Origin of the sequence: Bradyrhizobium sp. HKCCYLR20261 (assembly GCF_051168435.1) — a bacterium.
GTDB lineage: Bacteria > Pseudomonadota > Alphaproteobacteria > Rhizobiales > Xanthobacteraceae > Bradyrhizobium.
The window spans coordinates 509518-566704 of record NZ_JBNPUZ010000002.1; the positions used below are offsets into that span (position 1 = coordinate 509518).

47 protein-coding genes are annotated in these 57187 nt (G+C 66.3%); 16 read left to right on the forward strand and 31 right to left on the reverse strand.

Going from position 1 to position 57187, the window contains the following annotated elements:
- Positions 1-362 precede the first annotated feature (362 nt).
- The gene (locus ACQR1L_RS06020) at positions 363-1697 is read right to left on the reverse strand and encodes a dihydroorotase (RefSeq protein ID WP_434857013.1); all 1335 of its coding nucleotides are present in this window, start codon (positions 1695-1697) and stop codon (positions 363-365) included.
- Between the two features lie 197 nt (positions 1698-1894).
- Between ACQR1L_RS06020 and ACQR1L_RS06025 the strand changes: the two genes are divergently transcribed.
- From ACQR1L_RS06025 to ACQR1L_RS06055, 7 genes are all read left to right on the forward strand, one after another.
- The gene (locus tag ACQR1L_RS06025) at positions 1895-2779 is read left to right on the forward strand and encodes a YgfZ/GcvT domain-containing protein (RefSeq protein ID WP_434857014.1); all 885 of its coding nucleotides are present in this window, start codon (positions 1895-1897) and stop codon (positions 2777-2779) included.
- A gap of 9 nt (positions 2780-2788) precedes the next feature.
- A complete protein-coding gene (locus tag ACQR1L_RS06030) occupies positions 2789-3415 on the forward strand; it encodes a DNA-3-methyladenine glycosylase I (protein ID WP_434857015.1) in 627 nt (208 codons plus the stop codon).
- A complete protein-coding gene (locus ACQR1L_RS06035) occupies positions 3412-4026 on the forward strand; it encodes a YfbR-like 5'-deoxynucleotidase (protein WP_434857016.1) in 615 nt (204 codons plus the stop codon). Before ACQR1L_RS06030 ends, ACQR1L_RS06035 begins: the two co-directional genes overlap by 4 nt.
- Positions 4027-4031: 5 nt before the next feature.
- Positions 4032-4271, forward strand: a complete 240-nt coding sequence (locus tag ACQR1L_RS06040; RefSeq protein WP_434857017.1) for a hypothetical protein — start codon at positions 4032-4034, stop codon at positions 4269-4271.
- Complete coding sequence (locus tag ACQR1L_RS06045) at positions 4268-4492, forward strand: hypothetical protein (RefSeq protein WP_434857018.1); 225 nt, start codon at positions 4268-4270, stop codon at positions 4490-4492. The genes ACQR1L_RS06040 and ACQR1L_RS06045 overlap by 4 nt, the downstream gene beginning before the upstream one ends.
- A gap of 100 nt (positions 4493-4592) precedes the next feature.
- Positions 4593-5099 carry a tyrosine phosphatase family protein gene (locus ACQR1L_RS06050; RefSeq protein ID WP_434857019.1) on the forward strand — a complete coding sequence of 169 codons (507 nt, stop codon included), beginning with the start codon at positions 4593-4595 and terminating at the stop codon, positions 5097-5099.
- Between the two features lie 355 nt (positions 5100-5454).
- Complete coding sequence (locus ACQR1L_RS06055; RefSeq protein ID WP_434857020.1) at positions 5455-8133, forward strand: DUF2339 domain-containing protein; 2679 nt, start codon at positions 5455-5457, stop codon at positions 8131-8133.
- 3 nt (positions 8134-8136) lie between these two features.
- On the opposite strand, the gene ACQR1L_RS06060 is transcribed toward ACQR1L_RS06055, so the two are convergent.
- The 6 genes from ACQR1L_RS06060 to ACQR1L_RS06085 form a co-directional block, all read right to left on the reverse strand.
- Positions 8137-9822, reverse strand: coding sequence for a methyl-accepting chemotaxis protein (locus tag ACQR1L_RS06060; protein WP_434857021.1), 1686 nt, complete (start codon positions 9820-9822; stop codon positions 8137-8139).
- Positions 9823-10023: 201 nt separating this feature from the next.
- On the reverse strand, positions 10024-11712 hold the full coding sequence (locus ACQR1L_RS06065) for a methyl-accepting chemotaxis protein (RefSeq protein ID WP_434857022.1): 1689 nt from the start codon (positions 11710-11712) through the stop codon (positions 10024-10026).
- A gap of 650 nt (positions 11713-12362) precedes the next feature.
- Positions 12363-12596 (reverse strand): DUF6894 family protein, encoded by a 234-nt coding sequence (locus tag ACQR1L_RS06070; protein ID WP_434857023.1) that lies wholly within the window; start codon positions 12594-12596, stop codon positions 12363-12365.
- A gap of 182 nt (positions 12597-12778) precedes the next feature.
- Entirely contained in the window at positions 12779-13393 is a 615-nt protein-coding gene (locus ACQR1L_RS06075) for a hypothetical protein (RefSeq protein WP_434857024.1), read from the reverse strand.
- A 114-nt stretch (positions 13394-13507) separates the two neighbouring features.
- Positions 13508-14494, reverse strand: a complete 987-nt coding sequence (gene acuI, locus ACQR1L_RS06080; protein ID WP_434857025.1) for an acrylyl-CoA reductase (NADPH) — start codon at positions 14492-14494, stop codon at positions 13508-13510.
- Between the two features lie 64 nt (positions 14495-14558).
- Entirely contained in the window at positions 14559-15803 is a 1245-nt protein-coding gene (locus ACQR1L_RS06085) for an MFS transporter (RefSeq protein WP_434857026.1), read from the reverse strand.
- Positions 15804-16137: 334 nt separating this feature from the next.
- On the opposite strand from ACQR1L_RS06085, the gene ACQR1L_RS06090 reads away from it, so the two are divergent.
- Positions 16138-17736, forward strand: a complete 1599-nt coding sequence (locus ACQR1L_RS06090; protein ID WP_434857027.1) for an L-aspartate oxidase — start codon at positions 16138-16140, stop codon at positions 17734-17736.
- 175 nt (positions 17737-17911) lie between these two features.
- Here the strand turns inward: ACQR1L_RS06090 and ACQR1L_RS06095 are convergent, their stop codons facing one another.
- From ACQR1L_RS06095 to ACQR1L_RS06105, 3 genes are all read right to left on the reverse strand, one after another.
- Complete coding sequence (locus tag ACQR1L_RS06095; protein ID WP_434857028.1) at positions 17912-19390, reverse strand: cell wall hydrolase; 1479 nt, start codon at positions 19388-19390, stop codon at positions 17912-17914.
- 586 nt (positions 19391-19976) lie between these two features.
- Complete coding sequence (ppdK, locus tag ACQR1L_RS06100; RefSeq protein WP_434857029.1) at positions 19977-22937, reverse strand: pyruvate, phosphate dikinase; 2961 nt, start codon at positions 22935-22937, stop codon at positions 19977-19979.
- A gap of 112 nt (positions 22938-23049) precedes the next feature.
- The gene (locus ACQR1L_RS06105) at positions 23050-23205 is read right to left on the reverse strand and encodes a DUF3096 domain-containing protein (RefSeq protein WP_006613564.1); all 156 of its coding nucleotides are present in this window, start codon (positions 23203-23205) and stop codon (positions 23050-23052) included.
- A 242-nt stretch (positions 23206-23447) separates the two neighbouring features.
- On the opposite strand from ACQR1L_RS06105, the gene ACQR1L_RS06110 reads away from it, so the two are divergent.
- Complete coding sequence (locus ACQR1L_RS06110) at positions 23448-23795, forward strand: DUF1236 domain-containing protein (RefSeq protein ID WP_434857030.1); 348 nt, start codon at positions 23448-23450, stop codon at positions 23793-23795.
- 402 nt (positions 23796-24197) lie between these two features.
- Here ACQR1L_RS06110 and glyS read toward each other — a convergent pair whose 3' ends face one another.
- From glyS to ACQR1L_RS06140, 6 genes are all read right to left on the reverse strand, one after another.
- A complete protein-coding gene (gene glyS / locus ACQR1L_RS06115; protein ID WP_434857031.1) occupies positions 24198-26522 on the reverse strand; it encodes a glycine--tRNA ligase subunit beta in 2325 nt (774 codons plus the stop codon).
- A 345-nt stretch (positions 26523-26867) separates the two neighbouring features.
- Positions 26868-27812, reverse strand: coding sequence for a glycine--tRNA ligase subunit alpha (locus tag ACQR1L_RS06120; protein ID WP_434857248.1), 945 nt, complete (start codon positions 27810-27812; stop codon positions 26868-26870).
- Positions 27813-27938: 126 nt separating this feature from the next.
- Positions 27939-28127, reverse strand: coding sequence for a hypothetical protein (locus tag ACQR1L_RS06125; protein WP_434857032.1), 189 nt, complete (start codon positions 28125-28127; stop codon positions 27939-27941).
- Positions 28128-28235: 108 nt separating this feature from the next.
- Positions 28236-29147: a S49 family peptidase gene (locus ACQR1L_RS06130; protein WP_434857033.1), complete on the reverse strand. Its 912-nt coding sequence runs from the start codon at positions 29145-29147 to the stop codon at positions 28236-28238.
- A 242-nt stretch (positions 29148-29389) separates the two neighbouring features.
- Positions 29390-30166: a tRNA1(Val) (adenine(37)-N6)-methyltransferase gene (locus tag ACQR1L_RS06135; RefSeq protein WP_434857034.1), complete on the reverse strand. Its 777-nt coding sequence runs from the start codon at positions 30164-30166 to the stop codon at positions 29390-29392.
- Positions 30159-30386 (reverse strand): DUF2007 domain-containing protein, encoded by a 228-nt coding sequence (locus tag ACQR1L_RS06140; RefSeq protein WP_434857035.1) that lies wholly within the window; start codon positions 30384-30386, stop codon positions 30159-30161. The genes ACQR1L_RS06135 and ACQR1L_RS06140 overlap by 8 nt, the downstream gene beginning before the upstream one ends.
- Before the next feature lie 102 nt (positions 30387-30488).
- On the opposite strand from ACQR1L_RS06140, the gene ACQR1L_RS06145 reads away from it, so the two are divergent.
- Positions 30489-31499 (forward strand): polyprenyl synthetase family protein, encoded by a 1011-nt coding sequence (locus ACQR1L_RS06145; RefSeq protein WP_434857036.1) that lies wholly within the window; start codon positions 30489-30491, stop codon positions 31497-31499.
- A gap of 515 nt (positions 31500-32014) precedes the next feature.
- On the opposite strand, the gene ACQR1L_RS06150 is transcribed toward ACQR1L_RS06145, so the two are convergent.
- The 3 genes from ACQR1L_RS06150 to ACQR1L_RS06160 all read right to left on the reverse strand — a co-directional run bounded on the left by ACQR1L_RS06150 (position 32015) and on the right by ACQR1L_RS06160 (position 36781).
- Entirely contained in the window at positions 32015-32917 is a 903-nt protein-coding gene (locus ACQR1L_RS06150; protein WP_434857037.1) for a 4-(cytidine 5'-diphospho)-2-C-methyl-D-erythritol kinase, read from the reverse strand.
- Positions 32918-33080: 163 nt separating this feature from the next.
- The gene (locus ACQR1L_RS06155) at positions 33081-34877 is read right to left on the reverse strand and encodes a tetratricopeptide repeat protein (RefSeq protein ID WP_434857249.1); all 1797 of its coding nucleotides are present in this window, start codon (positions 34875-34877) and stop codon (positions 33081-33083) included.
- A gap of 245 nt (positions 34878-35122) precedes the next feature.
- Positions 35123-36781, reverse strand: a complete 1659-nt coding sequence (locus ACQR1L_RS06160) for an electron transfer flavoprotein-ubiquinone oxidoreductase (RefSeq protein ID WP_434857038.1) — start codon at positions 36779-36781, stop codon at positions 35123-35125.
- A gap of 306 nt (positions 36782-37087) precedes the next feature.
- Here ACQR1L_RS06160 and ACQR1L_RS06165 point away from each other — a divergent pair, with 306 nt between their 5' ends.
- Positions 37088-37906 (forward strand): uracil-DNA glycosylase, encoded by an 819-nt coding sequence (locus tag ACQR1L_RS06165; protein ID WP_434857250.1) that lies wholly within the window; start codon positions 37088-37090, stop codon positions 37904-37906.
- Between the two features lie 146 nt (positions 37907-38052).
- Here ACQR1L_RS06165 and ACQR1L_RS06170 read toward each other — a convergent pair whose 3' ends face one another.
- From ACQR1L_RS06170 to ACQR1L_RS06180, 3 genes are all read right to left on the reverse strand, one after another.
- Entirely contained in the window at positions 38053-39561 is a 1509-nt protein-coding gene (locus ACQR1L_RS06170) for a glycosyltransferase family 39 protein (RefSeq protein WP_434857039.1), read from the reverse strand.
- Positions 39562-39786: 225 nt separating this feature from the next.
- Complete coding sequence (locus ACQR1L_RS06175; protein WP_434857040.1) at positions 39787-40620, reverse strand: ribonuclease HII; 834 nt, start codon at positions 40618-40620, stop codon at positions 39787-39789.
- 95 nt (positions 40621-40715) lie between these two features.
- The gene (locus tag ACQR1L_RS06180) at positions 40716-41909 is read right to left on the reverse strand and encodes a PA0069 family radical SAM protein (protein ID WP_434857041.1); all 1194 of its coding nucleotides are present in this window, start codon (positions 41907-41909) and stop codon (positions 40716-40718) included.
- A 191-nt stretch (positions 41910-42100) separates the two neighbouring features.
- Between ACQR1L_RS06180 and ACQR1L_RS06185 the strand changes: the two genes are divergently transcribed.
- The 3 genes from ACQR1L_RS06185 (at position 42101) to ACQR1L_RS06195 (ending at position 46263) form a co-directional block, all read left to right on the forward strand.
- Positions 42101-44518: a phosphoketolase family protein gene (locus ACQR1L_RS06185; RefSeq protein WP_434857042.1), complete on the forward strand. Its 2418-nt coding sequence runs from the start codon at positions 42101-42103 to the stop codon at positions 44516-44518.
- 177 nt (positions 44519-44695) lie between these two features.
- Complete coding sequence (locus ACQR1L_RS06190) at positions 44696-45268, forward strand: glycosyl transferase (protein WP_434857043.1); 573 nt, start codon at positions 44696-44698, stop codon at positions 45266-45268.
- 65 nt (positions 45269-45333) lie between these two features.
- The gene (locus ACQR1L_RS06195; RefSeq protein WP_434857044.1) at positions 45334-46263 is read left to right on the forward strand and encodes a bifunctional helix-turn-helix transcriptional regulator/GNAT family N-acetyltransferase; all 930 of its coding nucleotides are present in this window, start codon (positions 45334-45336) and stop codon (positions 46261-46263) included.
- Positions 46264-46452: 189 nt separating this feature from the next.
- On the opposite strand, the gene moaB is transcribed toward ACQR1L_RS06195, so the two are convergent.
- Both moaB and ypfJ read right to left on the reverse strand, forming a co-directional pair.
- Positions 46453-47013 (reverse strand): molybdenum cofactor biosynthesis protein B, encoded by a 561-nt coding sequence (moaB, locus tag ACQR1L_RS06200; protein WP_434857045.1) that lies wholly within the window; start codon positions 47011-47013, stop codon positions 46453-46455.
- 13 nt (positions 47014-47026) lie between these two features.
- Positions 47027-47953: a KPN_02809 family neutral zinc metallopeptidase gene (ypfJ, locus tag ACQR1L_RS06205; protein WP_434857046.1), complete on the reverse strand. Its 927-nt coding sequence runs from the start codon at positions 47951-47953 to the stop codon at positions 47027-47029.
- Between the two features lie 386 nt (positions 47954-48339).
- On the opposite strand from ypfJ, the gene ACQR1L_RS06210 reads away from it, so the two are divergent.
- Positions 48340-49473 carry a site-specific DNA-methyltransferase gene (locus tag ACQR1L_RS06210; RefSeq protein ID WP_434857047.1) on the forward strand — a complete coding sequence of 378 codons (1134 nt, stop codon included), beginning with the start codon at positions 48340-48342 and terminating at the stop codon, positions 49471-49473.
- A gap of 3 nt (positions 49474-49476) precedes the next feature.
- On the opposite strand, the gene ACQR1L_RS06215 is transcribed toward ACQR1L_RS06210, so the two are convergent.
- The 5 genes from ACQR1L_RS06215 to ACQR1L_RS06235 all read right to left on the reverse strand — a co-directional run bounded on the left by ACQR1L_RS06215 (position 49477) and on the right by ACQR1L_RS06235 (position 54987).
- Positions 49477-50517, reverse strand: coding sequence for a hypothetical protein (locus tag ACQR1L_RS06215; protein WP_434857048.1), 1041 nt, complete (start codon positions 50515-50517; stop codon positions 49477-49479).
- 314 nt (positions 50518-50831) lie between these two features.
- Positions 50832-53363 (reverse strand): HWE histidine kinase domain-containing protein, encoded by a 2532-nt coding sequence (locus tag ACQR1L_RS06220; protein ID WP_434857049.1) that lies wholly within the window; start codon positions 53361-53363, stop codon positions 50832-50834.
- On the reverse strand, positions 53360-53953 hold the full coding sequence (locus ACQR1L_RS06225; RefSeq protein ID WP_434857050.1) for a biliverdin-producing heme oxygenase: 594 nt from the start codon (positions 53951-53953) through the stop codon (positions 53360-53362). The genes ACQR1L_RS06220 and ACQR1L_RS06225 overlap by 4 nt, the downstream gene beginning before the upstream one ends.
- A 141-nt stretch (positions 53954-54094) precedes the next feature.
- Entirely contained in the window at positions 54095-54535 is a 441-nt protein-coding gene (locus tag ACQR1L_RS06230) for a nuclear transport factor 2 family protein (RefSeq protein ID WP_434857051.1), read from the reverse strand.
- Between the two features lie 26 nt (positions 54536-54561).
- Positions 54562-54987 carry a nuclear transport factor 2 family protein gene (locus ACQR1L_RS06235; protein ID WP_434857052.1) on the reverse strand — a complete coding sequence of 142 codons (426 nt, stop codon included), beginning with the start codon at positions 54985-54987 and terminating at the stop codon, positions 54562-54564.
- Between the two features lie 97 nt (positions 54988-55084).
- Between ACQR1L_RS06235 and ACQR1L_RS06240 the strand changes: the two genes are divergently transcribed.
- On the forward strand, positions 55085-56017 hold the full coding sequence (locus ACQR1L_RS06240; RefSeq protein ID WP_434857251.1) for a LysR family transcriptional regulator: 933 nt from the start codon (positions 55085-55087) through the stop codon (positions 56015-56017).
- A gap of 29 nt (positions 56018-56046) precedes the next feature.
- Here the strand turns inward: ACQR1L_RS06240 and ACQR1L_RS06245 are convergent, their stop codons facing one another.
- Together ACQR1L_RS06245 and ACQR1L_RS06250 are read right to left on the reverse strand one after the other, a co-directional pair.
- Positions 56047-56664 (reverse strand): glutathione S-transferase family protein, encoded by a 618-nt coding sequence (locus tag ACQR1L_RS06245; RefSeq protein WP_434857053.1) that lies wholly within the window; start codon positions 56662-56664, stop codon positions 56047-56049.
- Positions 56665-56739: 75 nt separating this feature from the next.
- Positions 56740-57078: a c-type cytochrome gene (locus ACQR1L_RS06250; protein WP_434857054.1), complete on the reverse strand. Its 339-nt coding sequence runs from the start codon at positions 57076-57078 to the stop codon at positions 56740-56742.
- Positions 57079-57187 lie beyond the last annotated feature (109 nt).

Genomic DNA, 57187 nt, shown 5'->3' on the forward strand with positions numbered 1-57187 from the left:
GGGGGACTCTCCACGCACCGCACTCGTGGAGAGTCCCCCTCACCCCAGCCCTCTCCCCGCAAGCGGGGCGAGGGAGCGCACCGTCCGTGCGTTAAAGAGCCGGGATCCGATTTCGATAGGTGCGCTCGCGCCAGCCTCCTTGTCGCAACCGCGTAGTCCGGATGAGCGCAGCGACATCCGGGGTCTCGCCTGCTGTATTGGTGAACCCGGATGTCGCTGCGCTCATCCGGGTTACGAGCCGATCATCCGAAGCGCGATGCTCCTTCCGCGTCATTGCGAGCGCAGCGAAGCAATCCAGGACCCAGCAAGAACTCTGGATTGCTTCGCTGCGCTCGCAATGACGGAGCACATAGTAAGCGCCGTTACGGCCGCAGCGTCTCCATGAAGCGCACCGGTTCGCCAGTCGCCGGAGTCAGCAGTTCGCCCTGCCACATCACGCGCTGCCCGCGGACGAAGGTGCCGACCGGCCAGCCGGTCACGCGCACGCCGTCATACGGCGTCCAGCCGGCTTTGGAGGCGACCCATTTGTTGGTGATGGTCTCGCTGCGCTTGAGGTCGACGATCGTGAGGTCGGCGTCGTAGCCGGCGGCGATGCGCCCCTTGCGGGCGATGTTGTAGATGCGAGCCGGGCCGGCGCTGGTGAGGTCGACGAAACGCGCGAGCGACAGCCGGCCGGCATTGACGTGGTCGAGCATGATCGGCACCAGCGTCTGCACGCCGGTCATGCCGGAGGGCGAGGCCGGATAGGTCTTGGCCTTCTCCTCGGCGGTGTGCGGGGCGTGATCGGAGCCGAGGATGTCGACGATGCCCTGGTGGACGCCCCACCAGATGACGTCGCGATGGTCGGCCGAGCGCACCGGCGGATTCATCTGCGCATAGGTGCCGAGCCGCTCGTAGCACTCGGGCGCTGTCAGAGTGAGATGATGCGGCGTCGCCTCGACGGTGGCGACGTCCTTGTGGTCGCGCAGATAGACGATCTCTTCCTTGGTCGAGATGTGCAGCACGTGGATTCGCTTGCCGGTCTCGTGGGCAAGATTGACCAGGCGCTGGGTGGCGCGCAGCGCCGCCTCCTCATCGCGCCATACCGGGTGGGAGCGCGGATCGTTCTCGACGCGCAGACCCTTGCGCTCGTTGAGGCGGTATTCGTCCTCGGCGTGGAACGCGGCGCGACGGCGGATGACCTGGAAGATGCGGCGGAGCGAGTCATCGTCCTCGACCAGCAGCGAGCCGGTGGAGGAGCCGACGAACACCTTCACACCGGCGCAGCCCTCGGCGCGCTCGAGCACCGGCAGTTGCTCGACGTTCTCGCGGGTGCCTCCGATGAAGAAGGCGAAGTCGCAATGCATGCGGTGCCGGCCGGCCTCGATCTTGGCGGTGAACGCCTCCTCGGTGACCGTCAGCGGGTTGGTGTTGGGCATCTCGAACACGGCGGTGACGCCGCCCATCACGGCGCTGCGCGAGCCGGTTTCGAGATCCTCCTTGTGGGTCAGGCCGGGCTCGCGGAAATGCACCTGGGTGTCGATCACGCCGGGCAACACGTGCAGGCCCTTGCAGTCGATGATCTCGGCCGCCGAAGCCGCGCCGAGATCGCCGATCTCGACGATGCGACCAGCGGTGATGCCAATGTCGCGAACGCCCTCGCCGTCCTGATTGACCACCGTGCCGGATTTCAGAATGACGTCGAACCGCTGGCTCATGAACCCCTCTAGGATTTCATTCTCCGCATTCATCGGAGACAGATCGATCATGCTGCGCGCCTGCCCATTTGCTGGCCTGCCAGGCCTCGCGCGGCTTGATCTTTAGGATGAAGCCACCGCAGTGCAGCGTTTCAGCCTTGTGGTTTAAGCCAGGGCGGCTTACGTTTCGGTGCGGCGTGTCGCAAGAGGTTTTTCGAATGAAAGCGACGTTTCTCGACGACCGGGGCGTGGTCCAGGTCAGCGGCGACGATGCACGCAAGTTCCTCAACGGACTGGTCACCACGGACGTCACCAAGCTCGTTCCGGGCGAAGCCCGGTTCGGGGCATTGCTGACGCCGCAGGGCAAGATCATCATCGACTTCCTGGTGGCGCAGGCGCCCACCGGCGAGGCCGGTGAACGCTTCCTGCTGGATTGCCCGCGCGCGCTGGCGCAGGCGCTGGCGGACAAGCTCAATTTGTACAAGCTGCGCGCCAAGCTGACGGTCGCCAACCTGTCGGATCAGGTCGGTGTCATCGCAGTGTGGGACGGCACGCCCGGTGCGGCGCTCGATCTCTGCTTCAGAGATCCGCGTCACGAGGCGCTGGGTGACCGCGTCATCGCGCCGCAGGCCGAGCTCGCCGAGATCGCGGCGGGACTCGGCGCCGACATTGCCGTGGCCGCAGACTACGAGGCGCATCGGATCGATCATGCCGTGCCGCGCGGCGGGCTCGACTTCATGTATGGCGACGCCTTTCCCTACGAGACCAACATGGACCGCCTGCACGGCGTCGACATCGGCAAGGGCTGCTATGTCGGCCAGGAGGTGGTGAGCCGCATGCACCATCGCGGCACCACGCGGACACGCACCGCCAAGGTGCTGATCGATGGCCCGAGCCCGGAGCCGGGCACGCCGATCTTGGCCGGCGAGAAGAGCATCGGCACGATGGGCTCGGCCGCTGCGCAGAAGGGCCTGGCGCTGCTGCGCATCGATCGCGCCGCGGAAGCGATGGAGGCTGGCACGCCGCTCACTGCTGGCGGGCTGACGCTGCGCATCGCCGATCCCGACGCGCTGCAGGGCGCGCCCAAACAGACGGTGGCCTGAGCAGAACTCATGGGCCGCGCTGCCGTCGTCCATCCTGATGGCCTGACGCGCTGCCCCTGGCCGGGCAGCGACCCGCTCTATGTCGCCTATCACGACACCGAGTGGGGCGTGCCGGAATATGACGACCGCGCGCTGTATGAGAAGCTGATCCTCGACGGCTTCCAGGCCGGGCTGTCGTGGATCACGATCCTGCGCAAGCGCGACAATTTCCGCCGCGCCTTCGATGATTTCCAGCCGGAGAAGATCGCGCGCTACAGCGACAAGAAGATCCATGCGCTGATGAACGATGCCGGCATCGTCCGCAACCGCGCCAAGATCGAGGGCGCCATCCTCAGCGCGAAATCCTGGCTCGACATCCAGGACAAGGGCCCTGGCTTCTCGAAGCTGCTATGGGGCTTCATGGACGGCGCGCCGAAGGTGAATCAGTTCAAGACCACGGCGAGCGTGCCGGCTTCGACGCCGCTGTCGATCAAGATGTCGAAGGAGCTGTCCTCGCGCGGCTTCAAGTTCGTCGGACCCACGATCGTCTACGCCTTCATGCAGGCGACCGGGATGGTCAACGACCATCTCGTCACCTGCTTCTGCCACGAGACCTGCAGCGGCAAGCGCCGCGCCCCGCGCCTCAAGATCAAATGACGACCAAGACGCCCGACAACGGGCACGACCGCGTCTGGCAGCGCATGCTGTCCGGCCGCAGGCTCAACCTCATCGATCCCTCGCCGCTCGACGTCGAGATTGCCGATATCGCGCACGGATTGTCGCGCGTGGCGCGCTGGAACGGGCAGACGTCCGGCGCCCACATCTTCTCGGTGGCGCAGCACACGCTGCTGGTGGAGACGGTGATGCGGGCGAAGAAGCCGAATATCGATGCCAAGCTGCGGCTCGCGGCGCTGCTGCACGACGCGCCGGAATACGTCATCGGCGACATGATCTCGCCGTTCAAGGCGGTGCTTGGCGGCAGCTACAAGAGCGTCGAGAAACGGCTGCTCGGCGCGATCCACATCCGCTTCGGCCTGCCGGCGGAGGTCGCGCCCGAGATCGAGCGCCAGATCAAGGCGGCCGATCGCGGCGCGGCCTATCTGGAGGCGACACGACTGGCCGGCTTTTCCGAGAGCGAGGCGAGGAAGCTGTTCGGCCGCGACCCCGGCCTGCCGGAGGCGACCGTCACGGAATATCTGACGCCGTGGAGCGCGGCCAAGGCGGAGAAGCGCTTCCTGACCCGGTTCAACCTGGTGCTGGGGTCCTGACGGCCGTGCCGCTGACACCGGACGAACGCCGCAACGAACGGCTGAAGCTGACCGCCAACTGGCTCAACACGCTGGCGACCGCCATCGTCACCGCCGGAACGTTCGTGCCGCTCGCCCAGTTCGTCTACGGCGTCCTGCCACAGAATACCCCGGCCGGCCTGATCTACGGCTCAGGCGTGGTTTGCATTGTGACCGGAGTGCTCTTACATTTGCTGGGCCAGTGGATCCTGGGAGGTCTTCGATGACCACGCACCAGCTTTTTGCCATGAGCTTCCCGCTCCTGACCGCCGTGGCCGTCGCCATGGTGGCCCTGCTCGTGCGCCGTCCCTGGTCGGAGAAGCCGGTCGAGATCGCCTCGCCGAGCCGGGAGCGCGTGCTCGAGCAGGTCGAGCGCCTCAATGCCGAGATCGAGGTCAAGGCGCATCTGGTCCGCCAGGAGCTGCGGCAGCTCAGGAACACGCGCTGACGGCCGCCCGCCCCCGCTGCGCCGGCCTGACGGCAGCCATCTCGAAGCCGCTTTTGCCCTGCCGCTTCCGATCGTATAATCGAGCTTTCAAAGGCCCGATATGATCCACGTCTGTTCGCTTGCCGCATTGCCCGAGACCGTGCGCCTGACCGGCGCCAGCCACGTGCTGACCATCATGGCCAATGTCGAGCAGGTGCGGCGGCCCGAGACGATCCTTCCCGAGAACCATCTCCGGGTCTCCGTGGACGACATCACCGAGCACATGCCGGGCTTCGTCGCGCCGTGCGACGAGCACGTCACGCAGGTGCTGGAGTTCGTGCGCGGCTGGGACCGCGCGGCGCCGCTGGTGATCCACTGCTATGCCGGCATCAGCCGCTCGACCGCGAGCGCCTTCGCCGCGGCCTGCGCGCTCAACCCGCACCGCGACGAGCTCGACATCGCCTGGGCGATCCGGCAGGCCTCGCCGATCGCCTCGCCCAACCGCCTGCTGGTCAGCCTCGCCGACAGGGCGCTGGGGCGCGAAGGCCGCATGATCCGGGCGCTGGAAGCGATCGGACCCGGCGCGATGATGGTGGACAGCACGCCGTTCCGGATCGATCTGGAGTGAGCTTGGTCCCGTCATTCCGGGGCGCCGCGTCAGCGGCAAACCCGGAATCCCGAGATGGCTGATCTCATCGCGGCATCCACCAAACCACCAACCTCTGGGTTCCGGGTTCACGCTTCGCGTGCCCCGGAACGACGGTGCATCGGCAGGGCGCGCGCAGGGGCGAAAGCCGAGTATCTGCGCACCGGCGCCGGTTGAACTTGCGCCGCGCCGTTTGACACTCATGGAACTGCAGCCATCGTGGCGGCGCGCGCGGGCCGGCCGTCGATTCGCTGCGCATCCCTCCGGGGCCGACATGGCCTCTCTCTCCTCTCCCATGACGCCGGCGGGCGCCATCGACTCAGGACTCCCAGGCGTGATGTTTGATTGGCCACTGGACTGGATTGCCCTCCTCATCGCGTTCGCGGCGCTCGCCTTCGCGCGCAAGACCTCCGATCGACTGAGGGAGGTCCAGGCGCGTCTCGCCAAGCTCGAGGCCCGCTCCGGCGAGGCACCGCTGGCGGGCGGACCGCCGCTGAGCCCGCTGTGGGACACCCACGCAGCCCCGCCCGTGCCGCCTCCGCTGCCCGAGGTGACCGAGCCCACGCTGCAGCCTGCGGCAACGAGGGACGACGAGACCGTCGCCGAGGCCCCGCCGTTCGCACCGCCGCCGCTGCCGCAAGCCTCGGCCGGCTTCGAGGAGCGCATCGGCACCCGCTGGGTGGTGTGGATCGGCGGGCTGACGCTGGCGCTCGGCGGCTTCTTCATGGTGCGCTATTCGATCGAGGCCGGCCTGGTCGGCCCCGAGGTCCGCGTGGCGCTCGGCGCGCTGTTTGCCGCAGCCCTGCTCGCCGCCGGCGAATGGACCCGGCGCAAGGAAAGCATCTCGCAGATCGCGGCGCTGCCGATCGCCAACATCCCGGCGATCCTGACCGCGGCCGGCACGGCCGTCGCGTTTGCGACCATCTACGCGGCCTATGCGCTGTATGAATTCCTGGCGCCGGCGATTGCCTTCGTGCTGCTCGGCGCGGTCGCGCTCGGCACGCTGGCCGCGGCGCTGCTGCACGGCCCGGCGCTGGCCGGGCTCGGCCTCGTCGCCGCTTTCACCACGCCGGTGCTGGTGTCCACCGGACAGCCGAACTACTGGGCGCTGTACATCTATCTCGCCATCGTCACCGCAGCTGCGTTTGCGCTGGCACGGGTGCGGCTGTGGCGCTGGCTGGCGATGACCACGATCGGGCTGTCGTTCCTGTGGACCCTGCCCGGCCTCGACGCGGGCGTCGAGACCGTCGCGCCGCATGTCTTCCACGTCGTCGCAGGTTTTGCGCTGACCGCGCTGATCGTCGTCTGCGGCTTCCTGTTCGGCCCGGCGGCCGACAATGACGAGGTCGAGCCGATCTCGTCGGTGGGTCTCGCCGTCTATCTGCTCGGCGCGATGCTGGTCGTGCTGTCGAGCTTCCATGATGGCTTGGCGCTGATCGGCTTCGCCGTGCTGATCGCGGCCACGCTCGCGGTGGCCTGGCGCGCGCCGAGCGCGACCGGTGCGGTCGCGGCGGCGGCCGGAACCGTGTTCCTGGTGTTCGCCGAATGGGCGTTGCGCGACAATCCGGACCTGCTGGTGCTGCCCGGCGGCGCGCTGCCCGACATGGGACCGAACCCGCTCGGCGCATCCGTGTCTTGGCACTTGGTGACCGCGGCGATCTTCGCCATCGGCTTCGGCGGCGCCGGCTTCCTGGCGCAGGGGCGCTCGCAGAATGCCGCCGTGCCGGTGGTGTGGTCGGCGGCCGGCGTGTTCACGCCGATCGCATTGCTGGTCGCGCTCTACGCCCGCATCGCTCATCTCGACCGCTCGATCCCGTTCGCGATCGTCGCGGTCGTGCTGGCGGCTTCGTTCGCGGTCGCCACCGAGCTCCTGACGCGGCGCGAGGAGCGGCCGGGACTCTCCGCCTCGATCGCGCTGTTCGCGACCGGCACGCTCGGCGCGCTCGCGCTGGCGTTGACCTTTGCGCTGGAGAAGGGCTGGCTGACGATTTCGCTCGCCTTGATGTCGCTCGGCACCGCCTGGATCTTCGAGAACCGGCCGATCCCGTTCCTGCGCACGCTCGCCGCCGTGTTCGCCGGATTGGTGGTGCTCCGGATCGGCTACGATCCGCGCATCGTCGGCGCCGATGTCGGGACCACGCCGATCCTCAACTGGCTGCTGTGGGGCTATGGCGTGCCGGCCGCCTCGTTCTGGGGCGCGAGCATTCTGATGCGCCGCTATGGCGACGATGCGCCGCTGCGCGCGGTCGAGGCCGCGGCCATCCTGTTCACGACGCTGCTCGCGTTCCTGGAGATCCGCCATGCCGTCAATGACGGCGACATGCTGGCGGTGCCGTCGCTGGCCGAAGCGGGGCTCGACGTCTGCGTCGCGCTGGCGCTCGCGATCGGGCTGGAACGGCTGCGCGTCCGCAGCCGGAGCATCGTGCACAATGTCGGCGCCGTGATGCTGACCGGCTTCGCCGGCGGCGCCACACTGTTCGGACTGCTGCTGTTCGAGAACCCGATGATCTCGGACGTCACCATCAAGGGCGGCGTGCTCAACATCCTGATCCTGGCCTACGCCTTCCCCGCGGTGCTGATGCTGCTGCTGTCCTACGCGGTCGCGGGCCGGCGTCCGCCGGCCTATGGCAATACGCTGGCCGCCGGCGCGCTGATCATGGCGCTGGCCTATGTGAGCCTGGAGATCCGCCGGATCTATCACGGCCCGGACCTGACCAGCGGCGTCACCAGCGCGGCCGAGCAGTATACCTACTCGATCGCCTGGCTCGCCCTTGGTGTCGTGCTGCTCGGCATCGGCATCGTGGTGTCGTCGCAGCGGGCGCGACTGGCCTCGGCGATCGTGATCGCGCTGACCATCCTGAAGGCCTTCCTGGTCGACATGTCCGCGCTGACCGGCGTCTGGCGGGCGCTGTCCTTCATCGGCCTCGGCCTGGTGCTGGTCGCGATCGGCTGGCTGTACCAGAAGGTGCTGTTCCGCCGGCAGCAGCAGGCGCCGCCTGCTGCGCCGGCCGGATGATCGTCAGGCCGCGCGCACCGACTGCAGGAACGAGGCGACCTCGCGCTTGAGCCGGTCGCTGTCGGTCGCCAGCGACTTGGCGGCGTTGAGCACATGCCCCGACGCCTGGCCGGTCTCGGTCGCGCCGCGCTGCACGTCGACGACGTTCGCCGACACCTGCTGCGTGCCGTGCGAGGCCTGCTGGACGTTGCGTGAGATCTCCTGCGTCGCAGCGCCCTGCTCCTCGACCGCAGCCGCGATCGCCGAGGAGATTTCCGACAGCCGCTCGATGGTGCCGGAGATGTCGCGGATGGCGCCGACGGATTCCTGCGTCGCCGCCTGAATGCTGCCGATCTGCTGGCCGATCTCGCCAGTCGCCTTCGCGGTCTGTTCGGCGAGTGCCTTGACCTCCGAGGCCACCACCGCGAAGCCGCGGCCGGCTTCGCCGGCGCGCGCCGCCTCGATGGTGGCGTTGAGCGCCAGCAGGTTGGTCTGGCCCGCGATCGAGTTGATCAGTTCGACCACGTCGCCGATGCGTGCCGCGGCCTTCGACAGCTCACCGACGCGATCGTTGGTCTGGCGCGCCTGCGAGACCGCCTCCTGCGCCATGCGCGCGGATTCCTGCACCTGGCGGCTGATCTCGGTGATGGACGACGACAGCTCCTCGGTGGCCGAGGCGACCGACTGCACGTTGGTCGACGCCTCCTCGGACGCGGCCGCGACCTGGGTGGAGATCTCCTGCGAGCGCGTCGCGGTCGAGGACAGCGCGCCGGCGGAATGCTCGAGCTCGGTGGACGCGGACGATACCGTCTGCACGATCTCGCCGATCGTATTCTCGAACTGCCGGGTGATGTTGTCGACGCGGCGGCCCCGCTCGATCTTGGCCTCGGCGTCGCGCGCGGCGAGCGCATCGGCGTCCCGCTTGGCGATCAAGGCCTCCTTGAACACCTGCAGCGTATCCGCCATCGCGCCCACTTCAGTCGGCTCGCCGCGATGCGGCACCTCGGCCGAGAGATCGCCCTGGCCGAGCGCCTGCATCGGCCTGATGATCGAGGCGATGCCAGACGAGACGTCCTGGACGAGATAGAGACCGACCGTGATGCCGCCAGCGACCGCGGCGATGATGATCGTGGTCACGAGCCAGAAGGTGCTGTTGTAACTGTCCGCCGCATCGCGCGTGCTCGCTTCCGCGCCGTTGTCGTTGAAGTCGATCGCCTTGACCAGCAATTCCTCGGACGCCGCGGAGGCAATGCCGGCCGGCTTGAACAGCGCCTCGACGTCATCCGGCATCTTGCCGACGTTCTTGCGCGAGAACTCGAGCACCTTCTCGACCTCGGCCATGTATTTGTCCCACGCCCGGGTCCAATTCTCGTAGATGCCGCGCTCCTCGGCCGACGAGATCAGCGGCTCGTAGGTCTTGATGTCCTTCTTCACCTTCGCCAGCGTATCGGCCATGCGCTTGTCGTTGCTGGCCTTCGCCTCCGGCGTCTGCGCCATCACATGGGCGCGGAGCGTGAGCCGGTAGACGTTGATGTCGGCCCGCAGATTGCCGAGCGCGCGCACGCTGGGCAGCCAATTGGTGGCGATGTCGACTGTCCGCGCGTTGATGCCCCGCATGCTGTGCAACGAAAACACGCCCATGCCGGACATCACGATCAGCATGAACGTGATGACGGCGATGATCTTGATGCGAATGGAAAGCTTGGACACGTCCGTTGATCTCCCGAGAGAATCGTCTCTAACAACCGGCCGTATCTGCCAGGTCACGACGTCGTCGTGGCGACCGGTGCATCTGCGCAAACAAAAAGCGGCATCTGCTGTCGCGCAGATTGCCGCTTTCTCCGCAAACTTCTGTTAATGGTCGGCTACGTACTACTACGGAACAATGCTGCGGCGAGAGCCGCCGAATTGTCAGGCCGCGCGCACGGACTCCAGGAACGAGGCAACCTCGCGCTTCAGCCGGTCGCTGTCGGTGGCGAGCGATTGCGCCGCCGAGAGAACATGCGCCGAAGCTTGACCGGTCTCCGACGCGCCGCGCTGCACGTCGACGACGTTCGCCGAGACTTCCTGCGTGCCTTGCGAGGCCTGCTGCACGTTGCGCGAAATCTCCTGCGTCGCGGCACCCTGCTCTTCCACCGCCGCGGCGATCGCGGACGAGATTTCCGACAGCCGCTCGATAGTGGTGGAGATCGCGCGGATAGCGCCGACCGATTCTTGGGTCGCAGACTGGATGCCGGAGACCTGCTGGCCGATCTCGTCGGTCGCCTTGGCGGTCTGCTCGGCCAGCGCCTTCACCTCGGAGGCGACCACCGCGAAGCCGCGGCCAGCCTCGCCGGCGCGCGCCGCCTCGATGGTCGCGTTCAATGCGAGGAGATTGGTCTGGCCGGCGATCGTGTTGATCAGCTCGACGACGTCGCCGATGCGGGCCGCGGCCTTGCTCAGCTCGCTGACGCGATCATTGGTCATGCGCGCCTGGTCCACGGCTTCCGTCGCCATCCGCGCCGATTCCTGCACCTGCCGGCTGATCTCGGTGATCGACGACGACAGCTCCTCGGTGGCAGACGCAACCGACTGCACGTTGGTCGAGGCCTCCTCCGAGGCCGCGGCAACCGCAGTGGAGATCTGCTGCGAGCGCGTCGCCGTCGAGGACAGAGCCCCCGCCGAATGCTCGAGCTCGGTCGAGGCCGACGATACCGTCTGCACGATCTCGCCGATGGTCGCCTCGAACTGCCGCGTGATGTTGTCGACGCGGTGGCCGCGTTCGATCTTCGCCCGGGCATCAGCAGCGGCGTGATCGTCGGCTTCCTTCTTGGCGATCAGCGCTTCCTTGAACACCTGCAACGTATCGGCCATGGCGCCGATCTCGGTCGGCTCGCCGCGATGTGTCACCTCGGCGGAGAGGTCCCCCTTCGCGAGCTCCTGCATCGGCTTGATGATCGAGGCGATACCCTGCGAGACGTTCTGCACGAGATAGAAGCCGACGGCGACTCCGGCGATCACGGCCGCGACGATGATCGACACCACGAGCCAGATCGCGCGCGAGAAGCTCTCGGCAGCCTGCCGCGTGGCGTCCTCGGCGCCCTTGTTGTTGAACTCGATGTCCTGGATGAAATACTTGTCGGCGTCACGCGCGATCGCCGCCGCGGATTTCTCCAGCAGCTCGGTCGCCTCGCGCGGCATCCTCCCGACGCTCTTGTTCGATTCGTCCATCACTTGCTTGACGGCGACGACATACTTCTCCCAGGCCTGTACCCAGTTGTTGTAGATCGCCCGCTCCTCGGCCGAGGTGATCATCGGCTCGTAGGTCTTCCGGTCCTTGTTGATCGTTTCGAGGATCCCGTTCACGCGCTTCTCGGCGGCCTGCTTGGTCTCCGCCGTATCCGACATGACATGAGCCCGTAGCGCGATACGCAGGAGGTTGATATCTGAGCGCAGCTCGCCGATCGCGCGCACGCTCGGCAACCAGTTGGTTGCGATGTCGACTGTGTTCGCATTGATCGATTGCATGCTGACGACGGCCAGCGCTCCAAGCCCGCCCATTGTCACGAGCATGAACGCGATGACCGATATAATCTTCGAGCGAATGGACATTCTTGACACGGGTGACCTCAGCTGGCTGCGGGTTCGACCGCTTTCTTTGCAGTGCAAAAAAGACTGCCTGGAAACGACCAGGTCTGCACTGCGTCGACGTCAGAGCACTTCGAATCGATCGAAGCTCCGGTTCCGATCTGACGATGCCATTGGGCGCGAAAGCGCCTTATCGGAGGTTAATGGGGAAGCCGTAGGACTACTGACAATGCAAATAAAATAATCACCGTCGCGACGCGAGCGGTGTTTCATGACCGTTCCTTGTTCTACCATCGTGGCACACGGATCCTGATGAGTTACAACTCGCAGATCATCGCCCGACGCTCTTGCAACATCTGGTATACCAACCTTGATGAAGCGAGAGTTAATAGTACAACCAGAACAATCACTGGGTTCGCGAACATGTCAGATCAGGACGTCTGCGACGGTCACGATCGCAGTTCGCCGGTTGCTACAAACAAGCTTTGGAAGATCTCAGCGATCGCACCGACGGCGACATCGACGTGGCGCCGTCGCGGTGACCTCGAGAGAGATAGGAGAAAGGAGAGGGGCGTCGAGACGTCCTCGACGACATCACATCGCGGAAGCCGCTGGCGCAGAGCAACAGCGTCCCGGCGCACCGACGATCCCCATGACGCGGCGCGCGCGATCGCTGCTTGAACTCAGGTGACGGCCTCGGAGACGAGACGGATTCGGAACACGGGCTGCTTGGCCTCGTCCAGCAGCTCCATCTGCCATTCGGTGCCTTGCTGCAACGTCTTGGAGATGCCGCCGATGAGATCGGAGCAGACGGCCGTCAGTTCGTTCCAGGCGGATTCCCGGTTGGAGAATTCGTAAGGCTGATCAGCAGCACCAGAATATCGGCCCTGGCTGATCCGGAAGAAATAAAGCGACATTACCGACCCTTTCGATTGGGCCACCCCCCCCGGTCGCAAACTGCAGAATGAGTCGCTACCGAGGCATGAATCCAACTGTCCGTACGACTACGGCGCAATGACCACTAGCGTGCGCTAGCGTCGTCGCAGATTGATCCATGTTAATCCGCGACGTGTTTTTCAATCGATGAGTGAACTAACAACTAATCGGTAGAGCGACGCAGTTCAGACGCACCGTCAGCATTCGCGTTTTCAGACTTACTCGGCGCGGACTTCGCGGATTCGGCTTTCACCGGTTCCACCTTGCTGCGCTCGACGCGCGGTGTCTCCACCCGCGCGGCAACCTCCGTGTGCGACGGATCGGCGGCAGGCGCGGCTGCACGCGCCGCGCGTGGACGGGCCACGGCGCGCGCCATCAGCATCGTGGCGCCGCCCTGGTGCTGGAAGTCGCAATAGGCAAAGGCGCCGAGACCGGACACCGAGCCGCGGAAGCTGCGCTCGTCCTTCTTGTCGAGGTTGAAGCAGGGCTCGAACGGCATGCCCTTGATCGAGGCACAAACGTTCTGGCCACGGATCTGCAGCGTGTTGCCGGGCAGGCGAATGTGACGGACCGGGCCGGAGCCCGAGAACTGCACAGCGCCGGCGGCGCCCATGTCATCAAGAATGCGGCCCGCGCCCCGCGTGCCGTCGACACAGGTGAAGGCGAACACCTTTCCGGCGACGAACTTGCGTGCCTCGTCGGCCGTCATCGACCCCGCCAGCGCGGGAGCGACCACGGCGCCAGCCGTCAGGGTCCCCAGCAAAAATCGCCCGAGCATGCATCAAACTCCCACTTAACCCCACACAGCGGGTAAGGCGGTATCTTTACCCCATGCTTACCATACCAACCATGGCAACAATGGAGCAGCATGGTTTGAAAAGTCTGAACAAGTTCAGGATATCCTTACCACGGTGCGGCCGCGGACCTGGCCTGCAAGGATCTGCGGGCCCAGCGAGGCGACCTCATCCAGGGCAATTTCGCGAGTGAATTCAGACAGTTTCGCCCGGTCCAAGTCGCTGGCGAGGCGCGACCAGGCAGCCTTGCGGGCCGGCAATGGGCACATCACCGAATCGATGCCGAGCAGGCACACCCCGCGCAAAATGAATGGGGCGACCGAAGACGGCAGATCCATGCCGGCGGCCAGGCCGCAGGCTGCGACCGCGCCGCCATACCTGGTCATCGACAGCAGGTTCGCCAGCGTGTTGGAGCCGACGCTGTCGACGCCGCCGGCCCAGCGCTCCTTCGCCAGCGGCTTGGCGGCTCCGGAGAGCTCGTTGCGGTCGATGATCTCGGCCGCGCCGAGCGACCTCAGGTAGTCCGATTCAGTGGAGCGCCCGGTCGAGGCGATCACGTGGTAGCCGAGCTTGGCGAGCACCGCGATCGCCACCGACCCGACACCGCCCGCGGCCCCCGTCACCACCACCGGACCGCTCGCCGGCGTCAGCCCGTGCTTCTCCAGCGCGAGCACCGAGAGCATGGCGGTGAAGCCGGCGGTGCCGATCGCCATCGCGTCGCGGGCCGAGAGACCCTGCGGCAGGGCCACCAGCCAGTCGCCCTTGACCCGGGCCTTCTCGGCATAGGCGCCGAGATGCGTCTCGCCCATGCCCCAGCCGGTACAGATCACGGCGTCACCGGGCTTCCATGCGGGATGGCTGGACTGTTCGACCGTGCCGGCGAAGTCGATACCGGCGATCATCGGGAAACGGCGGACCACCGGCGCCTTGCCGGTCAGCGCCAGCCCGTCCTTGTAGTTCAGGTCGGACCATTCGACCTTCACGGTGACGTCGCCGTCCATCAGCTCGGCTTCGTCGAACTGCGTCAGCGTGGCGGTCGTTCCCTTGTCGGCCTTGTCGATCCGGATCGCCTTGAACGTTCCCACAGCGTCACTCCCTGAGCTCTTGAAGATTCAGGCCATGTTTAGCCGATCGGATCGGACGCGCAACTCAGGTCGCTGCGACTGCGCGCGCCACCGGCTTCTCGACGATCGGCAGGTTGATCAGGGCGGAGAGCACGCCGAACAGGATCGAGAGCCACCAGATCGGCGTGTAGGAGCCGTAGCGCTCGAACACCAGGCCGCCGAGCCAGACGCCGAGGAATCCGCCGACCTGATGGCTGACGAAGGCGAAGCCGTAGAGTGTCGCGAGCCAGCGGGTGCCGAACATGATCGCGACCAGCGACGAGGTCGGCGGCACGGTGGAGAGCCAGGCGAGACCGGAGACGGCGCCGAACGCGATCGCGCTGGCCGGCGTGACCGGAAACGAGATGAAGGCGAGCGTCGCCAGCGCGCGGGTGAAATAAATGAAGGACAGGATGTAGCGCTTCGGCAGCCGGCTCTGCAGCCAGCCGACGCTGAGCGAGCCGATGATGTTGAACAGGCCGATCGCCGCGATCACCCAGCCGCCGACCTGTGCCGACAGGCCGCGATCGACCAGGAAGGCGGGCAGATGCACGGTGATGAAGGCGAGCTGGAAGCCGCAGGTGAAGAAGCCGAGCACCAGCAGCACGTAGGAGCGATGGCCGAACGCCTCCATCAGCGCCGTCGTGAACGACTGCTGCTCGGCCTCCGTCGGCTTGGCCTCGCTGGCCGGCGGCGTCGCCACCGCAAGCGACAGCGGCACGATGAACAGCATCAAGGTCGCGAACACCATCAGCGCGCTCTGCCAGCCGAATTGGTCGATCAGGGCCACGCCGAAGGGCGCGAACAGGAACTGGCCGAGCGAGCCGGCTGCCGTGCCGGCGCCGAGCGCGACGCCGCGCCGCTCCGGCGGCAGCAGCTTGCTGAACGCTGACAGGATGAGATTGAACGAGCAGCCCGACAGGCCGAAGCCGACCATCACGCCGGCGCCGATGTTCAGCGACAGCGGCGACGAGGAATAGCGCATCATCAAGAGGCCGCCGGCATAGAGCAGCGCACCGACGCAGATCACGCGCATGACGCCGAAGCGGTCGGCGATGGCGCCGGCGAGCGGCTGGCCGAGCCCCCACAACAGGTTCTGCACGGCGACCGCGAGCGCGAACACGTCGCGGCCCCAGGCGAATTCCCGGCTCATCGGCTGCACGAAGAAGCCGAGGCTGGAGCGCGGGCCGAAGCTGAGCAGCGCGATGGCGCAGCCGCAGATGATGATGACGAGCGGCGTACGCCAGCTCTGGGTCCGGGCTGATGCGAGATCGCCTGCCTGTATCGACATGAATGTCTCCCCCGAATGCGCCGCGTCATCCGGCTGCTCGCTCCGGATTAATGCATTTGCATTGATCCCCCAAGCTCAAAAGCCGGAACCCAGCCATGAAAAAAATCATGCGGAGCCTCCTCATGAGCGAACGTCATGCGAGGTGAGTTCCAGTGACGGAACTTTGGCTCTTGCAACGCGAGTGTTTGCCGATGATTCATCCCTTGCGCGAACGACCTTCAGAACGGCGGCGTTTTATCGCCAAACACGGCTAAACAGCGAGGGAAGTCTCTGAAGAAGAACTAACAGGTGCGGAGGTACAGATGCGCACGCAATGTGGAATTTGGACTGCCTTATGGACCACGATCGGATCGAGACCTCAGGCCACATCGTGATCATCGGCGCAGGTGTCGCTGGACTGTCCTGCGCGCTGGCATTCGCACCGCAACCGGTCACGCTGATCTCGGCGACATCCCTTGGCGAGGCTTCGTTCGGCGCGACGATGCAGGCCGATATTGCCGCGGCGATTGCGGCCGGCGACAGCCCCGAGGCGCACGCCGCCGACATGATCGCGGCCGGCGGTGGCCTGGTCGACGCGACCGCCGCGCTGGACCTCGCGCGCGAGGCTGCGGAGCGGATCGAGCACCTTGCGCGCCTCGGCGTTGCCTTCGATCGCGATCACAACGGCAGGCTGGCGACCTCTCGCACAGCGGCCCATGGCACGCCGCGAATCCTCAGCGTGCGCGGCGACTTCACCGGACAGGCGATCATCGCCGCCTTGTCGCAAGCCGTTCGCACAACGCCTTCGATCCGGGTGATCGAAGGCCACGTCGTGGACGCGCTGGTCACGGAAGATGGGGTCGTGCGCGGCGTGCAATTGCGCCGCGCGGATGAGAAGACCTCCCCGCCGCTGCTGATCGCTGCGCCGGCGGTCGTGCTGGCCACCGGAGGCATCGGGCATCTGTTCTCCGTGACGACCAATCCGCCGCACGCGAATGGCGCCGGCCTCGCGGCCGCGGCACGGGCCGGCGCCGTGATCGCCGATCCGGAGTTCGTCCAGTTCCACCCGACGGCGATGGCGAGCGGTCACGATCCGGCACCGGTCGTGAGCGAGAGCCTGCGCGGCGCCGGCGCCATCCTGGTCAACCGGCGCGGGCAGCGCTTCATGCTGCCGCGCCATCCGCTGGTCGATCTCGCTCCGCGCGATACGGTCGCGCGCGGCATCATGGCCGAGATCATGGCCGGGCGCGGTGCTTTTCTCGACGCGCGCGACGTGCTCGATGACGATGTCGCCGAGCGCTATCCGATGCTGCACCGGGCATGTGCTGCCGCCGGCCTCGATCCCACCCGGCAGCCGATTCCCGTGGCCCCTGCCGCGCATTTCCACATGGGCGGCATCGCGGTCGATGGCCGCGGGCGCAGCTCGATCGAGGGCCTGTGGGCCGCGGGCGAGGTTGCGGCCACCGCGACCGATGGCGCCAACCACATTGCCGGCAACGCGCTGCTGGCGGCCCTGGTGTTCGCCAGGCGCATCGCGGAGGACATCGCGGGCCGGACCTTCGCGCCTCCCCCCGCGCTGCATGACGCCGCGCTCGTCCAGTCCGGGGACGCGGCGTGCCCGCTGACGGAGAAGGCGCTGCGCGAGATGATGACCGCTCAGGTCGGCGTCCTCCGCGACGAGGAGCGGCTGGCGGAGGCCATCACCCTGATCGCCAAGACGGAGCGGGACAGCGCCGATCCGGGCCTGGGAAACATGGCGACGGCAGCGCTGCTGATCTCCACGGCCGCCTGGAGCCGGCGCGAGAGTCGCGGCGCGCATTGCCGGGTGGACTGTCCGGCGGAGAACCCGAGTTTCGCGCACCGGACGATGACGACGCTGGCCGCCGCACGCGAGATCGCCGACGAGATCGCAGCGCGTCCCTCGGCGCGACTGCCGCGATCGCTCAGCGCTTAGTAGAGACCGACCTCTTCTCGCGGAACGACGGTCGTTCCGAGGCAAGGCCGCAGGCCTTGAACCCGGAACCTCGAGCTTGTCTTGCGCAAGCCAATCTCGAGATTCCGGGTTCGATCGTCCACGCGCGGCACGCGCGGACGATCGAACCCGGAATGACGAAGGTGTTGATAGAGGCTTACCGCCGGGTCCAATTCGGATTGATCTCGGCTTCGCTCTTGGCGGCTTCGGTCAGCTCGGCGGAAATGGCCGCGGTCTGCTGCGGCGTGCCCCAGCTCGGCGCGTCGCTGCCATCGCCCCAGCGCTTCGGCCGGTAGAAGGTGTGGACCCCAAACTTGTACATGCGCTTCATTTCGGCGACCCAGGACGGCCGCACCCAATAGGCATGATAGTGGGTCGACTTGCCCACCTCCGGCAGCCAGATCTCGCCATCGAGCATCGCCTTGGCGATCTTCTTGGCGCGATCCCACATCTCGGGCTCGCGAATCACGTCGGCATTGTTGTCGCAGGCGAAGGTGAACTGGCAGGCGAAGTGGCGGTATTTGTTCTGGTAGACGACGCCGCACACCGTGGTCGGATAGTAGCCGGAGAAGGCGCGGTTCAGCACGACCTGCGCCACCGCGATCTGGCCGCGCACGGCCTCGCCGCGTGATTCGAAATAGACCGCTTCCGCAAGGCACTTCTCGGATTTGAAGCGCGACTTCTCGCTGGTCAGGCCAAGCCGCTCGGCTGGCGTCTTGGCGCGCTGGTTGTCGGCGTTGACCTCGCCCTTCGGCGCGATGCTCTCGCCGCCGTCGCCGGACTTCGTGACATCCTCCGCCGGCTGCGACAGCACCGCCATCGATTTGAGCTCGGGATCCGGCATCACGATCAGTGGTGCCTCGCCGGGCTGCCAGGTTTCGATCATACCGGCGGCGCCGCCGAGCGACGCCGTGCCGAAATACAGGCTGGAGGTTTTGATGTTGAGGCCGTCGGTGCCGGCGGCGGCCTCCGTGGAAGCGGGACCGACCGTGGGCTTGAGCTCGCCCGAGGGCTGGGTCTCCGCCTTCGCGGCGTCGTACTGCACGAGCGGTGGCGCGCGCAGCGCCTCCTGCAATTCGGGATCGAGCGTTGTGTGCTGCGGCGCCTGCGCGGGCGCTTGAGTGGTCTTGGCGCCGAACACCGAGGAATTCGAATCAGGCTGGGTCGACGGCGTCGGTGACGGCTCGGCGGGCATCGGCTCCATGGGAGCGGCAGACTCCGTCGGCTGCTCCGGCGGCGCGGGGGGACGTACGACGAGACGATCGCCCTTCAGCGTGCGGTCGACCTTGGGAAAGTCGGAAGCCTGGTAGCGCGGCGGAACCTGCAGCGCCGGATTGCGCGGCGTCGTGCTGCCGGTGATGTCGAGATCGCGTCGATCGAGGCTGGCAAAGCGGATGCTGACCGCAGGCGGCGCCGACGTGCCGATCGGCAGGCCGAAGCTGTAGGTCGCCACCTGCACCGAGGCCGCGGCAGAATACACACGCTTCTGCCAGCGTTCGGCAACGCCCGGCTGGCGGGCGAGCAGTGACGCGATGTCTTGATATCCGGTCTCTGTCGGCATCAGAGCGAAGACGCAGAGACCGAGTCCGAAGGACGCATAACGCGCGCCCTTCGGACCGGGACGCAGAACTAACATCGATACGCTCAACGCAACGCTACGCTACTCACTCGATCGAACGACAGTGCTTCCGTGACAATTCGATCTGTCATGTTCGTATCGGGTTTAGGTTGCTGAGCGGTTAACCCGCGTTGCAGGATCGAAACATGCAAGCGGCGAGGTTGCAGCGCGCGCTGCGATCGCTGTGCGTGGTAAACAGCGGCGTGACGAGAGTGGTGAAGATTCCGTCAATGAAGGTGGTGGATGAAATCCCAAGCTCGCTTCAATGAAGCGGAACTTTGCGCTCTCTCCTCGTGTCATTCCGGGGCGCGCAAAGCGCGAGCCCGGAATCCATAGCCACGACCGGACATGAGGAGCCGAGGTACTCGTGGCGCTTGTCTTCGACAAACAACCGACTGTGGTTTTGGATTCCGGGCTCATTCGCGCTGCTTCAAAATGGCTCCGCCCTTTTGCGCGCGAATGCCCCGGAATGACGGCGGTGGGGATGAGACTTCCCCCTTCGTTCGCTTGCTAAGCGAGCACAAATCGAGCGCCGTTCATCGCGAACGAAAAAGGCCGGCAACATGTGCCGGCCTTCATCAATTCACGTCAATCACCACAAGCATCACGCCTGGCTGGCGATCTCCTTGCCGAGCGCGGATTGCGCGGCGGCGAGGCGGGCGATCGGCACGCGGTAGGGCGAGCACGAGACGTAGTTCATGCCGACCTTGTGGCAGAACGCGACCGAGGCCGGATCGCCACCATGCTCGCCGCAGATGCCGACCTTGAGCGTGGGCCGCGTGGCGCGGCCGCGCTCGACGCCGATCTTGACCAGTTCGCCGACGCCGTCGCGGTCGATCGAGATGAACGGATCGATCTCGAGGATGCCCTTGGCGACGTAGGCGCCGAGGAAGCTGCCGGCGTCGTCGCGGCTGATGCCGTAGGTCGTCTGGGTGAGGTCGTTGGTGCCGAACGAGAAGAACTCGGCGGCCTCGGCGATCTGGCCGGCCATCAGCGCTGCGCGCGGCAGCTCGATCATGGTGCCGACCTGGTACTCGAGCTCGGCACCGGTCTCGCGGATCACGGCCTGCGCCATCGCGTCGATGCGCGCCTTGACGAGGTCGAACTCGGCCTTGGTCGCGATCAGCGGCACCATGACCTCGAGGCCGACGGATTCGCCGGTGCGCTTCTCGGCCTCGACAGCGGCCTCGAAGATCGCGCGCGCCTGCATTTCGGCGATCTCCGGATAGGCGATCGCCAGACGGCAGCCGCGGAAGCCGAGCATCGGGTTGAACTCGCTGAGCTCGCGGGCGCGGTCGGCGAGCCGGCGCGGATCGGTATTCATCGCGCGCGCGACCTCCTCGACCTCGGCCTGGGTGTGCGGCAGGAACTCGTGCAGCGGCGGATCGAGCAGACGGATCGTGACGGGCAGGCCCTTCATGATCTCGAACAGCTCGACGAAGTCGGCACGCTGCATCGGCAGCAGCTTCGCCAAGGCCGCGCGGCGCTCCTGCTCCTCCTCGGAGAGGATCATCTCGCGCACCGTGCGGATGCGGGTCTCCTCGAAGAACATGTGCTCGGTGCGGCACAGGCCGATGCCCTCGGCGCCGAACTTGATCGCGGTGCGCGCATCCTCCGGCGTGTCGGCATTGACGCGCACGCCGGTCTCGCGCACGGCATCCGCCCAGCCCATCAGCGTGCCGAACTCGCCGGACAGCTCCGGCTCGATCATCGGCATGCGCCCTGCGAGCACCTGGCCGACAGAGCCGTCGATGGTGATGACGTCGCCGGTCTTGAAGGTGCGCGAGCCGATGCTCATCGTGCCGCGGCCATAGTCGACGCGGATGGTGCCGCAGCCGGAGACGCAGGGCTTGCCCATGCCGCGCGCGACGACAGCCGCATGCGAGGTCATGCCGCCGCGCGTGGTCAGGATGCCTTCGGCGGCATGCATGCCGTGGATGTCCTCCGGCGAGGTCTCGATGCGGACCAGGATGACCTTGCGGCCGTCGGCCTGCAGCTTGGTGGCTTCATCCGACGAGAACACGATCTCGCCGGAGGCTGCGCCCGGCGATGCCGGCAGGCCGGTCGCCACCACGTCGCGCTTGGCAGCGGGATCGATGGTCGGATGCAGCAACTGATCCAACGAGGCCGGATCGACGCGCAGCACGGCGTCGTTCTGCGAGATCAGGCCCTCATTGGCGAGTTCGACGGCGATGCGCAGCGCCGCCTTGGCGGTGCGCTTGCCGCTGCGGGTCTGCAGCATCCACAGCTTGCCGCGCTCGACCGTGAACTCCATGTCCTGCATGTCGCGGTAGTGCTTCTCGAGCAGCGTGTAGATCCGCGTCAGCTCCTTGAAGGCCTCGGGCATCGCGACTTCCATCGAGGCCTTGTCGGAGCCGGACTCGATGCGCGCGTCCTCGGTGATGTCCTGCGGGGTGCGGATGCCGGCGACAACGTCCTCGCCCTGCGCATTGATCAGGAACTCGCCGTACAGCTTGCTCTCGCCGGTCGAGGGATTGCGGGTGAAGGCGACGCCGGTCGCCGAGGTGTCGCCCATGTTGCCGAACACCATGGCCTGGACGTTGACGGCGGTGCCCCAGGATTCCGGAATGTCGTGCAGCTTGCGATAGGTCACCGCGCGGGCGTTCATCCAGGATGAGAACACCGCCCCAATGGCACCCCACAGCTGGTCATGCGGGTCCTGCGGGAAATCCTTGCCGGTCTCGATGGCGACGGCATCCTTGTACTTGCCGACCAGCATTTCCCAGTCTTCCGACGAGAGGTCGGTGTCGAGCTGATAGCCCTGGCTGTCCTTGAAGCTGTCGAGGATGTCCTCGAAATGATGGTGCTCGAAGCCGAGCACGACATCGGAGTACATCGTGATGAAGCGGCGATAGCTGTCGAAGGCGAAGCGGCGGTCTCCGGACAGCTGTGCCAGCGCTTCGACCGTCTGGTCGTTGAGGCCGAGATTGAGCACGGTGTCCATCATGCCCGGCATCGAGGCGCGGGCGCCCGAGCGCACCGAGACCAGGAGCGGATTCTCGGGATCACCGAACGTCTTGCCGGTCAATTTGCCGATGTAGTCGAGCGCCTTGTCGACCTGCGACTGCAGCTCCTTCGGATAGGTCTTGTCGTTGGCGTAGAAGTAGGTGCAGACCGAGGTCGGGATGGTGAAGCCCGGAGGCACGGGCAGGCCGAGATTGGCCATCTCGGCGAGGTTCGCGCCCTTGCCGCCGAGCAGATCGCGCAAGCCCGCTTTGCCCTCGGCCTTGCCGTCGCCGAAGGTATAAACCCACTTGTTCGGCTTGATCGCGGTGACCGTGCTCTTTGCTGCGGGCTTCGCGGTCTTGGCCGCAGCCTTCGCAACCGGCTTGGCGGCAACCTTGGCCGGCTTCTTCGGAGCGGTTTTCACTGGCGCTTTCGGCGCCGTCTTCGCAGCAGACTTGGCAGGCGCCTTGGCCGGGGCTTTGGCAGCCGTCTTCAGCGCCTTGCGCGGTGGAGCGAGCGGAGCGGCCTTGGCCTTACCCTGCTTGGAAGGCTTTGATTTCGCTGCGACTTTTTTAGACTTCGCTACCGCTTTGGCCATGAGATGCTTCGATCCGCAAATGGGAGGAGAAATCGCGCGCCTTACACCACTTTGGGCGCTGCGGCGCAAGCACAGAGGTTCCCGACCTTGGGCTGAGGTGCCCCTCGGAAAACTAGAAGTGGAGCCACTTCAGTAGCCCCATGCCGATGAGGCCGTTCAGAATAAGAAAGATCGCGACGATGAAGTTCAGCAGCCGCGGCATGATCAGGATGAGGACTCCGGCGATGACGGACATGATCGGCGAGATATGGGCAACGGTCAGGTGCATCCGCGAACTCTGAATGGATTGAAAGAGGAGGTTGGGCGATTCGATCGGGCGGGACCTTATCCCGGCTGATCGTGGCGGAATAGGAGACGCGCGGCGCGGGTTCCGGTTCCCAACAGCGAGGAACTGCCGCGAAAATGCCCAGTGTTCCCGTGGGAACGATGGCTGAAGGGCAGCATTGGGGAGCAGGTACCCGGCGCGTGCCGGTCTCTCACTTGGCGGATCAACAGCAAGGAGTCCCGCTCATGCGAACCCACATCACCCTTGCCGCTCTCGTGGCTGCCGTCGTGATCCCGGCGGCCGCGCAGGCGCAGTCCACCACCGTCGGACGCGGCGTCGTCGTCGAGGAGGACGCGCCTCTCATCACCGTGGAGCGGCGTCCGGAATTCCGCGAATACGTCGTGCGCGAGCGTGTTCCCAACTATGTGATCCCTGATCGCGTCGTTGTGGGGACCGTTCTGCCGGAGTCGGGTGTTACATATTACGACGTTCCGCAGCGCTTCGGTGCGACACCTTATCGCTACACGGTGGTGAACGGCGAAACTGTTCTGGTCGAGCCGCGATCGCGGCGGATCATTCAGGTGGTTGAGTAGTTATAGAGACGCATTTGGTCGCCAACGCCCCCGCAAGCGGCCAGATGTAAAGGCCCTGCCCGGTTCCCCCCGCCGGGCGGGGCTTACTTTTTTGGCGCTGCCATAGCTTAGCTCGTCATCGCGAGCGCAGCGAAGCGATCCAGGGGCCACACTGACAGTCTGCCTCCACGGCCCCTGGATTGCTTCGGCGCAAGAGCGCCTCGCAATGACGCGTGTGGCAGGCCTTGTCACCGTCACCACAGCTGTCATCGCCCGGCTCGACCCGGCGATCTCGTACGCCGAGACGACTGTGTGTCCACCGAAAAGCCGCGGCGTACTGGATGCCCGCCTGCGCGGGCATGACAGCGGAGGATGTCGCTCCCTCTTCCGTCATCGCGAGCGCAGCGAAGCGATCCAGGCTGCTCAGCCCTCGATCTTCGAAAAATCCGCCACCGCACGCGTGGCGCTGCGGATCTCGTTCAAGAGCTTCAGCCGGTTCTCGCGGATCGCGGCGTCGTCGTCATTGACCTTCACCTTGTCGAAGAACGCATCGACCGCCGGACGCAACTTGGCCATTGCGCGCATCGCCGCGGCAAAATCCTCCTTGGCAACCGCAGCGCCGGCTTCCGCAGCCACTTCGCCGATCGCCTTGGCCAGCGCCTTCTCCTCGTCGAGCTTGTACAGCGCCGCATCCGGTGCGCCGTCGAACTTGCGCTTGTCCTTCTTCTCCTCGATGGCGAGGATGTTGGAGGCGCGCTTGGTGCCGGCGAGCAGGTTCTTGCCGTCATCGCTGTCGAGGAATTTGCCGAGCGCCTCGACGCGGCGGACGACCATCAGGAGATCATCCTGGCCGCCGAGCGCGAACACGGCGTCCACGAGGTCGTGGCGGGCGCCTTGCTCGCGCAGCTGCACCTTGAGGCGGTCGGCGAAGAATGAGAGCAGATCGGCCGCGACTTGATTTGCGGCAGGCACGGTCCGAACGACACTTTCCTCATCAACACCGGATGCCATCCTGCGAGAATGTTGGGTTTGGCGATCTTGACCGGTTCGATCCTTCGAAACGTACGCAGGCTGCGATAGGTCGAAAGCAACATTTTCGCCGAAATCCCTCTTCGGCGAGAATGCCACCGTAACGGAAGCGTAGTTGGACGAATTCTTATCCTTTAGAAAAACGGTCAAATCGTCCTTTTGCAGTAGAAGTAAGTGAAGGAGATAAGACTTGGCGATCAAAGGCGCTAAAGCGCATCGGTTTTGGAGCTCCAAGATCAACCTGATCACACCCAGCGCCGCACGGCGTAGCGCGTACGGGTCCTTCGAGCCCGTCGGCTTCTCGTCGATGGCCCAGAACCCGACCAGCGTATCGAGCTTGTCGGCCAGCGCCACGGCCACCGCAACCTTGTCGGTCGGCACGCGATCGCCCGGCCCCTGCGGTTTGTAGTGCTCCTCACAGGCCGCGGCAACCGACGCGTCCTCGCCTTGGGCGAGCGCGTAGTACCTGCCCATCAGGCCCTGCACTTCCGGAAACTCACCGACGACCTCGGTCAGCAGATCGGCCTTGGCGAGCTTCGCCGCGCGCGCGGTCTTCGCGGCATCGGCGCCGACCAGCGGCGCGATCTCTGCGGCGAGCTTCTCGATCCGAGCAATACGAGCGGCCTGCGTGCCGAGCTTCTCGTGGAACACGATCTGCTCGAACTTCGGCAGCCGGTCCTCGAGCTTCGTCTTCAGGTCGGTCTCGTAGAAGAACTTCGCATCCGACAGCCGGGCGCGGATGACGCGCTCGTTGCCGGCGATGATGGTCTTGCCGCCGTCGGTCGCCTCGATGTTGGCGGTGAGAATGAATTTTGGCGCGAGCCCGCCAGTCTTGGGGTCGCGCACCACGAAGCATTTCTGATTGTTGCGGATGGTGGCGCGGATCACTTCGCCCGGAACCTTCAGGTAGTCCGGATCGAACGAGCCCATCAGCACGACAGGCCATTCGACGAGGCCCGAGACCTCGTCCAGCAACACCTGGTCCTCGACCAGCTCATAGCCTTGCGCGAACGCCAGCTGCTTGGCGTCGGTGACGATGGTGTCCTTGCGGCGCTGCGGGTCGAGCACGACCTTGGCGTCGAGCAGTTTGGCCTCGTAGTCCTCGAAGCGGCGCACAGTGAACGCTGATGGCGCCAGGAAGCGGTGGCCATAGGTGGTCTGCCCGGCCTCGATGCCGTCGACGGCAAAGCTGACGACATCGGGCTCCTCGGTCTCCAGCCCGAAGGTCGCGGTGATCGCGTGCAGCGGCCGCACCCAGTTCAGCGCGCCCGGCTTTTCCGAGCGCTTGCCCCAGCGCATCGACTTCGGCCACGGGAAGGTGCGCACGATCACCGGCAGCATCTCGGCGAGCACGTCGAGCGTGGCGCGGCCGGGCTTCTCGATCAGCGCGACGTAGAAATCGCCCTTCTTCGGATCGCGCTGGATCGTCGCCTCGTCGAGCGAGGACAGGCCGGTGGCTTTCAGAAACCCCTGGATCGCCGCATCGGGACCGCCGACGCGCGGGCCCTTGCGCTCCTCTTTCAGGTCCGCCTGTCGCGCGGGAATGCCGTGCACCGTCAGCGCCAGCCGCCGCGGCGTCGCGAATGCCTTGGCGCCCTCATAGACGAGGCCCTCGGCGACCAGCTTGTCGGTCACCATGCGGCGCAGATCGTCGGCCGCCTTGGCCTGCATCCGCGCGGGGATTTCTTCGGAGAACAGTTCGAGGAGAAGATCGGGCATTAGTTGAACTCGTTGGTCGGGCTGGCGCTGCTGCGCTCCCCTCCCCCACGCCGCAATCGCCCAGCGATTGTCGGCAGCGGGGAGGGTTCGGGGGTGGGGGTCGGCGCCCGCTGAAGGTGGTGATGAGCGTCGTCAGGACTGACGAGGACTTTGTTGTGGGCGATCGAGCGCGCGGCTTGATGCAAAGGCGTGTGGCGCCCCATCAGGCATATCGCCCGGAGACCCCCACCCCCGACCCCTCCCCGCAAGGGGGAGGGGGGCAGAGGCACCGCGTGTGTTGCGACGTTCGACGGCACGAAAGATCTCGATTCATATCAAAATGAGGACGACTTCAGCGGCGCGCGCTCAGCCAGCTGTCGCAGCCCCCGCCCCGCCCGCTTCCGTGTGCAGCCAGGCTTCGCCGCAGGCTTTCGCCAGCTCGCGGACGCGCAGGATGTAGCTTTGGCGCTCGGTGACGGAGATGACGCCGCGGGCATCGAGCAGGTTGAAGACGTGGCTGGCCTTGATGCACTGGTCGTAGGCCGGCAGCGCCATCAGGTGCTCCTTGCGGCCCTCGCGCCAGCCGGCGTCGAGATACTTCCGGCAGGCGCCCTCGGCCATCTTGAACTGCTCGAACAGCATGTCGGTGTCGGCATGCTCGAAATTGTGCCGCGAATATTCGCGCTCGGCCTGCAGGAAGACGTCGCCATAGGTGACCTTCTGATCACCGTCACGGCCGTTGAAGTTGAGGTCATAGACGCGGTCGACGCCCTGGACGTACATCGCCAGGCGCTCGAGGCCGTAGGTCAGCTCGCCGGCAACGGGCGCGCATTCGAAGCCCGCGACCTGCTGGAAATAGGTGAACTGCGACACCTCCATGCCGTCACACCAGCACTCCCAGCCGAGGCCCCAGGCGCCCAAGGTCGGGCTCTCCCAATCGTCCTCGACGAAGCGGATGTCGTGCACGGCGGCATCGATGCCGATCGCGGCGAGCGACTTCAGGTACAAGTCCTGAAGGTTCGGCGGCGACGGCTTCATGATCACCTGGAACTGGTAGTAGTGCTGCATCCGGTTCGGATTCTCGCCGTAGCGGCCGTCCTTCGGCCGCCGCGACGGCTGCACATAGGCCGCGTTCCACGGCTTCGGCCCGAGCGCGCGCAGGGTCGTCGCGGGATGGAAGGTGCCGGCGCCCATCTCCATGTCGTAGGGCTGCAGGATCACGCAGCCCTGCTCGGCCCAGAACCGTTGCAGGGCCAGGATGAAGCCCTGGAACGAACGTTCGGGGCGCATGTGCGGAGGCAGCTCGTCCATCGTCGGCATCGGTCTTTCGCGCAGGTCTGAAAAGCGCGCGGACCGTATCGGCGAGGGCATCAGGAATCAAGGCAATAGGCCGATGACGGCGGCCTCGTCAGCCGCCGATTCGAGGCGCGGACGAGGTCAGACCGGCCGGTAGGCGCCGGTGACGGGATCGCGGCGCAGGGTCTTGATCTCCGCCGGAGCGGCCTCGGCGACGCGCGACAGCCGCGCCTCTTCGAGCTCGTGATTGATCTTCTGCGCGGTCCTGTAGGCCCAGCGAACCACGGCAAGCCCGCCCAGCATTCCCGCGAAAGCAACGAACGGCGGCATTGGTCGATCCTTGTTCATGAGGAGTGCCACCCCCGACTCATATTGTCGCTCATCCGTGTTCCCCTCGCAATCCGGATTGCGAGGGGCGAAATGACGCGAAGCCGGGCTCTAGAACCCGAAACGGGCCCAGATTGCGCGGGTTTCGGCGGCGGAGATCAGCTCCTCGGCCAGCCCCGCCCAGCCGCCTCCGAGCGCAACGCTACCGGCGCCACCCGGGGAGCGGCGGCCGAGCAGGCCCGACAGCAGGCCCGCGGCCGGCGCCACCACGGGCATGCCGACCTTGTCGCCGAAGCGCGCCCGCAGCACCGAGCGCAGATCGCCGATGGCATCCGCCAGCCCGAGCGACACGGCGGTATCGCCCGCCCAATATTCGCCGGTGAACAGCACGTCATCGGCGCCCTTGAGTTTCGTGGTGCGGCTCTCCTTCACCAGCGAGATGAACAGCGCGTGGATCTCGCGCTGGATCTTCTTGAGCCGCGCCACATCGTCGGGGTTTTCCGGCAGGAACGGATCGAGCATCGCCTTGTGCTCGCCGGCCGTATAGAGCCTGCGCTCGATGCCGATCTTCTTGATCAGGTCCTGCAGCCCGAACGAGCCGCCGACCACGCCGATCGAGCCCAGGATGGACGAGGGATCACAGAAGATCTCATCGCCTGCGCAGGCGATCATGTAGCCGCCGGACGCCGCGACGTCCTCGACGAACACCAGCACCGGCAGCTTCTTCTCGGCCGCGAGCTGGCGGATGCGCAAATAGATCTGGCGCGACTGCACCGGTGAGCCGCCGGGCGAGTTGATCACCAGCGCCACCGCCTTGGCGTTGCGCATCGAGAACGCACGCTCCAGCATCTTGGCGACGCCGGCAAGCGTCAGCCCGGGACGCAACGGCGTCACTGCGCCGATCACACCGGACAGGCGGACCACGGGCACGACCGGCGCACCGCGCAGCCTGGCCGGGAGCAGCGCCTTCAACCGATCGAGCGGCCCCTCTGCAGCGGCAGGTTGTGTCAAATTGTCCACCATCCAGTTACCTCGAATTTACCATTTTTTATCGCCCCACTGCCATTCAATGGGCTGGAACGCGCCTTGCTATGCCCTGGGCAATGGCACGGCGAGCGAAGTTGCAGAGTGCGGCGGAGGAATCCATGAAGGTCTACCTGTTGATGCTGCTGATCGGTACTCTCTTGACTGCGATCCGTTTCACGGCGGTAACCGAACGCCAGTCCGAGGCGCAGACGCAGTAACGCGCGACCCCGATCGCACGTTCAGGGAGCCGGCCAAGGCCAGCTCAAGGCCAGCTCCCCCTTCCCTTCCAACACCCGTCTCGCGTCCTCATTCGGCACACCTGCTGCCTCATTCAGCACCACGCTTGCGAGAATTTGCGTCGGCGCCCGGCCTCCCTTAACGGCCCGGACCAGGATACGGATTGCCGGCTTTCCGGCTTGGCCATGCACCGGCTGCAGCACCAGGCTGCCGAAGCCCCGCGCCAGCGCCGCCAGCACCTCTGACAGCCCATCCGCCCGCCAGATCAGCGTCAGCGCTCCTCCCGACTTCAGCATCCGCCGCGCCGCATGCGTCCAGGTCTCCAACGTCGTCCCGGTCGCCATATGCGCCGTCGCGCGCGCCTGATCCGGCGAGGCGCGATGCCGGACAGCATCGTGGAATGGCGGATTCATCAGCACGACGTCGACGCTGTCAGGTCCGAGCCCGGCCGCCGCAAACGCCGCCGCGTCAGCGGCGACGTCCAGCACGGCCACGTCCGCCTGCAGATCGTTGGCATGCGCATTGTCGCGCGCGAGGCCGGCAAGATCCGGCGCGCGCTCGACCAGGGTCAACGCAAGCCCGCCGACGCGCCGCGCCAAAGCAAGCCCCGCGGCCCCTACGCCAGCACCGAGATCGACCACGCGATCACCCGGACGGGCGGCCGTGGCGGCGGCCAGCAGGATCGCATCGTGGCCGGCGCGATGGCCGCGCGTGGGTTGGCGCAGGCGCAATTGCCCGCCGAGAAAGGCGTCCTCGGTGAGGTCGGCGGCGTCACTCATCCGGACGCAATTCATGCGCGAGCCCGGCCTCGGTCAGCAGCCGCCGCGCCTGCAGATTGTCGTCCTCGTGCACCAGGATTCGCCGCGGCAGGATGCCAAGTGAGCCCTCAATGATGCTCATGTTCTGGTCGAGCACGAGATGATGGATGTCGGCGCCGTCCAGCAGCGCCCCGACTGCCGAAACCAGCACGATGTCATTGGTCCGAACCAATTCCTTCAATCGTTATGTCTCCGTGCAGGTCAAGGTTCCGTGTCCCGCCCTTGCCGCCTGCGGCCGCAGTTTCTATTGTCGATCCCTAGGATAGCAAAATTGGAGACCAGCGTGGCGGTTATCGTACCTTTCGAAAGTCCATCGGGCGCTTCGATCGATGGGCTGGTCGGTCTGGTCGCGGCCGACATGGAACGAGTGAACGCCACGATCATCTCGCGGACCGGCTCAGACGTCACGATGATTCCGGAGGTCGCCAATCATCTGATCTCCTCGGGCGGCAAGCGGCTGCGGCCGATGCTGACGCTGGCGATGGCGCATCTCACCGAGTATGGCGGCGACGGCCACGTCAAGCTCGCCGCGGCCGTCGAGTTCATGCACACCGCGACGCTGCTGCATGACGACGTGGTTGACGAAAGCGAAATGCGCCGCGGCAAATTGTCCGCGCGCATGCTGTGGGGCAACGAGGCCAGCGTGCTGGTCGGCGACTTCCTGCTCGGACAGGCGTTCCGCATGATGGTCGAGGTCGGCTCGCTGCGCGCGCTCGACATTCTCTCGGCCGCGGCCGCCACCATCGCCGAGGGCGAGGTGATGCAGCTCGCCGCCGCCAAGAACACGGCGACCACCGAGGACGAATATCTCGCCGTGATCCGCGGCAAGACCGCCGAGCTGTTCGCCGCCGCCTGCGAGGTCGGCCCGGTGCTCGCTGATCGTCCCAAGGCCGAGCAGACCGCGTCGCGTTCGTTCGGCATGAATCTCGGCATCGCCTTCCAGCTCGTCGACGACGTGCTCGATTACGGCGGCAAGGCCGCCAAGCTTGGCAAGAATGTCGGCGACGATTTCCGCGAGGGCAAGATCACCCTGCCCGTCGTGCTCGCCTTCCGCCGCGGCAGCGACAGCGAGCGCGCGTTCTGGATCAAGTCGCTGGAGCGCGGCGAGATCAACGATCATGATCTCGACCACGCCATCGGCCTGATGAACAAGCATCGCGCGCTGGAAGACACGATCAGCCGCGCGCATCATTATGGTGCGATGGCGGTGGATGCGCTGGCGCTGTTCCCGGCGTCACCGATGAAGACGGCGCTGGAGCAGGTCGTGGCGTTCTGTCTGGCGCGGTCGCATTAGTTCGCGGGGGTGCGTCTCCACCCTATGGTGTCATGCCCGCGCAAGCGGGCATCCAGTACACCGCGGCTTCTCGTGGACTCACGATCGTCTCGTAGTACCGGATAGCCCGGTCAAGCCGGGCGATAGCAGCGGTGGTGAGGCGACCAAACCTGCCACACGCGTCATTGCGAGGCGCTCTTGCGCCGAAGCAATCCAGGGCCGTGGAAGAGACTGTCCGTGTCGCCCCTGGATCGCTTCGCTTTGCTCGCGATGACGGCTGTGGTTTGAGCTCCGCTGTCATGCCCGCGCAGGCGGGGCATCCAGTACGCCGTGGCTTATCGGTGGACTCACAATCGTCTCGGCGTACTTGATCGCCTGGTCGAGGCCGGGCGATGGCAGCGGTGGTCAGGCGATCAAGCCTCCTACACGCGTCATTGCGAGGCGCTCTTGCGCCGAAGCAATCTAGGGGCCGTGGAAGAGACTGTCCGTGTCGCCCCTGCATCGCTTCGCTTTCGCTCGCGATGACGGCGGAGCAGCTAACTCAGCGTGCCCGCGTGCACCCACCACTCCGGATGCGCGGCGGCGATCGCAGCACCCGCCACCTTCGCATCCACCTCGCTGCCATAGATCGCGAAGCACGTCGCGCCCGAGCCCGACATCCGTGCCAGCAACACGCCCGTGCTCGCACGCAATGCCTCAAGCACGGTGCCGATGACCGGCTCCACCTTCAGTGCCGGCGGCTCGAGATCGTTCTTCACCTGATCAAGCGCGGCGACCCAATCGCCGATTGACGCGCCAGCCTTGGGCCAGGCCGGTGCCGCAAGCACATCAGTCACGCCGACCAAGAGATCACCCGGCTTCAACCCGAGCGCCTGGAACACGTCCTTGGTCGCGACCGGCACGCGCGGATTGATCATCACACAGGGAAGAACCGGCAGCGCGAGCGGCTGAAGATTCTCGCCGACGCCAGTCATGGTGCAGGCGCGCGAGGGCACGCAGACCGGCACATCGGCGCCGGTCTTCAGCGCCACCGCCTGCAGGCGCGGATCATCCAGCGCCAAGCCGTTCAGCGTCGCCAGCAGCCGCAGTGCCGCGGCCGCATCGGCCGAGCCGCCGCCGATGCCGGCCGCCACCGGCAGCACCTTCTCCAGGGTGAACGCGCCGAGCTTCAGGCCCGGCACGGCCTCCGCCAACAGCCGCGCCGCCTTGAGCACGAGGTTGTCCGACGTGTCGCCGCAGGCGTCCGCCAGCGGCCCGGTCGTGGTCAGCGTCAGCCCCTCGCCCGGCAGCAAGGTGAGCTGATCGGCGCAGTCGGCAAACGCGACCACGCTTTCGAGATCATGATAGCCGTCGACGCGGCGGCCGACGACGCGCAGCGTGAGATTGACCTTGGCGCGGCCCTGCTCCTGCAGCGCGCCGGTGACCGTGGACGCCAACATCGGCGCTTTGCCCCCAACATCTTCCGTGGCGCAGGCCGGGATCGCACTCGGCCCGCAGCCGAAGCGAACGTGGCCGTCACCACCACACCTTCATCAAAATCAATCCGGGCTCCCCGGCAAGCCGAGGAGCCCGTGATGGCTCTCACATCGTGATCGGTAGGACCTAACCGCCCTTGCCGTCGTCCTTCTTGGCGTCGGCCGGCGTGTCCTTGGTATCGTTGCTGGCCGCCGCCGGCGCCGGATCATCGGCCAGGCCGTTCTGGATCTTGGCCTCGATCTTCGGCAGCTCTTCCGGCTCCGGCTTCAGGTCGCGAGCGTGCGCCCACTGAAACTTGGCTTCCAGCTTACGGCCGATCTTCCAATAGGCGTCGCCGAGATGGTCGTTGATAGTCGGATCCTCGGGCTTCAGATCGATCGCGCGCTCGAGGTTCTTCACCGCCTCTTCGTAATTGCCGATGCGGAAATAGGCCCAGCCGAGCGAGTCGACGATGTAGCCGTCGTCGGGGCGCTGCTCGACGGCGCGCTTGATCATCTTCATGCCTTCGTCGAGATTGACGCCCTGGTCGATCCAGGAATAGCCGAGATAGTTCAGCACGTGCGGCTGGTCGGGCTGCAGCTCGAGCGCCTTGCGCATGTCGGCTTCGGCCTTCGGCCACTGCTTCGAGCGCTCCAGGCAGATGCCGCGATAGTAATAATAGACGCTGTTGGCCTTGTCGTTGTTGGCGGGCAGCGAATCGACGCCGAGCGAATAGGTCTTAGCGCAGTCGGCGAACTTCTTGCGGCCGCGCTCGATGTTGCCGAGCGCCATGATGGCTTCGAGGTCCTTCGGGTCCTGCGCGATCACGTCCTTGAGGATCTTGATCGCCTCGTCGCTGCGGTCGGCGGCGTCGAGATCGGTCGCGAGCTGGATCTGCGCGTTGCGCTTCAGCGGCGAGCTCGCCGGCACGCGCTCATAGACCTTGATCGCCATCTGCGGCTTCTTCACCGTCTCGTAGAGATCGGCGAGCGACAGCAGCGCCAGCGGATGATTCGGCTGCAGGTGCAGTGCGAGCTGCAGATAGACCAGCGCGAGATCCTCGCCGCCGCGGCGGCTCAGGGTGGCGCCGATGCCGTACAGCGCCTCTGCGGCGCCAGCCTGCGGCGAATCAACCAGTGGCGGGATCTTCTTGCCAGCCTTGGCGTCGCGCAGGCCTTCCTGCACCAGCGGGTGACGCGCGAGCTTCTTGTCGAAGGCCTCATAGATCGCGGTGGCGGAGGCCGCGTCCTTGTTGCGCGACAGCCAGTGCGCATAGGCCTCGGTGATGCGCAGCATCGAATCGTCGAGCTTGTAGGCGCGCTCGAAGCGGGCGCCCGCTTCCTTCTCCTTGCCGGCGAGCTCGAGGATCATGCCGGCATGGAGGTCCTTGAACAGCGGGTACCAATCCGGACCGGTGAGCTTGTCGATGTTGGCGACGGCGCCCTTGGCGTCGCCGGCGCCGGCCGTGGCCCAGGCCGACAGCAGGGTGGCGACGAGATCGGTGATCGGCCCGCGCACCGACTGATTGATGTTGTTCTGCGCGGCCGCGTATTTCTTCTGCTTGATGTCCTGCACGCCCATTACGAGACGCGCGATGCGGTTCGACTTGTCGACCGCGAGCACACGCTCCGCGAGCTTCACGGCCTCGTCAATGTCGCCGTCGGCGACCGAGGAGATGAAGGCGCGATCGAGCAGCTCGTTGTTCTTCGGATCGGTGCGCAGCGCCGAACGGTAGAACGCCGCCGCCGAGGCCGCGTCGCGCTCGACGCTGGCGTGGCGGGCGGCGAGATAGCTGCCCGAGGTGGTGAGCGACTTCAGATCGACGCTGGTCGGAAACTTCGCGGTGTTATCGGCCGGGTGATCCGGCGTCTGTGCCAGAACGGTACCGGGAAGCAGCAAGGCGGCAACGGCAATTGCGGTCCAGCGATTGCGAATGGATAACATCACGGTGCGCTCTGGTTGTTGGAAATGACGGATCGGCACGGACGAGACCCCGATCGGCAGCTCTTCAGCGCGCCGACAATGCCGCGTTTGGCGGCCAACCGCAAGGATTTGCAGGATATTCGGGTCAGCCGGAAGCCCCTTTGGCAAAGCTGACCTGCGTCAAACCGCGCCAGTATGGCCGTATCGTGACCGGCCGCCCCTCCCGGGGCAGCCGACTCACGCAATCGTGCGCAAAAAGGCGCGACTTACATCGCCTCGTAGTTCGGGCCGCCGCCGCCCTCCGGAGGAACCCAGGTGATGTTGCCGTTGGGGTCCTTGACGTCGCAGGTCTTGCAGTGGACGCAGTTCTGCGCGTTGATCACGAAGCGCGGGCTCGCGCCGTCCTCGACCCATTCGTACACGCCGGCCGGGCAATAGCGGTTGGACGGCCCGGCATAGACGTCGTGCTCGGAGCTCTTCTGCAGCGCCATGTCGGCAACCTTCAGGTGTACCGGCTGGTCTTCCTCATGGTTGGTGTTCGACAAGAACACCGAGGACAGCTTGTCGAAGGTCAGCTTGCCGTCCGGCTTCATCGCAGGCTTCGGCTGGTGCGCCTTGGCGGGATCCAGCGTGGCGCGGTCCGGCTTGACGTGCGACTGGGTGCCGAACAGCGAGAAGCCGAGCGTGTTGCACCACATGTCGAAGCCGCCGAGGACGACGCCGAGCACGGTGCCGAACTTCGACCACAGCGGCTTGACGTTGCGGACCTTGAACAGGTCCTGCCCGACCGGCGAATCCCGCCAGGCGTTCTCATACTCCACCAGTTCGTCATTGGCCCGGCCGGCGGCGAGCGCGGCGTTCATGTGCTCGGCCGCGAGCATCGCGCTGCCCATCGCATTGTGCACGCCTTTGATGCGCGGCACGTTGACGAAGCCGGCCGCGCAGCCGATCAGCACGCCGCCGGCGAACGACAGCCGCGGCACCGACTGATAGCCGCCCTCGGTGATGGCGCGCGCGCCATAGGCGAGACGCTTGCCGCCCTCGAACACCTCGCGGATCGAGGGATGCGTCTTGAAGCGCTGGAATTCCTCGAACGGCGACAGATAGGGATCGTCGTAGTTCAGATGCACGACGAAGCCGACCGCAACCAGATTGTCGTCGTAGTGATAGAGGAACGAGCCGCCGCCGGTCTTCATGTCGAGCGGCCAGCCGAACGAATGCTGGATCAGGCCCTTCTTGTGCTTGGCGGGATCGATCTGCCAGACTTCCTTGAGGCCGATGCCGAATTTCGGCGGCTCGCTCTTGGCGTCCAGCGCGAACTTCGAAATCAGCTGCTTGGAGAGGCTGCCGCGCGCGCCCTCGGCGAACAGCGTGTACTTGCCGAGCAGCTCCATGCCGCGGGTGAACGAGGCCTTGGGCTTGCCGTCCCGGCCGATGCCCATGTCGCCGGTGGCGATACCGCGCACCGCGCCCTGCTCGTTGTACAGCACCTCGGTCGCGGCGAAGCCCGGATAGATCTCGACGCCGAGCGCCTCGGCCTTGCGCGACAGCCAGCGGCAGACATTGCCGAGCGAGCCGATGTAGCAGTGATGGTTGTCCATCAAGGGCGGCATCGCGAAGGCCGGCAGCGAGACCGCGCCGTTCTCGGTCATCCAGTAGAACTTGTCGACCTGCACCTGCGTCTTCAGCGGGCAGTCGTCATCCGTGCGCCAATCGGGAATGAGCTTGTCGAGCGCGGCCGGATCGATCACCGCACCCGACAGGATGTGCGCGCCGACCTCGGAGCCCTTCTCGACCACGACGACGTTGAGATCGGCATTGAGCTGTTTCAGCCGGATCGCAGCCGTCAGGCCCGAGGGGCCTGCGCCGACGATCACGACGTCGAACTCCATGGATTCGCGCTCGGGTAATTCTTCGGTGCTCATGTCTCTCGATCTCAAGGCCCGGCTGGTGCAGTGGATGTGGCCCCTGCCGCCCCCTGGCGCAAGCAAAGGTCAAACCCGAGAGCTGCAATAGCGACAATGACTTAACTAGGGTTCCTCAAGGCGTTCGCGTTTCGCTGGAGGTGGGTCCTGAGGGGAGCGAAGGCGGCCGCCGGAACACTAGGGCGTTCCGTCCCTTTTTTGGGTTATTCCAAGCTCTTGTTTCCGATTTTTCGGGGCAGGACAACCACGTAAATGCATTCCGCCATGCGCCGGGACAGCGTAGACTGTCTTGAGTTGACGATCATGATGACCCCCGAGCCCCTCCCCGACGTCCGGCAGCTGCTCGCCTTCTATCTGGAGGCCGGGGTCGATTGCGCGCTTGCGGACGAGCCGATCAACCGGCTGGTCGAGCCAGAGCCCGCGCCCGCGGCTGCGCCGGTCGCGCGGCAGGCGGCTGCGCCGCAGGCCGGCCGGCCGGGCGCGCCGGCGATCATTCCGCCGCGCGGAGAACCGCCACCTCCGCCGGATGCCGCGATCGCCTCGGCGCGCGAGGCCGCAGCCACCGCACCGACGCTGCAGGCATTGCGCGATCTCCTGGAGAATTTCGACGGCTGCGCGCTGAAACAGACAGCCTCGCGGCTGGTGTTCGCCGACGGCAACCCGGAGGCGCGCATCATGCTGGTCGGCGAGGCGCCCGGCCGCGACGAGGACATCGAGGGGCTGCCGTTCGTGGGCCGCTCGGGCAAACTGCTCGACCGCATGATCGGCGCGATCGGGCTCGACCGGACGAAGGTGTACATCGCCAACGTGATTCCGTGGCGGCCGCCCGGCAACCGCACGCCGACGCCGCAGGAGACGCAGATCTGCCTGCCCTTCATCCGCCGCCAGATCGAGCTGGTCGATCCCGACGTGCTGGTGACGCTCGGCAACCCGTCGACCCAGGCGCTGCTCGGCACCACCGAGGGCATCATGCGCGTGCGCGGCAAATGGCGCGAGTATGATACCGGCAAGCGCACCATCCGCGCGATCGCCACCTTCCACCCGGCCTATCTGCTGCGCTCGCCATCCTACAAGCGGCTGTCCTGGCAGGATCTGCGCGCGGTCGCGACGGTGCTGGCGGTTTGAAACGCCTCTCTCCGCGTCATTGCGAGCGAAGCGAAGCAATCCAGAGTCTCGCTCACGACTCTGGATTGCTTCCGCCGTCGCCCTCCGGGCTATGGCGGACAAGTCGTCGCAACTGCTCCTCGCAATGACGGAGAACGTGGATAGCCCTACGTCCCCTTCGGCCGCACGATCGCCCAGCCGATGCGCAGCACCGGCTGGCGGCCGTTGATCAGCCAGTCGAAGCTGCGTGGCACTTCCGGCACCAGGCCGGGGAAGCGCTGGACCAGCTCCGGCGGCGGCGTGCCCGCGGTGTCGGAGGCGCGCCAGACGACGATGCCGCCGGTCTCGGCGAATTTCGCCGGCGTGATCCAGGGCGTCCGCTGCGGCGTGGCGTCGAGCAACAGATGCGCGCGGCGGCGGCCGAGGGCAACGAGGCTGGCGAGCCGCGGATCGCCGGCGACCGCCTGCAGCCGCTGATTGGTGCGGCGCTCGAAGCTCTCGACGAAGAAGCGCGAGATGTCCCGGGCCGGCATCGAGGTGGCGACCTCGCCGTCGCCGGTCAAAGGCTGCACCACGGCATTGCCGGCGACGAGGATGGCGGGCGCCGCGACCGCGGCCGCCCAGACCACGCGTAAGAGGCGCTGCCGGCGCAGATAGATCAGGTCGCCGGAGGCGACGACCAGGGCCAGCCCGACCATGGTCAGGCTGACCGCGGTGCCGCCGAGCACGCCAGGAAGACCGAACAGGCCGGAGATCAGGCTGCCCGCGAGCGCCGGTGCGATCGCGAAGCAATAGACGAAGTCGCGGGCGAGCGGCGGCACGGAACGGCGGTAGATGATCGGCGCCTCGGTATCGCCGCGGCTGACCCAGGAGGCATCGAGCACGACCAGCAGCAGCATCGCGGCGATCGCCAGCAGCAAGCCGCCGACGAGCGCAAGCCAGTGCCAGCCGCGCAGCGAGAGGTCCGCGAGCAGCGGCAAGGCCGGCAGGCCGACGCTGTCGGAGCGCAGCACGAAGATCAGGTAGGGCAGCGCCAGCGCCAGCACTACGAGCAGCGCGAACAAGGGATCGAACGAGCGCAGCACGCGGCGGCCCTGCGCGGTCGAGACCACGAAGCCGGCGAGCAGCAGCAACAGGAAGGCGGCCGCTGGCGTGGTCAGCAGCAGCAGCCCCGCCTCGATCGACCAGGCGAACCAGGCGTTGCGCCGGCCCTGCCCGAGAATCCGCCAGCTATGCAACAGCAGCAGCGCCCACAGCGGCCGTGCCAGCACCTCGGGACCGAATTCGAGCGTGGGCGCGCCGAACGCGGTGATGGTCATCGTGAGCAGCACCGCAAGCACGGCCTGCTGGCCGCCGACGATGGCACGCGCCAGGAGATAGATCACCCAGAGACTCAGCGCCGAACACGCCACGGCCAGCACATAGACGCCGAACAGATGGTTGCCGGCGATGCGGTAGGCGATGTCGGACAGCCAGAACGACAGCGGCGGCCCGAGATCGGTGCCGACCTGGTACTCACGGCCGAAGGCGATCGCGGTGGCGAGCTGGCCGGGCGGGCTGCGGTAGAACAGCACGGCAAGGCCAAGCCACATCAGGGCCTGGCAGAGCACCACGATGACGACGACCAGCCGCGGTCTTGCGCGGATCAGTTCGACAACCAGGGACGTGAAACGCATGAACGGCTGGATCGCTTAGCTGGGATCGCTTTGAAGCTGGGATCGCTTGGGACGTCGGGGATGCCGGCAGGACCGTCCCTCATGCGCAGCAGCCTCGCTGTCCGACGCCCGCAATCGATACCGCACGACTGGGCGCACAACACCGCCCCCGCTGCGAGGAGTGACACTTCGTGCTGGCTGGCTGCCTCAAGCTTTAAGACCGTGGCGCGGTCGAGGCAACCGGCATCAGGTGCCAAGCGAGATTTCGGTGGACGTGACCAGCGTGATCTCCGCGAACAGATCAGGCTCGGGCTCGACCGCCAAAGGCTGATGCTTCTGCCGGGCCGCCACGACCGGTGCAAACAGGCTGCGATGATGCACCGAGGGGCCGAGCCGGTCCAAGGCGGCGAGATGATCCGGCACGCCGTAGCCCTTGTGCTGCTCGAAGCCGTAGCCGGGGCAGTCCTGCGCCAGCGCGCACATCAACCGGTCACGCGTGACCTTGGCGACGATCGAGGCCGCCGCGATCGACATCACCAGCCCGTCGCCGCCGATCACCGCCTCGCAGTTGCAATCGACGTCGATACGGTCGCGGCCGTCGACGAACACGTGCTTCGGCGCCTCCGGCAGCGCCTTCACCGCGCGCGACAGCGCCCACAGCGACGCCCGCAGAATGTTGTCGCGATCGATTCGCGACGGCGAGGCGAAGGCAACGGCGAAGGCCGAGGTCTTGCAGATCTTGTCGAAGAGAATCTCGCGCTGCTCGGCGGTCAACCGCTTGGAATCATCGAGCCCCTTCGGGATGCGGTTGGGATCGAGAATCACCGCCGCAGCCACCACCGGTCCTGCGAGCGGACCGCGGCCGGCCTCGTCGCAGCCTGCGACCGGCCAGATGCCCTGCTTCAACAGCGCCCGCTCGCGCCGAAAGCTTGGCGGGGCCACCGCGATGACGCCCTTGCCGAGCTTGGCGCCGGCCTTGCTGGCCGCGCCCGCCCTGGTCGCGGCCTTCGCAGCGGCGCTCTTCTTCGCAGCACCGGCCGCTTTCGCCCTGCCCGGCTTGTTCGCTTGGTCCCGAATCATGGCCGGGATCGTGCGGAACGAGCCAACGCAGCGCAACCGGAGCGGACCTCAATTCACCGCTATTCCCATCCGCCGAGTTCCGAATTGAGGTCGCCTCAGAACAGGCTCAACTGCTGCCCGCCGCCTTTCGGCCGCACGAAATGATCCGTGGTCAGCTTGGTCCGCCGCTTGTTCAGCCCGAGCTTCTCGCACGCGATCTCGAAGCGGCGACCGATCATCCAGGCCATCGGTCCCGTGCCCTTCATGCGCGTGCCCCATTGCGAGTCGTAGTCGCGGCCGCCGCGCATGTCGCGGATCAAGGTGAACACATGGCGATAGCGGTCCGGATAGTGCTCCAGCAGCCATTCGCGGAACAGGTCGCGCACCTCCAGCGGCAGCCGCAACAGAACATAGGCCGCTTCCTTGACGCCGGCATGAGCAGCGGCATCGAGGATGCGCTCGATCTCGCTGTCGTTGAGCGCCGGGATCACCGGCGCCACCATCACCGTGGTCGGGATGCCCGCCTTCGACAGCGCCTGCAGCGCCTCCAGCCGCTTCGATGGCGTCGAGGCCCGCGGCTCCATGGTGCGGGCCAGCTTCGGATCCAGCGTGGTCACTGATATCGCGACCTTCGCCAGGTTCTTCTTGGCCATCCGCGCCAGAATGTCGGCATCACGCATCACCAGCGCCGACTTGGTGACGATTCCGACGGGATGGCCAACCTTTTCCAGCACCTCGAGGATGCCGCGCATGATCTTCCGCTCGCGCTCGATCGGCTGATACGGATCGGTGTTGGTGCCGATCGCGATCATCCGCGGCTCATAGCCGCTGGCGGCAAGCTCCTTCTCCAGCAGCGCCGGCGCGTCGGGCTTCACGAACAGCTTGGATTCGAAATCCAGCCCCGGCGACAGGCCGAGAAAGGCGTGGGTCGGCCGCGCGAAGCAGTAGACGCAGCCGTGCTCGCAGCCGCGATACGGATTGATCGATCGGTCGAAGCCGATGTCGGGAGAATCGTTGCGCGTGATGACCTTGCGCGAGGTGTCGGTCGCGACCGTGGTCTTGAACGGCGGCAAGTCCTCGAGGCTCTGCCAGCCATCGTCGAAGACAACACGGGCCTCCGCCTCGTAGCGGCCGCTCGCATTGGATTGGGCACCCCGGCCGCGGCGCCGGCCCCGTTCGATGGCGACCGCGAGTTCGGGAAAGTCCTTGTCAGGACCAGTCGTATCAGGACCAGACGAAGGCGCGCCCACCGGCTCGGAGGGCACCGGGACCGGCGGGCGCTTGAGGGCATGTGAAGATGCTCGGCTCATGGCCAAGACATAGCACAAAAAGAGAACATAACAAGATCAAAATTGAACAAGCTCGGAGGATCGGTTCTGAGCCTGCGCAAGGCCAGCCATCACATTCCCGTTCTATGCTGCGGCCGCGTTGGAACGGGACGGTGCGGCGTTACTCTCCTGTACTCTCCCGCAGGCGCGAAACGGACGGCAAGCGAGGTCCCATGCAGCTCAGTTCTCCCCAACCGACCCTTCCCGCTGACGATCTCGACCTGCTCGACCGCTATTGGCGGGCAGCCAACTATCTCTCGGTCGGCCAGATCTATCTGCTCGACAATCCGCTGCTGCGCGAGCCGCTGAAGCCGGAGCACATCAAACCGCGCCTGCTCGGCCATTGGGGCACCACGCCGGGGCTGAACTTCATCTATGCCCATCTCAACCGCGCCATCGTCGCGCAGGATCTCGACGTGATTTATGTCTGCGGCCCCGGCCATGGCGGTCCGGGCATGGTCGCCAACACCTATCTCGAGGGCAGCTACAGCGAGATCTATCCCGATATCAGCCGCGACGTGGATGGCTTGCGGAAGCTGTTCCGGCAGTTCTCCTTTCCCGGCGGCATCCCGAGCCACGCCGCGCCGGAGACGCCGGGCTCGATCCACGAAGGCGGCGAGCTCGGCTACGCGTTGGTCCATGCCTATGGCGCCGCGTTCGACAATCCCGATCTGATCGTTGCCTGCGTGATCGGCGATGGCGAGGCCGAGACCGGCCCGCTCGCCGCATCCTGGCACTCGAACAAGTTTCTGAACCCGGCGCACGACGGCGCCGTGCTGCCGATCCTGCATCTCAACGGCTACAAGATCGCCAACCCCACCGTGCTCGCCCGCTTGGGCGATGCCGAGCTCAAATCCCTGTTCGAAGGCTATGGCTACGCGCCGTTGTTTGTCGAAGGCGACGAGCCCAAGGCGATGCACCGCCAGATGGCCGACGCGCTCGACGTCGCGCTCGCCAGCATCCGCTCGATCCAGCAGAACGCGCGCCAGCCGGATGCGGTGATCCAGCGTCCGCGCTGGCCGATGATCGTGCTGCGCAGCCCGAAGGGCTGGACCGGGCCTAGGGAAGTCGACGGCCTCAAGGTCGAGGGCTTCTGGCGCGCGCATCAGGTGCCGATCGCAAATCCGCGCGGCAAGCCGGAGCACCTCGCGCTGCTCGAAGCGTGGATGAGGAGCTACCAGCCGGAGACGCTGTTCGATACGAACGGCCGTCTCGTGCCGGAGTTGCAGGCTCTCGCGCCAAAGGGGACGCGGCGCATGGGCGCCAATCCGCATGCGAATGGCGGCCTGCTCAAGCGCGAGCTGAAGCTGCCGGACTATCGCGCCTTCGCCGTCGAGGTGCGCTCGCCCGGCGAGACCATCACCGAAGCCACGCGCGAACTCGGCAAGTTTCTGCGCGAGGTCGTCAAGCTGAATGCGGAGGCGAGAAACTTCCGTATCATGGGCCCGGACGAGACCGCCTCGAACCGGCTCGACGCGGTGTTCGACGTCACCGAGCGCGTCTGGATGGAAGGCATCGAGCCCTATGACGTCCATCTCGCCCATGACGGCCGGGTCATGGAGGTGTTGAGCGAACATCTCTGCCAGGGCTGGCTGGAGGGCTATCTGCTCACCGGCCGTCACGGCCTGTTCTCCTGCTACGAGGCCTTCATCCACATCGTGGATTCGATGTTCAACCAGCACGCCAAATGGCTGAAGGTCTCGCGCGAGCTGCCGTGGCGGCGTCCGATCGCGTCCCTGAACTATCTGCTGACGTCGCATGTCTGGCGGCAGGACCATAACGGGTTCAGCCACCAGGATCCCGGCTTCGTCGATCTCGTCGCCAACAAGAAGGCAGACATCGTCCGCATCTACTTTCCGCCGGACGCCAATACGCTGCTGTGGATCGCCGACCACTGCCTGCGGACCTATGACCGCATCAACGTCATCGTCGCCGGCAAGCAGCCCGCGCCGCAATTCCTGTCGATGCGGGAGGCCGCGGTTCATTGCGACGCCGGCATCGGCATCTGGTCATGGGCCGGCACCGAGCCGGCCGGCGAGGAGCCCGACGTGGTCATGGCCTGCGCCGGCGACGTCCCGACGCTGGAGACGCTCGCCGCCGTCGACCTGCTGCGCCAGGAGCTGCCGGGCCTCAAGATCCGCGTCGTCAACGTCGTCGACCTGATGACCCTGCAGCCACGGTCCGAGCATCCGCACGGCCTCAGCGATCGCGACTTTGACAGCCTGTTCACGACCGACAAGCCTGTCATCTTCGCCTATCACGGCTATCCCTATCTGATCCATCGGCTGACCTACAGCCGCACCAACCATGCCGGCATGCATGTGCGCGGCTTCATCGAGGAAGGCACCACGACGACGCCGTTCGACATGGTCGTCCTCAACGAGCTCGACCGTTTCCATCTCGCCATCGAAGCGATCGAACGGGTGCCTGGGCTCAGCGTCGCGGCGGCGCATGTGAAGCAGAAATTCCGCGACGCGCTGATCGAACATGCCCGCTACATCCGGGCGCATGGCGAGGACATGCCGGAGATCCGCGACTGGGTGTGGACAAACAGCGCCGGTGGAACGACGCCGGCGCAGCCGGGCGACTGAACCAGCCGAGCGCGCATGTCTGCGCCAAGGCATCTTGAAATAGCACCCGCCGTGCATTGCCCGAACGGATCGCCGCGTGCCCGCTGCTGCAAAATTCCGCAGTGCAGCGGGCTGATTTGATTGTGACAAGATGCTAACAACCAGACCGGAGGCGCTGCAAACGAAGATGCCAGGTTCATGCTGAGCGTGATCATCCCGACCGAGGGCGTCGAGCAGACCGCCGTGGCCACCCTGTCCGCGCTGGTGCCGGGGGCCGCGGCCGGAGTCGTCACCGAGGTCCTGCTGGTCGACCGCTCCGCCGATTCCAGCGTGATGGAGCGCGTCGCCGACGTCGCCGGCTGCCACTTTATGAAGTTCGAGGGGTCTCATGCCGCCGCGCTCGCCGCCGGCGCCGCCAAGGCCCGCGCGCCCTGGCTGATGTTCCTTCCCGCGGGCGCCGTGCTCGATCCCGGCTGGATCGACGAGACCATGCAGTTCATCCAGAGCGTCGGGGCGGGCGGCCGGCCGCTCGCCGGCGTCTTCCGCTATGCTCGCTCACCCTACGCCCCTGTCAGCCTGCGCGACCGGCTGCGGGCGGTGAGCCGCGCTCTCTTCGGTCCGCTCGGCGACCAGGGCCTGCTGATCGCCAGGGACCACTACCGCCAGGTCGGCGGCTACAGGCCGGAGGCCAGGCGCCCCGAGACGCGGCTGCTGCGCCAGCTCGGCCGCTCCTCCCGCACCATGCTGCGCAGCCGGATCGTCATGATCTGAGCGCCGTCTCGATACTTGCTAAAGTCAACCATATGTTTGACAATGGCAAGTATTGGAGACGAGCCATGATTCCAGCGCCATCCGACACCCAGGTCACCGCCGTTCGCGCCTTCAACCGCTTCTACACCCAGAAACTCGGCGCGCTCGATCAGCACCTGCTCGACAGCCCGTTCTCGCTGGCCGAGGCCCGCGTGCTCTACGAGCTCGCCCATCGCGAGGCGGTGTCGGCCAAGGAGATCGGGACCTATCTCGGCCTGGATGCGGGGTATCTGAGCCGCATCGTGCAGAGTTTCGACGAAAAGGGCCTGATCACCCGGACGCCGCTGCCGTCCGATCGCAGGCAGCAGCAGCTCGCACTCACCGCGAAAGGACGGCAGGCCTTTGCCAGGCTCGACCGCAGCTCGCAGAAGGAGATCGCAGCGATGATCGCGCCGCTCACGCCGGCGCTTCGCGAGCGGCTGGTCGGCGCGATGGCGACCATCGAGAGCGCGCTGTCGCCCACGCCGCCGTCGCGCGCGCCGGTCCTGCTGCGCAGCCACCGGCCCGGCGACATTGGCTGGGTGATCGCCCGTCATGGCGCCGTCTACGCCGAGGAGTATGGCTGGAACGCCAGTTTCGAAGCGCTGGTGGCCGAGATCGGAGCGCAGTTCATCCGCAACTACGACCCGGCGCGCGAGCATTGCTGGATCGCCGAGCTGGCCGGCGAGCCGGTCGGCTCGATCTTCCTGGTCAAGGGCGGTGACGACATCGCCAAGATCCGATTGCTGCTCGTCGAGAAGTCGGCCCGCGGGCTCGGTGTCGGCCGGGCCCTCACCGAGCAATGCATCCGCTTCGCGCGCGAGAAGAATTACCGGACGATCGAACTGTGGACGCAGAGCATCCTGACGGCCGCGCGCGACATCTATGCCCGCGCCGGCTTTCGCAAGATCGCCGAGGAGCCGCATGCGATGTTCGGCGTGCCGCTGATGGGCGAGACTTGGCGGCTGGAATTGTAGACGCACCGCGCCGGCGGCCAGCAAACTGCGCTGGACCGCAACCACCGTCATTCCGGGACAGGACCGCAGGCCTTGACCCCGGAATCTCGATATTGATGCAAGCGCGCCTGCAAGCTCGGGATTCCGGGTTCAATCGCCAGACGCGATTGCGCCTGTCGATTGCCCCGGAATGACGGAGCGGATTCTGAACTACGCCGTCGCGCCTTGCGCCTTCGGGCGGCGCAGATGCTCGTCGAGGCGCGGCATGATCTCGACGAAATTGCAGGGACGCGTGCGGTAGTCGAGCTGGGCTGAGAGAATGCCGTCCCAGGCATCGCGGCACGCGCCCGGGGAGCCCGGAAGGCAGAAGATGTAAGTTGCCCCGGCGACCCCTGCCGTCGCCCGGCTCTGGATCGTCGACGTGCCGATCTTGGCGTGGCTCAGCATGTGGAAGGCGATCGAAAACCCGTCCATCCGCTTCTCGAACAGCGGCTCGATCGCCTCCGGCGTGACGTCGCGGCCGGTGAAGCCGGTGCCGCCGGTGGTGATGATGACGTCGACGCCGGGATCGGCGATCCATCCCTTCACCACGCCGCGGATCTTCTCGACGTCGTCGGTGACGATGTCGCGCGCAGCGAGCTTGTGGCCGGCGGCGGTCAGGCGATCGCTCAAGGTGTTGCCGGACTTGTCGTCGGCGAGCGAACGCGTGTCGGACACCGTCAGCACGGCGATGTTCAGGGGGATGAAGCTCTTGCTCTCGTCGATCGCCATCTCGCCACCACCCTTACAGCTGCGCGTTCGCGGCGAACGTATTGCAGGCCTGCACCGTGCCCTGCTGGTAGCCGATCATGAACCAGCGCTTGCGCTGCGCGGCCGAGCCATGCGTGAACGAATCCGGCACCACGCGCCCGGTCGCCTTGCGCTGCAGGGTGTCGTCGCCGATCGCGGACGCCGTCGTCAGCGCGGCGTCGATGTCGCCGTCCTCGAGGAAGCCCGGACGCTTCTTGGCCTCGCGATTGACCCAGACGCCGGACAGGCAGTCCGCCTGCAGTTCGACCTTGACCTGCAGCGCATTGGCCTCCGCCTTGCTGCCCGCCTGCTCCTGCATCCGCGTCACCCGCGGCAGGATGCCGAGCAGGTTCTGGATATGGTGCCCGGCCTCATGCGCAATGATATAGGCCGCGGTGAACTTGCAGGCATTGCCCTGGCAGCCGCGGAAGCGCGTCTCGACCTCGCGGAAGAAGTTGGTGTCGAGGAAGATCTGCCGGTCCGGCGGACAATAGAACGGACCCATCGCCGACTGCGCCATGCCGCAGCGGCCGCCATTGGTGCTGTTGCGAAACAGCACGATCTTGGGGCCGGTGTAATTCTGGCCCGAGGCCTGGAAGATCTCGCTCCAGCGGTCGTCGATCTCACCGAGCACGCCGGCGATCATGTCGCCCATCTCGTCCTTCGGGGCGCCGGTCTTGCCGGACGACCGGCGATCAGCCTGGTAGCTTGGCGCGCTGCCGTGGCTCAGCATCTCGGCGCCGCCGATCAGGATGCGCGGATCGATGCCGAAGGCGTAGCCGATCAGGCCGAGCACGATGATGGTGCCGATGCCGAGCCCGCCGCCGCCGATCGGCAGACCCATACCGCCGCCCATGCCGCCGCCGCTATCGTCGCGACGGTCGTCGATGTCGTCGCTGCGACGGAAATCATCGTAACGCATGGCGGCCTTTCCTCACTGTCCTTGCGCGGCTCTGCGCGAAATGCCTAACGCGGCAAACAGGTAAAATTTCCACTGTGTTAATCAATAACCCGGCGGGCAAAATTTGCCTAGCGTGGCGCGAAAAATCCGCCGCGCTCATGCCGGCCGAAAACTCGCGCGCCCGCGCGCACGCGGCTGAAAAGCCATTCACATCGCGACGTTGTGCGGCGAGCATCGTGAATGAACGCGCGTCTCGCCATGACCGGTGCGTGTGATGAACATGCTTGCTGAAATGCGAAAAATTTTCCCGGTTAAGTCCATTTTTACTTTGCCGGGTCAATGTGTGGGCAGTCGGTTGTTAGGTCCCGCGTCGCCGACAGCGTCGCCTGAGTCAGAGTTCTTGAGTCATGGTAGAGTCGCGTCGCGGGGCGTCTGCAAAGGCGCCCCGCACTAAATTCCAGCCCCTTGCAGAGCATCAAGTCATCGTCGGCGACTGCGTCGCCGAGATGTCGAAGCTGCAGGCCGCATCCGTCGACCTCGTGTTTGCGGATCCGCCCTACAATCTGCAGCTCAAGGGTGAGCTCAAACGTCCCGACGAATCGCAGGTCGATGCCGTCAACGACGATTGGGACAAGTTCTCCTCCTTCGCCGCCTATGACGACTTCACCCGCGCCTGGCTGCTCGCTGCGCGCCGCGCGATGAAGCCGAGTGCGACGATCTGGGTGATCGGCTCCTATCACAACATCTTCCGCGTCGGCGCGATCATGCAGGATCTCGGCTTCTGGATCCTGAACGACATCGTCTGGCGCAAGTCCAACCCGATGCCGAACTTCCGCGGCCGCCGCTTCACCAACGCGCATGAGACCATGATCTGGGCGGCGCGCGACGAGAAGGCGAAGGGCTACACGTTCAATTACGAAGCGCTGAAGGCGTCCAACGAGGACGTGCAGGCGCGCTCGGACTGGCTGATCCCGCTGTGCACCGGCGAGGAGAGGCTGAAGGACGGCGACGGCAAGAAGGTTCATCCGACGCAGAAGCCGGAAGGCCTGCTGGCGCGGGTGCTGCTGTCGTCATCCAAGCCGGGCGATCTGGTGATCGATCCGTTCAACGGCACGGGCACCACCGGTGCCGTGGCCAAACGCCTCGGCCGCCGCTACATCGGCTTCGAGCGCGACAAGACCTACGCGGCAGCTGCCGAGCGGCGAATCGCCGCGGTCGAGCCGCTGCCGGAAGCGACGCTCGCGCCGTTCATGACCGCCCGCGAGGCGCCGCGCGTCGCCTTCTCCGAGCTGATCGAGCGCGGCATGATCTCGCCGGGCACCAAGCTCGTCGACTCCAAGCGCCGCCACGGCGCGCTGGTGCGCGCCGATGGGGCCATCATGCTCGGCGACAAGGTCGGTTCGATCCACCGCATCGGCGCGGTCGCCCAGGGACTGCCGGCCTGCAACGGCTGGACGTTCTGGCATGTCGAGACCAAAGGCGGCCTCAGGCTGATCGACGAGCTGCGCGCCGAGATCCGCTCCGAGATGAGCGCCGCCTGACGCTCAGCCGTTGCGGCGCGGCTGTCCCGAATAGCGCGCCAGCAGGTCTTCGACCTCGTATTGCTCGTCGTAGCGAGCATCGTCGCGCGGCACGACCTTGACTTGCCGCACGGCCGGCGGCCGGCGCTGCGCCAGACCCGGATAATAGTTCTCCACCGGCGGCAGGTGCATGCGGTCGAGCTGCGGCTCCTCCGGCCAGCGCGGCACGCGACGCGCGGCCACGGGCTCGAGCCGAAGCTGGCGCCGGGCCCGCGCGCGGGCAAACAGCACGCTGGTCGAGAAACCGGCGACCGCGATGGCGCCGAGGAATGCGAACATCCGCGTCTTCGATGCGTCGTCTGCGGCCATGCCGATCGTCGCGGCCGGTGCCGCATCGGCGGCGGCGAGCTCCGGAGTGACAGTGGCGGTCGACGCCGGAGCGGGCTCGCTCGCTGCGGCGAGCTGATAGGACGACGCGCGGGGCGCCGGCTCGGCCGAGGATTGCAGCGCATCGGATGAATCGGGCCAGCGCGTCGCGACGGCCGATTCACTCGCGGACACGCGGGGGACCTCGGGCGCCGTCGTCACCGGCGCGGCTGCGACCGGTGCAGCCGCCATCGGTGCAGGCGCCGCAGCCGCAGGCGGCGCAGCGGGGAAAGCTGCAACGGACGGGAAGGCCGAGGTCGGCGGCAGCGACGTTGCGGTCGGCGTCGACGAGATGACCTTCACCTCGTCGCCGGACTCCCTTGACGACGACGTCTGGATTTCGGCCCGCGCATTGGCGGCCGTCGACGACAATGGCGAACGATCCCGGTGCGAGGCCAGCTTGCGCGTGACGAGAGACGCACCTTGCGATTCACGATCGTCCTCACGCAGATACCAACATTGCTTCTTGGTCGCACGATCGATCCGATAGAACCAATGCTTCCCCGCAGGCGTCGCCCCTGGCTTGGCCAGGCATTCGTCAGCAGCCGATGCCGGTGAAAACTCGATTGTCGCCGCCGCCGTCCCCGCCAGCACAGCGACAGCCACACACGGCAACAAATTCGCCGTTCGATTCGTCATCAGTCCTCCGACGATTCAACGCGCCCCCGATGGGCCGTTTCGGCGATGACTTCGTTCGGAATAAGGCTGCCGTGGTTCCATTTGTCGAAACAATGTTAGAACAGCGGTGTACCTTTGATGCGTTCTAATATTTTCGGGCTGTTTTGTCGCAGCAACAGCCGGAATAGGCGTCGAAGTCTCCGTCCATCGGCGGGTGTCGCGGTTGCGACAACACGCGGATGTGAGAGCTGGAGGACGGCCATCGCATCCAACCTTACGATGAGATGTTGGATGCCAGAGTCGCGCAACGCGAGGAATCGCGCACGCATCGCCGTTCATGTCAGCTTCGACAGCGCCTTCTCGACGAGTTCGCGCGTGTACGGTTTCTGGATCACCGGCGCGTCCGAGAGCTCTGCGGGAATCGGTGCGCGCTCGCCATAGCCGGTGGCGAACATGAAGGGCACGCCGAGCTCCTTCAATTTGTGCCCGACAGGGAGGCTGCTCTCCGCGCCCAGGTTGATGTCGAGCAGCGCAAAGGTCGGCACCGCACGCTCGATGGCCTTGAGCGCCTGGCTCACCGATGCGGCCGTATCGATATGGCGCGCGCCCAGTTCGAGCAGGATCACCTCGGCGCCCATCGCGATGATCAGATTGTCCTCGACGATGAGAACGTTGCCGGACAGGCGCGGCGTCTGCTCCTCCGCAGGCGCGACACGCAGCAGCGCCCCGCCCATCGCCTGCACCATCTGCACGAAATTGGCGGGGATGACGAAGCGCGCCTGCACGCCGAGAAGGTCGAAGCGAATCTCGGCATCGCCCTTGAGATCGAACGGCACCGAACGCTCGATGATGGTGGTGCCGAAGCCGCGCCGCGACGGCGGCTGCACCGGCGGCCCACCGCTTTCCTTCCAGTCGATGACGAGGCTCGACCCGGAGTCGAGACGCCACAGCACCTCGACCTGTCCGGTCGAATCGGCCAGCGCGCCGTATTTCGCCGAATTCGTCATCATCTCGTGCACGACGAGCGCGAGCGTCGCAAACGCCTTGGGGTCGAGCGCGACGTCCGGGCCTTCCATGCGCACACGCCCTGCGCGCGAGCCGAGATAGGCGCCGGCTTCGGATTCGAGCAGCGAGCGCAGCGCGACCGGGGCCCAGTTCAGGTTCGTGATCTGGTCATGCGCGCGCGCCAGGGCCTGGATGCGGCCGCCGAGCACGGCGGCGAAGTCCTCCACAGAGGTCGACGTCTCCTTGCTCTGCGCGACCAGCCCGCGCACCAGGCTGAGGATGTTGCGAACGCGGTGATTGAGCTCGGCGATCATCAGCTCCTGCCGCTCCTGCGCGCCGCGGCGCTCGCGCGCGGCGAGCTCCGACAATTGCAGGATGACTTCCAGCAGCGTGACGCGCAGGCTCTCGGCGATGCGCAGGTCCGCGGCGGTCCATGGCTTCGACTGGCCGGCCACCGTCTGCTGCCAAAGTTCGAAGCTCTTGCGCGGCGTCAGCCGCGGCCCGAGCGGACCCTCGGCATAGGTCTTGTTAGGATCGCCGGCCCAATTGACCGAGCGCAGCACCTCGCGGCGGAAGAAGATCAGGCAATCGCGCGGCGCGCGCGAGATCGGGATCGCCAGGAATCCGGCGGCGCGATCGCGGAACGCCTCGCCCGCCGCATAGACCTTGGCGATCTCGGCGCTGGCGCAGATGCGGCCCGGCGATGTCCGGTTGATAAAGCCGATGAGGTCCTGCACCTCATCCTCGGTCGGCGTCTCGCCGTCGAGCGTGATCTCGTCGTCCGACCACACGGCCAGGCCGTCGCATTCGATCATCTGGCGGTAGTCGGCGACGAAATCGAGGATCGCCCGCTTGCTGTGCGCCAGCGCGGCGGCGCGCTCGATTAGCCGCTCCTGGATCTGATGCGCCCGCGTTTCATAGGCGACATCGGTCTCGCGCTCGCGCGCCTCGAGCAGCCAGGAGTACATCTGCCCGAACAGCTCGGCCGCGGTGCGCTTTTCGAACGACAAATGGCGCGGCGAATAATGGTGGCAGGCGAACAGCCCCCACAGCTTGCCGTCGCGCAGGATCGACACCGACATCGAGGCGGCCACGCCCATGTTGCGGAGATATTCGATGTGGACCGGCGACACCGCGCGCAGCACGCTCATCGACAGATCGAGCAGCCCGGCATTGTGCGCCGGCATCGACGTCAGCGGCGACGGCGTGGCGTTGATGTCGGCGATGATGCGCAGCCAGTTGCGCTGGTAGAGCTGCCGCGCCTGGCGCGGAATGTCGGACGCCGGATAGTGCAGGCCGAGGAACGGCTCCAGGCCGGAGCCCGCGGTTTCTGCGATGACCTCGCCCGACCCATCCGGATGGAAGCGATACACCATGACGCGGTCGAAGCCGGTCAGGAGCTTGAGCTGGCGCGCGCCCTCCTGCGCAAGCTCGGTCATGCCCGCCGTCTTGCGGATGCGGCCCAGCATCAGCCGCACCAGCTCGCCGGAATTGACGCCGGTCTCGATCAGGCTCGGCTCCGCCTCGACCACCAGGTAGGCGCCCGAGAAGTGGATCGCGAGATCGAACAGCCGGCCCTGCCCTTGCAGATCGATGCCGAACGCGCGCTCGACCGCGTCCGGTCCGCTCAGATAGTCGACCCGCGCACGGATCGTCGCCACCGCGGCCTCGGAGAGGACGACGTCGAGCGGCCTGTGCAGCAGCCAGCCGAGATCGCCGCCGAGGAAATCCGGCGCATTCTCCGAGGCCATGCAGATGGTGAAGTCGGACACCAGCGCGAGCAGGAAGCCGAACGGCTGCACGTTGCCGGGGACATGGATCGGCTCGCGATCGCAATTGGTGAGGTTGACAGGCTCGTTCATGATGCGGCCATCGCGGTCGCAAACACCGCGAACGCCTCGCGCGCGCTTGTCATCACCCTGATGTCCTCGCCTGGCGGAAGCCGCTCTGCGGCAAGCACCGACAGGAAGCTGCGCCACAGCCCCTGCCCGGCGCCATGACGCAGATAGCGCGTGGCGCGTCGCACCCGGGGATCGGGCGACGCCGCCACGATGCGCAGCAGATACACGGCGCCGAGACGCGACCCTTCCAGGACATAGAGCGTGCCGAGGACGGCGGAACGGTCGAGCGGCCGGGCTGGCAGCTCCATCGGAGCGGCGCGGCCGTTGAGCTCGGCGAGATCGGCGCAGATCGCCTCCGAGCGCCGCCGCCGGGTCCAGTCGCCGAGCATCGCGCCGGCACCGGCGCGGTCGAGCATCTGCTCCAGCGGCAGCAGCGCGGCCGCGCTCGCCTGCAGGAACCGGCGATAATCCGCGGTGGTCGTCAGGTCGAAGCGGCTGAGGCGCTCATCGAGGGCATGGTGAGCCGCTGCCGTGGCGGCCCTCAATCTGTCGCGAATGCCCTCGTTGCCGTCAGCGAGAAATGGGTCATCGGAAATGGCTGCCAGCGACATCAAGGGGCTCAGAAAAAGGAAAGGGGCCGCAGGCGCGCCACGGCCTCATGCAACGTCACTGGAACGGGTGGGTTCCCGCTCCAGCTCGCTTTTTTCTGGCACGATGATGCGGCCCTGCCGCGCCGGGTTCCGGTCGCCGCCTCAGCGGTCGTCGCGCAGGGCCGCCGACGGTGGCGGCCCCAGCGCGGTCTCGATCAACAGCGTGTCGCAATACTCCACCCATTCGGTGATGCGGCCATTGTCGAGCCGGAGCACGTTGCAATAGTCGTTCTCATAGGCGCGGCCATCGGTGGTCGTGTTGCGGCCGCGCGCCTGGACCACGACGTGGTCGCCGTCCGCGATCAGCCGTACCGGGATGGTGGTGATGCGGCCGAGCCGCGCCCGCAGCGGCGCGAACAATTCGGCGAGAACGGTCTCCTTGCCGTCATAGCTGCGCGACCACGATCCGCTGCCCATGATGACGAAACGGAAATCGTCCGCGAGATGCGCCAGCAGCGGCTGCGGGTTGCTCCTGGCCAGTTCGTCGAAGACGTGCTGCACGATCTGCTTGTTGTGCCGGCTCGTGGTGTCCACGGTGCTCATCGGTGCGTCTCCCCCGGCTCTTGCCATCAGTTCGCCTGCCGCAGCGACGCTGGGTACGATCCCAGCACCGCCTCCGTCAGTGCGGAATCGCAATATTCGCGGATCTCGACGATGCGCCGCTCATGCAGGCGAAAGATCAGGCAGTAGTCGTTGTTGTAGGCCTGCCCGGCCTTGGTGCGCATCTCCCCCTTGCCTTCGACCACGACGAGATCATCCTCGGCGATGAAGCGGTGGGGAACGGTGCGGCGGCCCTCCGCCAGCAGGCTGGCGAGGTGGCCATGGAGATTGCGCAACAGCGCCTCCTTGCCCCTGATGGTCTGCGACCATGAATACTGCCCCGTGATCACCATGGTGACGTCGTCGGCGATCGCCGAAAGATAGGCCGCGCGGTCGCCGGCGGCGGCCTTCGCGAGCAGCTCCTGCATCCATTGCTTGTTGGCGCTGGCGGTCATGAGATCGTTCCTCCTGAATTTCCCGGATACGACGGGGAGGATGGAGCACGGCCGGGCATTCTTCCAATCGATATGAAATATGATATCCATTCGCCTGATGAATTTGGCCGCGCTCGATCTCAATTTGCTGGTGGCGCTGGACGCTTTGCTCCGCGAGAGCAGCGTCAGCCGCGCGGCGTTGCGGATCGGCCTGTCGCAGCCGGCGACCAGCCATGCGCTGCAACGGCTACGCGATCTGCTCGGCGATCCCCTGCTGGTGCGGACCGGCGCGCGCATGGAGCTGACGCCGCGGGCGCTCGCGCTGCAGGCGCCGCTCGCGCTGGCGCTGGACCAGGTGCGCGGCCTGTTCACGCCCGATGTCTTCGACGCCGGCCGCAGCGAGCGCCAGTTCCGGCTGATGATGCCCGATCTCGCGGTCGAGCTGCTGATGCCGTCGCTGATGGCCAAGGTGACGCGCGCGGCGCCCAACATCCGCATCGACGTCGTGCCGTGGCGAGGGCCCGCCATCTTCCACGCCGAGTTCGCGCGCACCATCGACCTGGTGATCTCGATCGGCAACGCATTCAAAGGCTTTCACCGCCAATTGCTCTACACCGACAGCGACGCGCTGGCGGTGCGGCGCGGCCATCCGGCCGGCGCGCGTCTTTCGAAGCGCGAGACGTTCCTGTCGGCGCGGCATGTCGCCGTCGTGCTGCGCGGCCAGAGCGAGGACCTGATCGACAACTGGCTGCGCAGCAAGGGCTGGGAGCGGCGGATCGCGCTGGTGCTGCCGAGCTATATCGAGGCGCTGCATGTCGCCGCGCGCACCGACCTCGTCGCCTTCGTGCCGCGCCGCCTGATCTCGGCGCTGGCGCGGCCCCTGGCGCTGGCGACCGTTGCGCCGCCGCTCGATCCCGGCGTCGACGAGCAGTACATGTTCTATCCGACCCGCGCCCAGGTCGAGCCGGGCTCGATCTGGCTGCGCACGCTGATGCTGCAGACCGGCCGCGAGCTCGGCGGCGGGCCTGTGCGAAAAACGGCGGCCTCATGAGCCGCCGCCGCACGACGCAGACGCGCTCGTCAGGCCAGTTCGGCGAACGCCTGCTTCACCGCCGGCCGTTCGGCCATGCGCTTGGAGTGGTCGGCGACCTTCGGGAAGGCGTTGATGTCGACGCTGTCGCCTTCCAGCCATTGTGCGATCGTGAACAGATAGGGATCGCAGATCGTGTACTGCTCGCCCATCACGAAGGGACCACGCAGCATCTTGCCTTCGATCAGCGAAAAGCAGGCGCTCATCGTCTCCGGCACCTTCCTCTTCATGTCGGCGAAAGACGACTCCTCGTTGGCCCAGCGATGGCCGCGCATCTTGTGCGCATGGGCGATGTGGACCGTCGAGCAGAGATAGGCGGTGAAGGACTGCACTTCCGCGAAGGCGAAGATGTCGTCGAGCGGCGCAAGCTGCGCCTCCGGGAAGCGCTGCGCGATATAAGCGAGCATGGCGGGCGTCTCGGTCAGGATGCCCTGCTCCGTCACCAGCGCCGGCACGCGGCCCTTCGGATTGATCGCGAGATAGTCCGGGCTGTTCTGCTGGTTGGTCTTGAAGCTGAGCTTCTCAACCGTGTAGGCGGCGCCGGCCTCGGCGAGCGCGATGTGTGAGGCAAGCGCGCAGGTGCCTGGCGCGACATAGAGCTTGAGCATGGTGACCCCCTCGAAAATGACGGCGGACCGTAGCGGCGCCGGCTCGAGCCGTCCACCCCTGCCCGTGCGCGCCTGTCATTCATGCTGGCTGGCGAGGAACTCGACCAGCGCCTCGCGATCGGCGGCATTCTTGACGCCGGGAAACGCCATCAGCGTGCCCGGCACCATCGTCTGCGGATCGGCCAGATAGACGTCGAGCGTCTCGCGCGTCCAGACCAGGCCGGAGCTCTTGTTAGCCGAGGAGTAACTGAATCCGGCCACCGTGCCGGCCCTGCGGCCGAGCACGCCGAACAGCGACGGCCCGAGCTTGTTGCGGCCGGGCTCCAGCGAATGGCACATCGCGCAGGATTTCTTGAACTGGGCTTCGCCGAGATCGGAGGCCGGACCGGCGAAGGCGAGGTCGCACGCGACCACGAGCGCGCTTCCGCTCAGGATCCAACACAAGGCTGGCGCACGCATTCGCGATCGACGCGCCACTTTAACTCTCACCTCCTTCGATTGCTGTGCGACTGTCCGAAGCGCC

What these genes read in the sequence shown, in the direction of transcription:
- ACQR1L_RS06230 (WP_434857051.1), bottom strand. Translation starts at nt 54,535, where the DNA reads ATGAGCACCGTGGACACCACGAGCCGGCACAACAAGCAGATCGTGCAG.
- ACQR1L_RS06025 (WP_434857014.1), top strand. Translation starts at nt 1,895, where the DNA reads ATGAAAGCGACGTTTCTCGACGACCGGGGCGTGGTCCAGGTCAGCGGC.
- ACQR1L_RS06120 (WP_434857248.1), bottom strand. Translation starts at nt 27,812, where the DNA reads ATGGACGAGCTGCCTCCGCACATGCGCCCCGAACGTTCGTTCCAGGGC.
- ACQR1L_RS06030 (WP_434857015.1), top strand. Translation starts at nt 2,789, where the DNA reads ATGGGCCGCGCTGCCGTCGTCCATCCTGATGGCCTGACGCGCTGCCCC.
- ACQR1L_RS06095 (WP_434857028.1), bottom strand. Translation starts at nt 19,390, where the DNA reads ATGTTAGTTCTGCGTCCCGGTCCGAAGGGCGCGCGTTATGCGTCCTTC.
- ACQR1L_RS06240 (WP_434857251.1), top strand. Translation starts at nt 55,085, where the DNA reads ATGAATTTGGCCGCGCTCGATCTCAATTTGCTGGTGGCGCTGGACGCT.
- ACQR1L_RS06210 (WP_434857047.1), top strand. Translation starts at nt 48,340, where the DNA reads ATGGTAGAGTCGCGTCGCGGGGCGTCTGCAAAGGCGCCCCGCACTAAA.
- ACQR1L_RS06150 (WP_434857037.1), bottom strand. Translation starts at nt 32,917, where the DNA reads ATGTTGGCGTCCACGGTCACCGGCGCGCTGCAGGAGCAGGGCCGCGCC.
- ACQR1L_RS06135 (WP_434857034.1), bottom strand. Translation starts at nt 30,166, where the DNA reads ATGAGTGACGCCGCCGACCTCACCGAGGACGCCTTTCTCGGCGGGCAA.
- ACQR1L_RS06070 (WP_434857023.1), bottom strand. Translation starts at nt 12,596, where the DNA reads ATGTCGCTTTATTTCTTCCGGATCAGCCAGGGCCGATATTCTGGTGCT.
- ppdK (WP_434857029.1), bottom strand. Translation starts at nt 22,937, where the DNA reads ATGGCCAAAGCGGTAGCGAAGTCTAAAAAAGTCGCAGCGAAATCAAAG.
- ACQR1L_RS06160 (WP_434857038.1), bottom strand. Translation starts at nt 36,781, where the DNA reads ATGAGCACCGAAGAATTACCCGAGCGCGAATCCATGGAGTTCGACGTC.
- ACQR1L_RS06090 (WP_434857027.1), top strand. Translation starts at nt 16,138, where the DNA reads ATGGACCACGATCGGATCGAGACCTCAGGCCACATCGTGATCATCGGC.
- ACQR1L_RS06190 (WP_434857043.1), top strand. Translation starts at nt 44,696, where the DNA reads ATGCTGAGCGTGATCATCCCGACCGAGGGCGTCGAGCAGACCGCCGTG.
- ACQR1L_RS06035 (WP_434857016.1), top strand. Translation starts at nt 3,412, where the DNA reads ATGACGACCAAGACGCCCGACAACGGGCACGACCGCGTCTGGCAGCGC.
- ACQR1L_RS06075 (WP_434857024.1), bottom strand. Translation starts at nt 13,393, where the DNA reads ATGCTCGGGCGATTTTTGCTGGGGACCCTGACGGCTGGCGCCGTGGTC.
- ACQR1L_RS06170 (WP_434857039.1), bottom strand. Translation starts at nt 39,561, where the DNA reads ATGCGTTTCACGTCCCTGGTTGTCGAACTGATCCGCGCAAGACCGCGG.
- ACQR1L_RS06215 (WP_434857048.1), bottom strand. Translation starts at nt 50,517, where the DNA reads ATGACGAATCGAACGGCGAATTTGTTGCCGTGTGTGGCTGTCGCTGTG.
- ACQR1L_RS06180 (WP_434857041.1), bottom strand. Translation starts at nt 41,909, where the DNA reads ATGAGCCGAGCATCTTCACATGCCCTCAAGCGCCCGCCGGTCCCGGTG.
- ACQR1L_RS06225 (WP_434857050.1), bottom strand. Translation starts at nt 53,953, where the DNA reads ATGTCGCTGGCAGCCATTTCCGATGACCCATTTCTCGCTGACGGCAAC.
- ACQR1L_RS06125 (WP_434857032.1), bottom strand. Translation starts at nt 28,127, where the DNA reads ATGCCGCCGTTCGTTGCTTTCGCGGGAATGCTGGGCGGGCTTGCCGTG.
- ACQR1L_RS06165 (WP_434857250.1), top strand. Translation starts at nt 37,088, where the DNA reads ATGACCCCCGAGCCCCTCCCCGACGTCCGGCAGCTGCTCGCCTTCTAT.
- ACQR1L_RS06045 (WP_434857018.1), top strand. Translation starts at nt 4,268, where the DNA reads ATGACCACGCACCAGCTTTTTGCCATGAGCTTCCCGCTCCTGACCGCC.
- ACQR1L_RS06245 (WP_434857053.1), bottom strand. Translation starts at nt 56,664, where the DNA reads ATGCTCAAGCTCTATGTCGCGCCAGGCACCTGCGCGCTTGCCTCACAC.
- ACQR1L_RS06220 (WP_434857049.1), bottom strand. Translation starts at nt 53,363, where the DNA reads ATGAACGAGCCTGTCAACCTCACCAATTGCGATCGCGAGCCGATCCAT.
- ACQR1L_RS06085 (WP_434857026.1), bottom strand. Translation starts at nt 15,803, where the DNA reads ATGTCGATACAGGCAGGCGATCTCGCATCAGCCCGGACCCAGAGCTGG.
- ACQR1L_RS06195 (WP_434857044.1), top strand. Translation starts at nt 45,334, where the DNA reads ATGATTCCAGCGCCATCCGACACCCAGGTCACCGCCGTTCGCGCCTTC.
- ACQR1L_RS06050 (WP_434857019.1), top strand. Translation starts at nt 4,593, where the DNA reads ATGATCCACGTCTGTTCGCTTGCCGCATTGCCCGAGACCGTGCGCCTG.
- ACQR1L_RS06235 (WP_434857052.1), bottom strand. Translation starts at nt 54,987, where the DNA reads ATGACCGCCAGCGCCAACAAGCAATGGATGCAGGAGCTGCTCGCGAAG.
- ACQR1L_RS06185 (WP_434857042.1), top strand. Translation starts at nt 42,101, where the DNA reads ATGCAGCTCAGTTCTCCCCAACCGACCCTTCCCGCTGACGATCTCGAC.
- ACQR1L_RS06020 (WP_434857013.1), bottom strand. Translation starts at nt 1,697, where the DNA reads ATGAGCCAGCGGTTCGACGTCATTCTGAAATCCGGCACGGTGGTCAAT.
- glyS (WP_434857031.1), bottom strand. Translation starts at nt 26,522, where the DNA reads ATGCCCGATCTTCTCCTCGAACTGTTCTCCGAAGAAATCCCCGCGCGG.
- ACQR1L_RS06105 (WP_006613564.1), bottom strand. Translation starts at nt 23,205, where the DNA reads ATGCACCTGACCGTTGCCCATATCTCGCCGATCATGTCCGTCATCGCC.
- ACQR1L_RS06155 (WP_434857249.1), bottom strand. Translation starts at nt 34,877, where the DNA reads ATGTTATCCATTCGCAATCGCTGGACCGCAATTGCCGTTGCCGCCTTG.
- ACQR1L_RS06175 (WP_434857040.1), bottom strand. Translation starts at nt 40,620, where the DNA reads ATGATTCGGGACCAAGCGAACAAGCCGGGCAGGGCGAAAGCGGCCGGT.
- ACQR1L_RS06130 (WP_434857033.1), bottom strand. Translation starts at nt 29,147, where the DNA reads ATGGTGGACAATTTGACACAACCTGCCGCTGCAGAGGGGCCGCTCGAT.
- ypfJ (WP_434857046.1), bottom strand. Translation starts at nt 47,953, where the DNA reads ATGCGTTACGATGATTTCCGTCGCAGCGACGACATCGACGACCGTCGC.
- moaB (WP_434857045.1), bottom strand. Translation starts at nt 47,013, where the DNA reads ATGGCGATCGACGAGAGCAAGAGCTTCATCCCCCTGAACATCGCCGTG.
- ACQR1L_RS06110 (WP_434857030.1), top strand. Translation starts at nt 23,448, where the DNA reads ATGCGAACCCACATCACCCTTGCCGCTCTCGTGGCTGCCGTCGTGATC.
- ACQR1L_RS06055 (WP_434857020.1), top strand. Translation starts at nt 5,455, where the DNA reads ATGTTTGATTGGCCACTGGACTGGATTGCCCTCCTCATCGCGTTCGCG.